General features: G+C 41.9%; 39 protein-coding genes (1 of these 39 cut by a window edge). 21 read left to right on the top strand and 18 right to left on the bottom strand.

All coding sequences use genetic code 11. The features are described from left to right. Nucleotides 1-16: 16 nt before the first annotated feature. Nucleotides 17-631, bottom strand: a complete 615-nt coding sequence (locus G500_RS0117320) for a Uma2 family endonuclease (RefSeq protein WP_027003471.1) — start codon at nucleotides 629-631, stop codon at nucleotides 17-19. 249 nt (nucleotides 632-880) lie between these two features. On the opposite strand from G500_RS0117320, the gene G500_RS0117305 reads away from it, so the two are divergent. The 5 genes from G500_RS0117305 (at nucleotide 881) to G500_RS0117270 (ending at nucleotide 8,789) form a co-directional block, all read left to right on the top strand. Next, on the top strand, nucleotides 881-3,988 hold the full coding sequence (locus G500_RS0117305) for an amidohydrolase family protein (protein ID WP_051203795.1): 3,108 nt from the start codon (nucleotides 881-883) through the stop codon (nucleotides 3,986-3,988). 207 nt (nucleotides 3,989-4,195) lie between these two features. Then, entirely contained in the window at nucleotides 4,196-5,665 is a 1,470-nt protein-coding gene (locus G500_RS0117295; protein WP_027003468.1) for a tetratricopeptide repeat protein, read from the top strand. A 118-nt stretch (nucleotides 5,666-5,783) separates the two neighbouring features. Then, nucleotides 5,784-7,337, top strand: a complete 1,554-nt coding sequence (locus tag G500_RS0117285; RefSeq protein WP_035757883.1) for a cryptochrome/photolyase family protein — start codon at nucleotides 5,784-5,786, stop codon at nucleotides 7,335-7,337. A 173-nt stretch (nucleotides 7,338-7,510) separates the two neighbouring features. Beyond that, entirely contained in the window at nucleotides 7,511-8,116 is a 606-nt protein-coding gene (locus G500_RS23970) for a C40 family peptidase (RefSeq protein ID WP_035757880.1), read from the top strand. Between the two features lie 163 nt (nucleotides 8,117-8,279). Beyond that, nucleotides 8,280-8,789 carry an NADH-quinone oxidoreductase subunit A gene (locus G500_RS0117270; protein WP_027003466.1) on the top strand — a complete coding sequence of 170 codons (510 nt, stop codon included), beginning with the start codon at nucleotides 8,280-8,282 and terminating at the stop codon, nucleotides 8,787-8,789. 165 nt (nucleotides 8,790-8,954) lie between these two features. Here G500_RS0117270 and G500_RS26510 read toward each other — a convergent pair whose 3' ends face one another. Continuing rightward, entirely contained in the window at nucleotides 8,955-9,080 is a 126-nt protein-coding gene (locus G500_RS26510; protein ID WP_281169343.1) for a hypothetical protein, read from the bottom strand. Between the two features lie 76 nt (nucleotides 9,081-9,156). On the opposite strand from G500_RS26510, the gene G500_RS25230 reads away from it, so the two are divergent. Both G500_RS25230 and G500_RS0117255 read left to right on the top strand, forming a co-directional pair. Continuing rightward, nucleotides 9,157-10,236 carry a hypothetical protein gene (locus tag G500_RS25230; protein WP_051203793.1) on the top strand — a complete coding sequence of 360 codons (1,080 nt, stop codon included), beginning with the start codon at nucleotides 9,157-9,159 and terminating at the stop codon, nucleotides 10,234-10,236. 164 nt (nucleotides 10,237-10,400) lie between these two features. Then, nucleotides 10,401-12,017 (top strand): OmpP1/FadL family transporter, encoded by a 1,617-nt coding sequence (locus G500_RS0117255; RefSeq protein ID WP_027003465.1) that lies wholly within the window; start codon nucleotides 10,401-10,403, stop codon nucleotides 12,015-12,017. Between the two features lie 243 nt (nucleotides 12,018-12,260). On the opposite strand, the gene G500_RS0117250 is transcribed toward G500_RS0117255, so the two are convergent. The 3 genes from G500_RS0117250 to G500_RS0117240 form a co-directional block, all read right to left on the bottom strand. Further along, nucleotides 12,261-13,106: a phosphatidate cytidylyltransferase gene (locus tag G500_RS0117250; protein ID WP_027003464.1), complete on the bottom strand. Its 846-nt coding sequence runs from the start codon at nucleotides 13,104-13,106 to the stop codon at nucleotides 12,261-12,263. Between the two features lie 74 nt (nucleotides 13,107-13,180). Beyond that, entirely contained in the window at nucleotides 13,181-13,696 is a 516-nt protein-coding gene (locus G500_RS26590) for a CPBP family intramembrane glutamic endopeptidase (RefSeq protein ID WP_425402051.1), read from the bottom strand. Between the two features lie 519 nt (nucleotides 13,697-14,215). Beyond that, a complete protein-coding gene (locus G500_RS0117240; RefSeq protein WP_027003463.1) occupies nucleotides 14,216-15,064 on the bottom strand; it encodes a 5'-methylthioadenosine/adenosylhomocysteine nucleosidase in 849 nt (282 codons plus the stop codon). A gap of 362 nt (nucleotides 15,065-15,426) precedes the next feature. On the opposite strand from G500_RS0117240, the gene G500_RS0117230 reads away from it, so the two are divergent. Next, nucleotides 15,427-15,786, top strand: coding sequence for a zinc ribbon domain-containing protein YjdM (locus tag G500_RS0117230; protein ID WP_027003462.1), 360 nt, complete (start codon nucleotides 15,427-15,429; stop codon nucleotides 15,784-15,786). 173 nt (nucleotides 15,787-15,959) lie between these two features. Beyond that, nucleotides 15,960-16,865: a hypothetical protein gene (locus G500_RS23955; RefSeq protein ID WP_051203789.1), complete on the top strand. Its 906-nt coding sequence runs from the start codon at nucleotides 15,960-15,962 to the stop codon at nucleotides 16,863-16,865. A 103-nt stretch (nucleotides 16,866-16,968) separates the two neighbouring features. Here the strand turns inward: G500_RS23955 and G500_RS0117215 are convergent, their stop codons facing one another. The 7 genes from G500_RS0117215 to G500_RS0117170 all read right to left on the bottom strand — a co-directional run bounded on the left by G500_RS0117215 (nucleotide 16,969) and on the right by G500_RS0117170 (nucleotide 28,188). Next, nucleotides 16,969-18,258 carry an aminopeptidase P N-terminal domain-containing protein gene (locus G500_RS0117215; RefSeq protein WP_027003461.1) on the bottom strand — a complete coding sequence of 430 codons (1,290 nt, stop codon included), beginning with the start codon at nucleotides 18,256-18,258 and terminating at the stop codon, nucleotides 16,969-16,971. Between the two features lie 62 nt (nucleotides 18,259-18,320). After that, nucleotides 18,321-18,830, bottom strand: coding sequence for a DUF4199 domain-containing protein (locus G500_RS0117210; RefSeq protein WP_027003460.1), 510 nt, complete (start codon nucleotides 18,828-18,830; stop codon nucleotides 18,321-18,323). A 238-nt stretch (nucleotides 18,831-19,068) separates the two neighbouring features. Continuing rightward, nucleotides 19,069-20,424 carry a hypothetical protein gene (locus G500_RS0117200; RefSeq protein ID WP_027003459.1) on the bottom strand — a complete coding sequence of 452 codons (1,356 nt, stop codon included), beginning with the start codon at nucleotides 20,422-20,424 and terminating at the stop codon, nucleotides 19,069-19,071. Nucleotides 20,425-20,570: 146 nt separating this feature from the next. Then, nucleotides 20,571-21,908 carry a BamG family beta-barrel-assembly machinery protein gene (bamG, locus tag G500_RS0117190; protein WP_154657209.1) on the bottom strand — a complete coding sequence of 446 codons (1,338 nt, stop codon included), beginning with the start codon at nucleotides 21,906-21,908 and terminating at the stop codon, nucleotides 20,571-20,573. A 49-nt stretch (nucleotides 21,909-21,957) separates the two neighbouring features. Further along, the gene (locus G500_RS25220; RefSeq protein ID WP_051203787.1) at nucleotides 21,958-22,857 is read right to left on the bottom strand and encodes a type III pantothenate kinase; all 900 of its coding nucleotides are present in this window, start codon (nucleotides 22,855-22,857) and stop codon (nucleotides 21,958-21,960) included. 957 nt (nucleotides 22,858-23,814) lie between these two features. After that, nucleotides 23,815-25,614 carry a translational GTPase TypA gene (gene typA, locus G500_RS0117175; RefSeq protein WP_027003456.1) on the bottom strand — a complete coding sequence of 600 codons (1,800 nt, stop codon included), beginning with the start codon at nucleotides 25,612-25,614 and terminating at the stop codon, nucleotides 23,815-23,817. 153 nt (nucleotides 25,615-25,767) lie between these two features. Next, nucleotides 25,768-28,188: a hypothetical protein gene (locus G500_RS0117170; RefSeq protein ID WP_027003455.1), complete on the bottom strand. Its 2,421-nt coding sequence runs from the start codon at nucleotides 28,186-28,188 to the stop codon at nucleotides 25,768-25,770. Nucleotides 28,189-28,414: 226 nt separating this feature from the next. Between G500_RS0117170 and G500_RS0117160 the strand changes: the two genes are divergently transcribed. The 4 genes from G500_RS0117160 to G500_RS0117145 all read left to right on the top strand — a co-directional run bounded on the left by G500_RS0117160 (nucleotide 28,415) and on the right by G500_RS0117145 (nucleotide 32,038). Then, nucleotides 28,415-28,795, top strand: coding sequence for a hypothetical protein (locus tag G500_RS0117160; RefSeq protein WP_154657208.1), 381 nt, complete (start codon nucleotides 28,415-28,417; stop codon nucleotides 28,793-28,795). Between the two features lie 295 nt (nucleotides 28,796-29,090). After that, a complete protein-coding gene (locus G500_RS0117155; RefSeq protein WP_051203831.1) occupies nucleotides 29,091-29,933 on the top strand; it encodes an MbnP family protein in 843 nt (280 codons plus the stop codon). Between the two features lie 95 nt (nucleotides 29,934-30,028). Further along, nucleotides 30,029-31,060 carry a cytochrome-c peroxidase gene (locus tag G500_RS0117150; protein WP_027003451.1) on the top strand — a complete coding sequence of 344 codons (1,032 nt, stop codon included), beginning with the start codon at nucleotides 30,029-30,031 and terminating at the stop codon, nucleotides 31,058-31,060. A 24-nt stretch (nucleotides 31,061-31,084) separates the two neighbouring features. Continuing rightward, a complete protein-coding gene (locus G500_RS0117145; RefSeq protein ID WP_051203785.1) occupies nucleotides 31,085-32,038 on the top strand; it encodes a hypothetical protein in 954 nt (317 codons plus the stop codon). Nucleotides 32,039-32,154: 116 nt separating this feature from the next. Here G500_RS0117145 and pyrF read toward each other — a convergent pair whose 3' ends face one another. The 4 genes from pyrF to G500_RS0117115 form a co-directional block, all read right to left on the bottom strand. Continuing rightward, on the bottom strand, nucleotides 32,155-32,958 hold the full coding sequence (gene pyrF, locus G500_RS0117140) for an orotidine-5'-phosphate decarboxylase (protein WP_027003449.1): 804 nt from the start codon (nucleotides 32,956-32,958) through the stop codon (nucleotides 32,155-32,157). A 32-nt stretch (nucleotides 32,959-32,990) separates the two neighbouring features. Beyond that, the gene (locus G500_RS0117135; RefSeq protein WP_027003448.1) at nucleotides 32,991-33,971 is read right to left on the bottom strand and encodes a DUF3137 domain-containing protein; all 981 of its coding nucleotides are present in this window, start codon (nucleotides 33,969-33,971) and stop codon (nucleotides 32,991-32,993) included. Nucleotides 33,972-33,995: 24 nt separating this feature from the next. Further along, the gene (gene purB / locus G500_RS0117130; RefSeq protein WP_027003447.1) at nucleotides 33,996-35,351 is read right to left on the bottom strand and encodes an adenylosuccinate lyase; all 1,356 of its coding nucleotides are present in this window, start codon (nucleotides 35,349-35,351) and stop codon (nucleotides 33,996-33,998) included. Between the two features lie 774 nt (nucleotides 35,352-36,125). Next, nucleotides 36,126-36,620: a MarR family winged helix-turn-helix transcriptional regulator gene (locus G500_RS0117115; RefSeq protein ID WP_027003446.1), complete on the bottom strand. Its 495-nt coding sequence runs from the start codon at nucleotides 36,618-36,620 to the stop codon at nucleotides 36,126-36,128. Between the two features lie 1,169 nt (nucleotides 36,621-37,789). Here G500_RS0117115 and G500_RS0117085 point away from each other — a divergent pair. From G500_RS0117085 to G500_RS0117060, 6 genes are all read left to right on the top strand, one after another. Further along, complete coding sequence (locus tag G500_RS0117085; RefSeq protein WP_154657207.1) at nucleotides 37,790-40,903, top strand: tetratricopeptide repeat protein; 3,114 nt, start codon at nucleotides 37,790-37,792, stop codon at nucleotides 40,901-40,903. 262 nt (nucleotides 40,904-41,165) lie between these two features. Further along, nucleotides 41,166-42,527, top strand: coding sequence for an amidohydrolase family protein (locus G500_RS0117080; RefSeq protein ID WP_086047951.1), 1,362 nt, complete (start codon nucleotides 41,166-41,168; stop codon nucleotides 42,525-42,527). Continuing rightward, complete coding sequence (locus G500_RS0117075; RefSeq protein WP_027003443.1) at nucleotides 42,502-43,422, top strand: hypothetical protein; 921 nt, start codon at nucleotides 42,502-42,504, stop codon at nucleotides 43,420-43,422. The genes G500_RS0117080 and G500_RS0117075 overlap by 26 nt, the downstream gene beginning before the upstream one ends. Nucleotides 43,423-43,464: 42 nt before the next feature. Further along, nucleotides 43,465-44,721 (top strand): cysteine desulfurase, encoded by a 1,257-nt coding sequence (locus tag G500_RS0117070; protein WP_245574504.1) that lies wholly within the window; start codon nucleotides 43,465-43,467, stop codon nucleotides 44,719-44,721. Between the two features lie 114 nt (nucleotides 44,722-44,835). After that, complete coding sequence (locus tag G500_RS0117065) at nucleotides 44,836-46,053, top strand: DNA polymerase III subunit gamma/tau (protein ID WP_342664615.1); 1,218 nt, start codon at nucleotides 44,836-44,838, stop codon at nucleotides 46,051-46,053. A gap of 53 nt (nucleotides 46,054-46,106) precedes the next feature. After that, nucleotides 46,107-46,688 (top strand): hypothetical protein, encoded by a 582-nt coding sequence (locus G500_RS0117060; RefSeq protein ID WP_027003440.1) that lies wholly within the window; start codon nucleotides 46,107-46,109, stop codon nucleotides 46,686-46,688. Between the two features lie 4 nt (nucleotides 46,689-46,692). Here G500_RS0117060 and G500_RS0117055 read toward each other — a convergent pair whose 3' ends face one another. Both G500_RS0117055 and G500_RS0117050 read right to left on the bottom strand, forming a co-directional pair. Beyond that, nucleotides 46,693-48,915, bottom strand: coding sequence for a tetratricopeptide repeat protein (locus G500_RS0117055; RefSeq protein ID WP_027003439.1), 2,223 nt, complete (start codon nucleotides 48,913-48,915; stop codon nucleotides 46,693-46,695). A 213-nt stretch (nucleotides 48,916-49,128) separates the two neighbouring features. Continuing rightward, on the bottom strand, nucleotides 49,129-49,752 hold the full coding sequence (locus G500_RS0117050) for a hypothetical protein (protein ID WP_035757874.1): 624 nt from the start codon (nucleotides 49,750-49,752) through the stop codon (nucleotides 49,129-49,131). A 535-nt stretch (nucleotides 49,753-50,287) separates the two neighbouring features. On the opposite strand from G500_RS0117050, the gene mfd reads away from it, so the two are divergent. Both mfd and G500_RS0117035 read left to right on the top strand, forming a co-directional pair. Further along, nucleotides 50,288-53,743: a transcription-repair coupling factor gene (mfd, locus tag G500_RS0117040; RefSeq protein ID WP_086047950.1), complete on the top strand. Its 3,456-nt coding sequence runs from the start codon at nucleotides 50,288-50,290 to the stop codon at nucleotides 53,741-53,743. 119 nt (nucleotides 53,744-53,862) lie between these two features. Further along, on the top strand, nucleotides 53,863-54,435 hold the 5' end (the start) of the coding sequence (locus G500_RS0117035) for a lamin tail domain-containing protein (protein ID WP_027003436.1). 7,011 nt of this gene lie beyond the right edge of the window; 573 of the gene's 7,584 nt are visible here — the first part of the coding sequence; it begins with the start codon at nucleotides 53,863-53,865; the stop codon falls past the right edge of the window.

Here is a 54,435-nt window from a genome sequence, read left to right as displayed (position 1 = left end):
AGTTTTTTTGTAAGTTTTAAAATTCTTCTTCTTCTTCAAAAATTTCAGACAAATCAATTTGTAGGTCGGGAAAAATATGAGCATTGAAAATTTCGTCTTCTACAAAACTACTTTTTAGCTCATATTTTTCATTTTCATTCAAAACATACTGCTGCAAAACATGTTCGGAAGGAAACACTACCCAATACTCTTTTACGCCACTTTCTTCATACAAGGCATATTTGGTTCGCATTTCTTTTTTTGAATTGCCGGGCGAAAGGATTTCGATAATCAAATCGGGCGCACCAACGCAACCTTTTGAGTCTATTTTGCTTTTATCGCAAATTATACAAATATCTGGTTGCACAACAGTATAAATATCTTGATTTGCCTTTTGTGATTTTTTCTTATCTAAAAGACGTACATCAAAAGGTGCATGATAGAGTTGGCAGGCACTTTTTCGCAAATAGTTCCCTATCAAAAGATAAAAACTTCCTGAAACGCGCTGGTGTTCGGAACTTGGCGCAGGCGACATTTTAAAAATTTTCCCTTTGATAAGTTCGATGCTTTGCTCGAAACGCCATGTAAGATAATCGGCATAAGTGTAAGTGCCATTTAGGTCTAATTCGTTGATGTCAGTGATATATTTCATAATTTTGTAGTTTTTTTGTGTTTAAACTTTTTCCAAAAAAAGAAAAATGGGTAAAGCCCTATTCCTGCAAAGTTACAACATTTGCGCGTAAAAATCAATGCTCTTAGATTTGGATTCCCACTCCCCTTTTTTCTTCGACCTTATATTCAAAAAAAAACATATCTTGCATTTCAATCCGCAACTCTGCGGTTCTTTCTTCTTTCAAACCTGAGCGGTTGTCCAGATTCTGTTCAAAAAAATTGAGAAATAATGAATATTCGCTATTATCGGTCTTTTTACTTGCTTTTGCTACTCCTCTCTTTTGTGTGGGGGGCAAATGCCTCGCTTTGGGCGCAGCAGACCTTCTACACCAATGGCAGCCAAGACGAGCGAGAGGGTGCGTATGCCTTCACCAACGCGACGCTTTTTGTAGATTATCAGACGCGCCTTGAAAAAGCGACGCTACTTATTAAAAAGGGAAAAGTGGTGGCAGCAGGCACAAATGTTGCCATTCCCGAAGGTTTTTTCGTGATAGATTTACAAGGAAAATACATCTACCCCGCTTTCATAGACTTGCATGCCGAGTATGGCATGCCTTCGGACGAGGTAAAAAAGCAACGCGGCGGCGCGTGGTGGAATGTTGTACTCAATCCTACTCACCAAAAAGCCTTTGGCAACAATGAAGCCATACACCCCGAAGTGAGGGCGGCAGAACTATTTTCGCCCGACGAAAAAGAAGCAAGCCAATGGCGTAAAAATGGCTTTGCCTTTGTCCTGACACAGCCACACGACGGCATCATGCGCGGAAGAACGGCTTTGGTCAGCACCGCTCACACCACGCCGCAGGAGGCGATTTTGCGCCCTTACACACAGGCTGGTATGGCTTTTAGCAAAGGCTCATCTTCTCAATCTTACCCAAGTTCGCTTATGGGTTCGATGGCTTTGATAAGGCAGTCTTACTTAGATGCAGAATGGTATCAAAAAAATGAAAATACCCTTTCTCAAACCAATCTTTCTTTGAAGGCTCTTTTTGAGCAAATGAATCAAACGGCGTTTTTCGAGGTGGGTGAAAAATACGACATCTTGCGTGCGCATAAAATTGCGACTGAATTTAACCAAAAATACATCTACATTGGGGCAGGCGACGAGTACCAAGCTATGGAGGCTCTCAAAAAAATTAGACCTACCTTAGTTTTGCCTCTAAATTTCCCCAAACCCTACGACATAGAAGACCCTTTGGCGGCGGATTTTATTTCGCTCAAACATCTCAAACATTGGGAACTTGCGCCGCACAATCCCGCTCTTCTGGAAAAAGAAGGCTTCGATTTTGCCTTCACTACCAAACATCTGAAAAGCAAAGACGAATTTTTGCCCAATCTTAGAAAAGCCGTAAAAGCAGGGCTTTCCGAAAAGGTGGCACTACGCGCCCTGACTTTCCTACCTGCCGCCTTATTAGAAGAATCGCTTTTAGGGCATTTGAAGGCAGGGGCTTATGCTAATTTTTTCATTGCTTCGGATAATATTTTTGCAGAAAATTCTAAAATCTACCAGACTTGGATTTTAGGGAAAAAACACGAAGTAGAAACCCTGCCCCTTTTCGCACTTGCAGGCAAATATGAACTTCTTTTACAAAAAGAAAACCAAAAAGAAGCCTATTTTTTCGAGGTGGTAGAAAAACAAATGAGTCCTCAAATGGTGCTTTGGCAGCAAAAAGGAGTATCCCAAGACACGCTCGAAGCTACTTTCAAATACAATGAAAAGCTGCCGAAAGCGGAAGTAAGCCTCGCGCTAAGTTCTAAAAAAGAGAAGACCGCAAAAAAAGGAGAAACCTTGTTTTTATTGCAGGGTTGGGTAGAAAATGCAGACCTTTGGTCGGGCGTGGCAAAAGATGCGCAAGGAGGACTTTGGGCGTGGCGTGCGCAAAAGGTAGCCCCCCCAAAAATGGAGGAGAAAAAGCAGGCTGATAGCACCCAAAATCAACTTGCAGAAGAATTGCAGCAGCCCATTTACGCCATGCGCTATCCCTTCGCGCCTTTTGGTTATGATGAAAAGCCACAGGCAGAGGATTTTATCATACAAAACACAACCGTCTGGACAGGCGAAACAAGCCAAGAGAGTGATGGCATTTTGTTCAATGCTGATGTAGTGGTGCGAAAGGGCAAAATCGCGCAAATTGGGCAGAATTTGCCTACACAGGGCTTAAAAGTCATTGATGGAAAAGGAAAGTACCTAACAGCAGGCATCATCGACGAACATTCGCATATCGGTATTCGCGGTGGTGTCAATGAAGGCGTGTATTCAAATAGCGCGGAGGTGAGCATAGAAGATGTCATCAACCCCGAAGATGTCAATATCTACCGCCATTTGGCAGGGGGCGTGGTCGCTTTGCAGCAATTACATGGCTCGGCAAACCCAATCGGCGGTAAATCGTCTATCATCAAGCTCAAATGGGGGGCAAGTGGTGAGGAAATGCGCATTGCAGCCGCTACGCCGCGCATCAAATTTGCCTTAGGCGAAAATCCGCGTCATGCCAATTCACCCGAATATTCGCGCTACCCCCAAACGCGCATGGGCGTAGAGCAGGTCTTTGATGATGCCTTTAATCGTGCTTTGATTTATCAAAAACAAAGGGCAGCAAATCCTGATAAGGTGCGTAAAGATTTGCAGATGGAAACGCTTTTAGAAATTATACAAGGAAAAAGACTGATTTCTTGTCATTCTTACGTGCAAACGGAAATTTTAGCCATGATGCGTGTGGCTGAAAAATATGGTTTCCGCATGAACGTTTTTACTCACATCTTGGAGGGCTATAAACTTGCCCCTGAAATGGCGGCACATGGCGTAGGTGGTTCTACTTTTTCCGATTGGTGGGCGTATAAGTACGAGGTAAAAGATGCCATTCCACACAACGCAGGACTTATGTATAAGGCGGGCGTGCTGACCAGTATCAATTCGGATGATGCTGAAATGGGGCGCAGGCTCAATCAGGAAGCTGCCAAGGTGGTCAAATACAGCGACATTCCCAAAATGGAGGCATGGAAAATGGTTACACTCAATCCTGCCAAGATGTTGCGCTTAGAAAAGCAGATGGGTAGTATTGCCGTAGGAAAAGATGCCGATTTGGTGCTTTGGAGTGCCGAGCCACTTTCGGTTTATGCAAAGGTGGAAAAAACCTTCATCGAGGGCGCACTTTATTTCGACCTCGAAGGCGACCAACTTCTTCGCAAAGCCATTGATGCCGAGCGAAATAGGCTCATCAAGAAAATGCGCTTAGAAAAGCAAGGCGGGGCAGATACGCAGCCTTTTCGCTTCAAACCGCACAAACAATACGACTGTGAGGAGTATCACGATTTTTGGCAGGAAGAAGAAGGCGAATAAGTTAGACAAGCCTTTCTGACCGCCTACAAAAGAAAATTTCCTTTTTATTTTCACCTACAAAAGCCCTCGATTTGTCGAGGGCTTTTTTGTCTTGGTCGGAACTTTGCCGAAAAAAAAAAGGCTTTGCGTATAAGGGAATAGAGTTTGAATAAGCGGTAGAAAATGCCAAACCACAATTCAACTCAAAACTATAAACCAAATCTGACCATGATAAAGAAAAGCATCAACATAAAAATATTATTTTTAGCCTGCGGATTTTTTTCGGGCTTCATCGTGCCTTTTTCCATGAAGGCAGCGGGGCTTTTGCAGGATAAATTACAAAAAAATCAGCAAACAGAGTTTTACAAAAGCACACGAGGCATTCGAACAGAAGCAGAAACACAGAAGCCAAAGAGTAAAGTAAGGGGCTATAACTATCATTTAAACGAAAATACAAATGATAACCAGCACCCTGACCAAGTAACAGACAAGGTGATAGACAAATACAATCAGGCAATTCAGTATGAGAACAAGCGCGATTTCAGAAAAGCCTTTGAAAATTTTAAAATAGCTGCACAGGGCAATCACCCTAAAGCATTGTTTTCCCTTGCTACCTACTATGAAATGGGCATTGGCACAGAAAAAAGCCTCGACAAAGCCATTGATTGCTTGCTTAAAGTAATTGAATTGGAGAACGATAACACAGAGGCAATGTATAGGCTGGGGCAATATTTCGAGCAGGGCGGCGAACAGATAGAAAGAAATATGGCAAAGGCAGTAGATTATTACGTAGCGGCTTACGAAGGTGGGCATCTATTGGCAGGCAAAAAAATCAAACAGATAAATGTTGAAAATTCAATAGAAAACCAAAATGATAAAAACTACATTTTGGTAAAAATAATACAAACGGATAATCCTAATTTCAAATTTCAGTATGCAAATTTGATAAAAAACCAAACTAATGTTTCAGACAAATATGTCTTTTATCTAAAAGAAGCCGCCAATCAGAATCACAGTGGGGCGATTTTGAGTTTGGGAAATTATTACTACCAAAATCACATGTTGGCAGAGTTGCGCTCTCTTTTTGAGCAGTATCAGGCACAAAAAAACGCCGCAGATGCGCAGTGGCTTAGGGAAATGACGATTTTGCAGCACTCCACTTTGGCACTTACCTATGAGCAAGCCGAAACCCGTTCCGTTGATAAAGCCCTTTGGCATTGGCAGAAGGCTGCCGAATTGGGTTCGGAAGAGGCGAAAAATAGGCTACAAGATTTGCAAGAAGAAAGAACCTTGCTTACGGCAGGTTCAGGATATAGGGTCGCTTGTGCTTTCACTTTAGATGACAAAGCAACAACTCTAAAAGACTATTTCGAAAAAGCCGAAGCCCTTTTTGATAAAAACCAAAAAGGCAGTTTGGAGCAAAATCAACAGGCTTATCTATATTACCAAAAGGTTTCGCCTACCCAAAATCCTTTGGTTTTGAAGCGAATGGGCGAACTTCATTTTTACAAACTTATTTCGCAAGCCTCTGATAATGAAGCAATTAGATTCTTAGAATCCTACCTCGAACACAAGGCAGACGACGGCGAAACGTACTACCTCTTGGGCAAAATTTATCAAAATCGCGCTTATTCGGAAAGGGCGAAAATGCACTTTGAGAAAGCCAAAAGTTTGGGATTTGAGCCACAACAAAGATAAAAGGGACGAAAAACATTTTCAACCTTTGTGCAGTTTTGAAGGGGCAGGGCAAAAAGCTCTGCCCCTTTTCTTTTTTGTGAAAAGTGATAAAAATTGATATATTTTTTAGAAAATTAAGATGTACTATAAAACGCTGCGCCTTGTTTTAGGCGACCAACTCAACGCAAAACATACTTGGTTTGAGCAAAAAGATGATTCCGTTTTATATGTGATGATGGAAATGCGACAGGAGACGGACTACGCCCTGCATCATGTTCAAAAAGTAGTAGCCTTTTTTGCAGCCATGCGCCAATTTGCAGCAGATTTAAAGCAGCAAGGGCATCAGGTTTTCTATTTTAAGATTTTAGACGCTGAAAACAGACAAAATTTAGAAAAAAATGTTTCTTTTCTAATAGAAAAATATAAAATTAAAAAATTTGAATACTTATTGCCCGATGAATATCGATTAGATGTGCAGTTGGAAAGTCTAAGCAAGCAGTTGGAAGCCCAGCAAATTGAGGTCAGCAGTTACGATACGGAACATTTTTTGACTTCGCGCCATTTTTTATCTGATTTTTTTGAAGGAAAAAAGACTTATTTAATGGAATTTTTTTACCGTACTTTGCGTAAAAAATATCAGGTCTTGATGCAAGATTCGGATAAACCGCTTTTTGAAAAATGGAATTTTGATGCAGAAAATCGCAAGGCTTACAATGGCAAAGTGGCGTTGCCTCCTGCCTTTCATTTTCAAAACAAAACTATAATCTATACAGAAATTCTAACAGAAATACAGCAAGCAGGCGTTCAGACTTTGGGAAAAATAGACCCTGCACATTTTGAATGGACGACAGATAGAACGGAATCGCTTTTGCTTTTAGACCATTTTTGTAAGTATAGCTTACCTTATTTTGGAACTTTTCAAGATGCAATGTACACCCAAAGCACGCTTCTTTTTCATGCCAAAATTTCTTTTGCCCTCAATATCAAGCTCTTGCACCCTTTGGAGGTCATAGAAAAGGCGGTAGCGGTTTGGCAGGATAAGCAGTTTGATTATGCCCAAATCGAGGGTTTTGTACGCCAGATTTTGGGTTGGCGCGAATACATGCGTGGGGTTTATTGGGCGCAAATGCCTGATTATCAGACCCTAAATTTTTTCAACCACCAAAACAAACTCCCTTCATGGTTTTGGACAGGCGAAACAAAGGCAAACTGCCTGCGGCATTGTATCGGACAGTCTTTGGAAAAAAGCTATGCGCACCATATCCAGCGTTTGATGGTTACGGGCAATTTCGCACTCTTGGCGGCAATAGAACCGAGCGAAGTAGATAGTTGGTATTTAGGCATTTATGCAGACGCGATTGAATGGGTAGAAATCACCAACACGCGCGGCATGAGCCAATTTGCAGATGGCGGCTTAGTGGCGACAAAGCCCTATGTTTCTTCAGCAAACTATATCAATAAAATGAGTAATTATTGTAAAAATTGTTTTTACAATGAAAAAACAAAATACGGAGCGCGTGCCTGTCCTTTTAATAGTCTGTATTGGGATTTTTATGAAAGAAATAGAGAAAAATTAGAAAAAAATCCAAGAGTGAGTTTGATGTATAAACAGTGGGAAAAGTATGACAAGGAGGAGCAAGCCAAGATTTTAGCGCAAGCAGAATTTTACAAAACGAACATAGAAGAAATTTAAAAAATTATACTTATTTTAAAAATAGTTGTTTTTTAGGAGAAGCAAACTTTTGAGGGCGAGGTAGTGCCAATTTTGGCTTTCCCCGTTTTTTTGCTAAATTGCGCTTGCAAGCTACCTTTAAGGGCGTTTTCTTTTCTATCTCTTTCATTTTTTATCCAATTACGAAATAGCTTATGGATTTTGAAGGCATTGAATTTGTAAAAAATGCGAAAGGCGAAACGGTAAAAGTGGTCATAGACCTAACACGCCACCGCAAACTTTTCGATGACGTTTTTCGCGCCTATATGCACGAGGCGCAACATCAAAAGGCAAATCCAGTGGGCAGCAGCGCAAAGCCCAACGTTGGCAATGCGAATCCGAACCCTGCTACCGCAGCGATAGGCAAAGTGGCGCAAAACGTATTAAGTGAGGCGCGTAAGTTTTTGGGTACTACCTACCGCACAGGCGGCACTACTCCCGCAGGCATGGACTGTTCGGGGCTTACGATGGTGGCTTTCAAAAATAGCGGCATTAGCCTGCCGCGCTCGTCGCGCGACCAAGCCCAAGTGGGGCAGCACATCGATATCAATGCCGTTAGAGAGGGCGATTTGGTCTTTTTTGCCACAGGGTCAGACCCTAATCGCATCAGTCATGTGGGCATTATTTCGAAGGCAGGCGATAGTTTAGATGATTTAATGTTTGTGCATGCTTCTACTTCGAGGGGCGTGGTAGAGGAACAACTTTTTCGCTTAGACTATTGGAAAAAGGCGTTTCGTCATGCGCGTAGAGTTATTGTGTAATAAATTTTGCTTTTTTTTAATCGTTTTTGCCACACGCTCTTCCTGCTTCGCTGCTCCAAAATTAACATTACGCCAACATTAGGGGGCAAATGAAAGGCGAAGTAGGGGCTTGTTTTTATGGTTTATAAAATGTGGCTTATCAAATACGGTTTAATGGTTTTATATGAACACTACCCTAACCCAACTGTTTTTTATTTTTGTCTTTCTAATAGGCGGACTAATTTTTGCTTGGATTGCGACAAATGTGGGTCGTTTATTTCGCCCTTATCGCCCTAATCAGGAAAAAAACGCAATTTATGAATGTGGCGAAGAACCCATTGGCAGGCGTTGGGGACGTTTCAATGTTCGTTATTATGTCTTGGCGTTGGCATTTTTGATATTTGAAGTAGAGATAATTTTCCTTTTCCCTTGGGCGACCCTTTTCGAAAAATCGCCTGCGGCAGAGCTTTCACAATCGACGGCGATTTTTATTCTGATAGAGATGCTTTTCTTTATAGCTGTTCTTTTTTTGGGGCTGCTCTACCTTTGGCGCAAGGGTTGGCTCGATTGGGAAAAAACGGCAACTTTACCAAAAAGAAAATCTAATTTTTTATCTGATATAGATACCGTTCCTGTATCTCTTTATGATAAAATTAACGCCAAATATGCGAATGACAAAAAGACGGCAGAATAACATTTCTTGTCGTCTTTCACTCTTTCTCCCCAACATTTCAATCTCACTACGGACAAGTCAATGCCTTGTCCTCTACTCCCCTTCACACAAGCCAACTTTACCTTTCTACAAAAAAAACAGAAAAAAATAACCGAACGCGTGCAACCTGCGTTTATCTTTTTACATCTAACTCACAAAAGCGGCAGAGAAAAGACCTGTAAAAGGCAGGAACAAAAAGTCGCCGCTGCTTGCCGATAAGTCAGAATAGGGTTTGGTCAAGTAAAAACCGATTTTGGCAAACTTAGGCATCAAAAGAGTTGGTTTTTGATAAAAAATCGGCTAATATTACCGTTCTGTTCCCATTTTTACACTTTAAAAGATACCAAAGATGAAAACTTCAAAAATAAAATCGCCTTTCTTTGCCGTCTTGATGAGTTGCTTGGCTTTGCTATTGCTCGCCCCTAACTCACTCTTTGCACAGGACAACACCCGTTACGACTACGACGATGTCTATTTTTCGAAGCGCGACCGTAAGAAAATGGAAGTGCAATTAGAGGCTGAAGCGCAAGCACGCGAGGCACGCCGAAAAGCGGAAGCCGAAGCTGCCTTACAAGCTCAAACACAGGAGCGATTGAGCAACACAAATGTAGAGCAGCAATCGGATTATATGCCTTCCTACAATTATTATCGCGATAATTGTAACGATTGCCGTCAAGCCTACCAATACAACAATCCTTGCGGACAGTACAACCCTTGTGGCAACGCAAATCCTTGTGGCAACCCTTGTTCGCCTTGTGGAAATTGGAACAACAACAACTACGGTATCTCTAATAGCTGGTCTATTTGGAATCGCCCTACTTGGACTTTTGGCGTAGGAACACGCGGCACTTGGATTTCACGCTCTTGGAATTGGTCGCCTTTTGACAATAGCTGGTATAGTGGCAACTATTACTATGACCCTTTCTGGGGAACTTGGACTTGGAGCGGTCATAATTCTTGGAACGGTTGGGGCTATACACCTTGGCACAATCCTATTGTAGTGGATAACCGAAACAATACGCGCAATGTAGTGAGCGGACAAACTCGCGGCAGACGTGGCGGCACTACCACAGTAAGCGGTGGCAGAGGCAATACGACAAATCCAATTTATACCGACTCGAATCGCGGCAATCAGAGTAGTAATACTTACAACAACGGCAGAGCAGGCAGAGTTTCGAGCGACAACAACAGCAACAGCAGCTCGAATGGCGGACGCAGCAATGGCACAAGTTCGGGCGTGCGAAGAAATAACTCTTCCTCTTCGGGTTCGTCAGTATCAGGTTCGTCGTCTTCAGGTTCGTCGTCTTCAGGTTCGCGCTCTTCTGTAAAAAGCGACTCTTCTTCAAGTGGTCGTAGTTCGTCAGGTGGCGGACGCTCGTCAGGTGGCTCTTCTGGTGGCAGCCGTAGCGGTGGCAGAAGAGGCGGTTAGGCTCTCTATTTTTCAAAAGCCCTTTCGTCGCTACACTTTTTAACGTTTCCCAAAACCTTTCTTATTGCCTTTTTTTCTAAAAATCCCTCGCCTTACGAGGGGTTTTTAGCAGGGGCAGCCCATTTCTTTCCAAAAGTAATCCCCAAAAATAAAATCATACAACTATGCGCAGCAAAAACTTTTTCCGTTTCCTTTCAGGTTCTTTTTCAGGACTTTGTGTAGGGCTTCTTTTGAGTAGCAGCAACCTTTTGGCGCAGGATAGTGCCATCGACCCTAACGCTTTTGGCTACTATCGCGATGCACTTCGCTTTTCACAGCAGGGCTTAATGGGGTCGGCACGAATGCAGTCGGTAGGTGGTGCAAGCACCGCTTTGGGTGGCGACATCACTTCGGCTTATACAAACCCCGCAGGTTTGGGTTTGCTCACCAAGTCAGAGGTAAGTTTTGCGCCCTCTTTGGCTTTTTTGGGTAGCCGCACCGAATTTCAGGGTGAAGAAACCAATACCTTTCGCCCTAACCTAAACTTTGCACATCTGGAGCTTGCGATTCACGTGCCAAGCAGTCGCAGCGATAGCTTTTACAAAGGTGGTGCTTTTGCCCTCAACTTTACACGCCTCAATACCTTCCATAACCGCTTTTCTTATGAAGGGGCAAACAACCAAAATTCGCTCATCGACTATCTCTTAGAATCTTCTTCGCGCTTCACTTGGGGCGATTTAGACAATGAAATCACCAGCAACATTACCTCCATCGAGGGCTTGGCGTATGCAACTTATCTTATCAATCCCGATTTTATAGAAGACAATGGCAGCGAAACAAGTTATTATTCCTTTGTGCCTGTTTCGCCTATCCGTCAGCTCGAAACTGTGGATACACGTGGCGCACAAAATAACTGGAATCTTTCTTATGGTGGCAGTTTTGGTGATGTCTTTTTTATAGGTGGCGGCGTTGCGATGCAGACTTTCTCTTATACACAGTCGCGCACTTACATCGAACAGGTTACAGGTGGAGCGATAGACAACCCTTCTGCCCCACGTATGCTCAATGAACTCACTTTAGAGGAAAACATGGGACTTAATGGAGTAGGAGTCAATGCGTCTTTGGGTCTGATAATTCGCCCACTTCCTTTGCTTCGCATTGGTGCAAGTTTCCATTCGCCCACGATTATGTCTATCAAAGAAACCTTTGATGCCCGTCTTGATGTCAATTACAACAACGTAGAATTTGAAGAAAATGGCGAGGTTCGCGTCTTGGGCAATGAATCAGCAGAAACGGCGATAGTGGAATCGCGTTATAGCCTTACCACACCTTGGCGTGCAAACGTAGGAGCGGCTATTTTCTTCGGAAAACGCGGTTTTATTTCAGCCGATGCCGAGTATGTGGCTTTGAATAATGCCAATTTTACCAATAGAAAAGACAACCTTAGTTTTGGCGCAGACAATCGCACCATCGAGAATTTGTACCATCCTGTGGTAAATTACCGTATCGGCGCAGAGGCACGTTTTGAAAACTATTACCTAAGAGGTGGCGCAGCTTATTTTGCCGACCCCTTCAATCCTGACACAAGAGAAGGCGCAGACCAAAGCCTCAAACGCGATAGGCTTATCTTTACAGGCGGAGTTGGGTATCGCGACGAAGAAATCTACTTTGATTTAGGAGGCTCTTTTGGAAGGTCGCAGTTTTTATACAATCCTTACACGCTTGCCAATAACGCACAGCCTACCGCCACTGTCAATAGTGGAATGTTCAATTTAGTAGCTTCTATCGGATTGCATTTCTAATCCGATTTGAAAAATAAGTCTATTGTCTTATTCGCTAACTTCAAATCCCCTTAAAGGTTCTTGTAGAATCTTTAAGGGGATTTTGCTTAGATTATTCTAAAAGGTACAGTCTTGTCCAAAGTCAGATTGAAATAAAATTGGGTGTTCAGACCCAAAATAGAGTTTAAGCCAAATTTTATTTTGTTTGAATTTGAAAGTGCAAGATTTGTATTAGAGCCTAATCTTACTGCCTGTATGAATGTTTTAGAAAAGGTGGCTGGGGAAAAGTTTGAGGAAAACCACAATAAAGGGTGAGGCGATAAGCAAGCCATCGAACCTATCCAAAAAGCCGCCATGCCCTGGCAGCACACTACCCGAATCTTTGATGCTGATGCTTCGCTTAAAGAGCGATTCTACCAAGTCGCCATACGTGCCTGCCACTACGATAATGGCAGAGATGGCGAGCCACTGCCACATGTGCAGGATAGGGAAAAGAGTCGCCCAAATTGCACCAATACAAAGGGCGAAGATGCCGCCGCCGATGCTTCCTTCCCAAGTTTTTTTAGGGGAAATGCGTTGGAAAAGTTTGCGCTTGCCAAAGTTTTTGCCTGAAAAATAAGCTCCCGTATCGCTTGCCCAAAGGATAAAAAGCGAACCCAAGACCACTTCAAAATGATAGTTTCCTTCCCAAAAGATAAGCCCATTGAGCAGGGCAAAAGGCACGCCTACGTACATGACCCCCAAAAAGGTGAAGGCGATATTGGCAAAAGGCTTGATGTCGGCTTTGCGGTAGAGTTTGATAAAGTAAGCCCCCGCCAGACTTATAAACATAAGTAAGTAGTATTTACTATCAAAACCAAACTTTTCTATTAAAAAAGAAAGAATAAATAAAAATGCACCATTGAAAGTGCCGAAGGTACGCAGCGGAGAATTGCCATCTATGCCCAGAAGCCGATAAAACTCCCAAAGGGAAAAAATACTGATAAGGAAAAAAAGTAAAAAGTAGCTCCACTCGTTCCACATCAAAGAGGCAATGACCGTAATTGCGCCTAAGATGCCAGTCATGATGCGTTGTTGAAGCTCGGAAAATTTGCTGACGTTAAGTTTCATAAGGTTGGGAAAGGGTAGAACAAGGCTATTTTCAAATACTTGTTGGCAAATGCTTGTTGGGAAGGTGGTCTGTGTTAGTGTTTTTGTAGGTCAAAAAATATCTTGTTTTTCTGACGAAATAGGCGCAAAAGCAATAAAACCGTCGCGGCTGCCACTAAAAAAATGGGAAAAAGTGCCATCATATTAGGTGTTTCCATGCCAAGTGTCGCATCTAAGGCTCTGTCTGCGCCCAAGCCATACATAATCACCAGCGTTGTGCCATTATTGACCAAATGTCCTAAGATAGGGTAGGTCAGATTTTTACCATAAAAATAGAGATAGCCAAAGATGATACCCAAAACAAAGCGCGGCAGGAAGCCATAAAATTGTAGATGTACGGCACTAAAAATAGCAGCCGTAAGCCAAATTGCCACATGTGGATTTTTAAAGATGCGCTCAAAAAGGGGCTGCGTGATGCCGCGAAAGACGATTTCTTCGCCCACAGCAGGCACTATCGCAATCGTGATAAAGGCAAAGAAAAAGTAGAGCGGACTTTCTATCGTGGTAATAAAAATGGTTAGCACTTTGAGCTTTTCTTCCTTTGTTTTCATCCACATTTCCATTTCGCTCAAAAAATCGGGCAAAACAAAGGCTTCATTGAGCAGCCCCAAAAAGGAGGAAATGGGAAAACAGAACCAAGTGATGAGAAAAGGGAACGCCAATAGCCAAATACGCGGGATTTTTTGTAGTTGCATGAAAGGGCTAAGGAGCAAAGCGGTATCTTGGGTAGTGGCTCTATTTTGGTGCAAACGGCGTTCTTTGTACTCGATAAAAAGAAAATAGAAAATGAGCGGAAAGACGACAAAAGCCGTAGTCGCCGTACCTGCTTGCAGGGCTAAGATGGTAACTCTTTCGTTGGGGTAGGCAGTCGGATTTAGAGTCAGATTTGAAATACCCTCGAAAGAGAGGTCGGAAACGAGGGTTGCCAAGCCTACGCCAACGATATTGCCTACAACAATGCCAAAAAGTTCCCAAAAGATAAAAAGAAAAAACCAAGTTAGGGCTTGCGAGCGCATACAGAAAGATTTAGGAGTGAGAATATGGGAGGCTGTAAAAGTTAAATCAAATGGTTATTCCATCAATTTGAGCATCTCTATCACAAGGCTTGCCGAATTGAAGGCAGCCACTTTGATAAACTTTTTGTAAAATCTCTCTGCATCTTCGTCGGCAGTGTCGCTAATGCTTCTAATGACTAAGTAAGGGATTTTTTCCTGAAAGCAAATTTGAGCCACTGCACCACCTTCCATTTCTACGGCGGCGGCGTTGAAGTCTTTGATGAGCTTGGCTTTTCCTTGTGAGGAAGCCATAAAGACATCGCCTGTAACGATAGTGCCTTTATTGATGCTGGGCTTTCTTTTGGCATCATAGGTACGCACTAAGCGCAGTTGTGCTTGGGCAGCGGCTTGTTCGGCAAGGGAAACAAGGGCAGAATCGCAGGGGAAAAAGAGGGGATTGCTCTTTTCTTCTCTGTTAAAGGTTTGCCAAACACTGATGCCCTCGCTGGAAAGTTGTCCGAAATCGTGTTGGGCGGTTTGGGTGCTGATGACGATGTCGCCGGGTAGTAAGTTTTCGCCAATACCACCTGCAATGCCTGTAAAAATAACGGCAGAGGGCTTGAAATTTTGCAACAAAAGGGCAGTTGTTAGGGCGGCATTGACCTTTCCAATGCCTGATTTTACCAAGACCACAGGCTGGTCTTCTATCGAGCCTTGATAAAAGGTAACGCCCAAAAGTTGTGTACTTTTGGCATTTTTAAGATAGCTACGAAACTGCTCAATTTCCGCGTCCATAGCCCCAATAATTGCCACAGGTTGGGCAGTAGGGTTCTTTTCTTGTGCCAAAAGGCTATTTTTTTCTACCCAAAAAAAGAGCAGCAAAAGGCTCAAAAAAGGCAAACAAAAGGGAGATAAATGTTTCATATCTTATGTTTTCACCAGAAAAGCGCGTAACGTTGTGGCGTTCTTTTGGGGTTGATTTTGATGGTGTTCGGATAAAATTTGCCCATTTTTTCAAAGGCAAGTCAAGCCTGCCTTAGCGCACAGAGGAGCAGGTGGCTTCAAAGATAGGTTTTTTTTGGCAATATGAAAAAAAGCACCAAATACAAGCTGCTTTTTTTTTAAGCCCTTCTGTTTTCGGGGGCTTTTCTAAAAATGTATCGAAAAATACAGCCAAATCTGCCAAAACCTGCCAAAATCCATCAAAGTAGGATAGCCTATTGCCCTTCTTATTTTTCGTACCTTTGTCCTATCAAGCAGAACATCTTAACTTTAAAAACAAAAAAATGGAACAAAATCCTCCTTGCCCTGCCTGCGCCTCGCCTTATAGTTACGAAATGGGCGGACGTTGGGTCTGCTCAGAATGTGCCTTCGAGTGGCAATCAGAGAGCCAAGATTTTCAAAATGCGCAAAATCAGGAACTTGTAGTAGGCTTAGAAGTCAGAGATGCCAATGGAACGCGCCTCGCCGATGGCGATTCGGTGATAGTGGTCAAAGATTTGCCCGTCAGGGGTGCGCCTAAGTCAATTAAGGCGGGTACAAAGGTCAAAAATATCCGTCTAACCGAAGGCGACCACAATATAGACTGCAAAATAGAAGGTTTTGGCTCTATGGCTCTCAAATCGGAATTTGTAAAAAAAGCATAGCAATTTTTGGGTTAAATAAAAAGCCTTTGCCTTGTGCAGGGGCTTTTTTCCACCAACAAAATCTTTATTTTTGCGTATGATACTCATTACAAACAAACCCTACGCGATAAATTTTACGCTTTGTTTGGTGCTGATTTTCAAATACTTACAAACTAAAAAACTTTATTCAACCCATGATTATTGCCAATCCTATCTATGATGTTGTGTTTAAAAAGCTCATGGAAAATGAAAAAGTAGCCAAGTTTTTTATCGGAACGCTTTTAGAAGAAACGATAGAAAGCATCGAATTAAAGCCACAAGAATATACCTACAAAGGCGAATTGGAAACGAGCGAGGGCATCGAGGCGGCAGAGGCGCGTTTGCGTCAGCGATTTTCCATTTGGGTCTATCGTCTTGATTTTATAGCAACGATTCGTACCCAAAGCGGCGAATTGAAAAAGGTTTTGATAGAAATTCAGAAGGCGAAAAATCTAATAGATTTGATGCGTTTTCGGAACTATTTAGCCGAGCAGTACAAAAAAGAAGATAAAATAGATAATGAAAAAATTGAACTTCCTATCACAACGATTTACATTTTAGGGTTCAAATTGCCTGAAATAGAAAGTCCTTGTATCAAAGTAGAGCGCAATTATCGTGATTTAGTTCATAAAACTACGTTGCACCAAAAGAGCGATTTTATAGAAAAGCTCACCCATGATAGCTTCGTGATTCAGGTAGAACGCATTACCGACCGTTACCAAACGCGCTTGGATAAGTTGCTTAGTATTTTTGAGCAGCGCAATTTTACAGACGAGAAAGAAATTACAAAAAACTATGTTTATAGTCCAGACATAGAAGAAATGAAAACGATAACTGAAATTCTGCACTATGTAGGCACAGACCCCAAAGAGCGCAAACAAATAGAAATAGAACAAGAGGCTTGGCGCAGTGTTAGTGCCATGTTCGAGGAAAAAGAACGGCGTTATCAGAAAGAGTTGGAGGCACAGCGCAAAGCCTTAGCGGAGAAAGACCAAGCCCTAAATGAAAAAGATAAGTTGATAGCCGAGCTAATGAAAAAATTAAACCAAGATAAAAAATAAAAAACCAAACCCACGATTCTAATCAAACCCATAATTTCAATCAGGGGCAAAAAAAACAAACCCACGATTTTAATCGTGGGCAGTTTCCTATGTGGTTTCAAAATTAGGCGTTCATCAAATCCTCTATTTCTTCTACTTCAATTGGAATATCGCCCATGAGGTCTTGGTAGCCATTTTCTAAAACGACGATGTCATTTTCTAAGCGAACCCCGATACCTTCTTCGCGAATATAAATGCCCGGCTCTACGGTAAAGACCATGCCTGCCTCTACTTTTTTATGAAAAAAGCCGTAATCATGGACATTGATACCCAAAAAATGCGACGTGCCATGCATAAAATAGCGTCTGTAAAGTGGATTTTTGGGGTCTTCTTGTTCTACTTCGTGTTTTTTGAGCAGACCCAAACCGATAAGCTCGGAAGTCATCAGTTTGCCTACCTCTTTTTGGTAATCTGCGATAAGCGTACCCACGCGAAGCATCTTTTTTGCCTCATTTTTCACACGCAAGACGGCATTATAGACCGCCTTTTGTCTATCCGAAAAACGTCCGCTGACGGGTATGCAGCGCGTCATGTCGGAGGCGTAGCCTGCATATTCTGCCCCTACATCTAAAAGCAACAAATCGCCTGCCCGACAAGGCTTGTTATTGCTTACATAGTGTAGCACACAAGCATTTGCACCCGAAGCAATGATAGGTTCGTAGGCAAAACCGCGCGAGCCATTTCTGATAAATTCGTGCAAAAGTTCTGCCTCAATTTCGTATTCCATCACTCCCTCCTTGACAAAGCCAAGCAGACGGCGAAATCCTTTTTCTGTAATCTTGCAGGCTGCCGCTATGGTATCAATTTCTTCTTTTTCCTTGCAGGCACGCACTTCCATCATCAAGGGCGCAAGGCGTTTGTAGGTATGCAGTGGAAAGGTTTTCTTACAAAAACTGATAAAACGGGCATCACGCGTTTCTACTTCATTGCTTTGGCGCAGGTGTTCGTTGGTATTGAGGTAGATATTTTCCGCCTGAAAGACCAAAGTGGGGAGCAGCCCTTCGAAGTCTTTTGTCCAAAGTACAGTGCTGATGCCTGATTGTGCAGTTGCCGCTTCTTGGCTATATTTTTCGCCTTCCCATATTGCAATGTGTTCATCTGTTTGGCGTACAAAGAGAATTTCGCGATACTTTTCTTCAATCGCATCTGGAAATAAGACTAAAATGGTTTCTTCTTGTGCAATACCTGTCAGATAATAAATGTCGGAATGTTGCACAAAGGGCATTGTGCCGTCTGCGCTGGTGGGCATGATGTCGTTGGAATGAAAAATCGCAATGGAATTGGGGGCTAATTTTTGGGCTATTTTGGCTCTATTTTTAATAAAGAGCGTATTGGGCAGTGGAGTATGTCGCATGTTTTGTTTTTTATAGAGATAGTGAGTAGGGAGATAGCAAAAGGAAAGATGCAAAGGTGCAGTTAGTTTTTCTTTACAAAAAGCGCGACCGCCATTTGTATCACCATGCCGATAAGCCACAATTTAGAGGCTTTGTCTAAGGCTAAGGTTAGGGCAGTAGTTTGGGTGAGGTCTTTTTGCGCTGCCGCTACAAATTCGTCAGAATAGTATTCGGGTGCAGCCTTTTGCGCTTCATTTAGGTAGGCTACGACCATTTCTTTGTAATCGGTCAGGATTTGAGGAAAAAATTGCAACCAAATCCATAGCAAAACGCCATAAGAAAGACAGGTAACAAGGTTTGCCGTCAAGCCAAAACTAATCGCTTCTACGCCTTTGAGCTTGCCTGCCTTGTGTTTTTGGCGAAAGCCATACATGCCCACAAAAAGCAGAATCGCATAGATAGGCAGGTATAAAAATTCATATTCCCGAAAAGGCGACTGACCCAAAATTTGCAAAAAAAAGGCATAACCGAAAATGCCTGCCGCCATCTGCAAACCCGTTTGGGCGGCTTTCAAAAACAATAATTTTTCCATAGAAGGGGAGAAAGAAAAGAATAGTTTTGCCTTTTTCGGGCGAAAGCAGGCAGAGCGTTACCGTCTGCGAGTATTTTAGGCAAAATTGCGACTTTTTTGTCGTTTTTCAAAATATGCGCCGTTTTTGGCTTGCGATTGTAGCAGGGTTTTTATTTTGATACAAAAAAGAAAAGCCTATGCACAAGGGGGCATAGGCTTTTGGAAAGAAAAGACAGAAAAAAAGGTCGGCTTGTTCAAATTAGTCGCGTGTGCGAATGATAGTAGTGCCACCTACCCAACAGCCTACGCTGATGCTATCGCCCACTTTTAGTTTGGCAATAAAGACCTCTTCTTTCGAGGGGAACTGCGCCTTGTATTTTTCATACTTGCTCATATTGCCTCCTTTTTGGTACATATCGCAAGCGGCTAAAAAGATAGCGCGTTTTTCTACGGCATTTTTGCCATCTTCCATACAAGTTTTGTAAGTAGACATATACATATCGCCTACCAAAGAATAGGCTTCGCCTGCCAAACTGCCGTCTGCGTTAGCGGCTTTAAGGGCGTAGTCGCGTGCTTTGCCGTAATTTGATTTTTGGAAAAGTAGTTTGCTTACCATCATAAGCGTTTTGCCTTTCTTTTCGCCTGTGTCGGCTTGTGAAACGGCTTTTTCATACCAACCTAAGGCTTCGTTGAGGTTATCTTGGCTCAAATAAAGCGTACCGATAGTTTCAGCCAAACCGTAGGTAGGTTCTTTAGCATATAGTTTCACTAAAAGTTCAAGCATCAAAGGGTCGGTCGTACATTTATTGTCGCCCAAAAGTTTGATGACGATTTTGGTCAGGTCAAGGTCTTCGGGTGCTTCTTCCATCTGTGGCACATATAGGTTTTTGATTTCCTCGCAGGTCATGGGGAAATAGACCGTAGCCAAATCGCGCAACTTATTGATACCAAACTCCTGCCATTTTTTCTTTTCGGCTTCGTCTGTGGCTTTTGCCTGACGCGCCTTTGCAAGCTCTACAAGGGTATTGTAGGTGCTTTTGAGGGTTTCATTCGTGATTTTTTCGGCTTGGAAAGCACGCCCTGCGGCATCAAAATAGTAAATTAGGTGCGCCTGCGAATAAAACTCCGATTCTTTGTTGATTTTATGATTTTGGGTATAAAAGGCATACATTGTATCGAGTTTGGCGGCATCTTCTACCCACATAAAATAAGCCTTGTCTGCAAATTTTGCATAGAGTTCATCTTCGGGATAGAGTTTGTTTTGGAGGCGCATCAAATAAAGTTCTTCTATGCGCTTCATATATTGGGCGCGTGCCTGATTGTCGCCTGCTTCTTTGGCTTTATCTGCCAAGCCGTCGTATGCTTTTTCTGCCTTTATGTAAAGGTCGCGATTGAGTTTGGGTAGTTTTTCCAAAAGCCACTCGGCATGTTTGACCGCTTCCTCGAAATTGCCTGCATTTACCTCGTCGGTAAGAAGGGCGTATTTTTCACGTGCCAAGCCGGGCTGGTCGCAATCGTCCCATTTGGCATCTTGTCCGAAGGTTGAGAGTTGTGGTAGGCTTAGGCTCATTGCCACAAGCAAGACGAATTTCCACAAGGTCTTAATTTTCAACATAGTTCTTTGGGGTTGATAGGTTGGAGATAAAATGAGAAGGCGCAATGAAGCCACCTTTTATATAATTTTTTGGGTCTTTGTGAATCTTTTTTAAAGGGTAGCAGGCACTTTCACCTGGCTTATTTTCTAAAATCCAAAAGCGTGCCTTATTCGATTTTAGGGCGTACAAACCAGCGGTCGGTGATATTAAGCCCTACGCCAAATCGTAGATAACGCTCTTCTATCAGCGAGCCTTTTCCTCTTTCACCTGCCACAAAGGAGAGATTAAGGGCAGAAAAGCCTTTGTTGGCGGCTAAGGAAACGCCAAAGCTAAGGTAGCGGTTGTCAATTTGTGTGCCTTCTATCAAATAGGGCGTTTTTTCGGTGCTAAAACCCAAGCGGTAGGTACTACGCGAAAAGCGGTTTGTGCTGCGCACGTTGGGCGTAATTTCGCCCCCGATACAGATTTTTGTGGCTAAGGCGAAGTTTTCTACCTTGCTCCAATCCTGCCTTTCATAATCTACGCCAAAGGCAAAAGCCATCGGACGTGCCAAAGAAGCCGCATCAGACGCACCTCTTTGTATCGAAATGCCGCCTCTTATTTTTTCAGGAACGAGCAAATCACCTCTCAATTCCTGCCGCAAAGTATCGGTATCGATGGCTGCCCCCGAATTGATTTTGCGCTGGAAAGCCTGAAAGGTAGTGGTATTGAGCTGATTTTCAGGTTCATAGCTTGCGCCAATATTGAGGACGATTTTCTGTTTGGGAAGGAGCGAAAATTTGTAGTGCAAACCCAATTTGAGGTGTAAGTCGGAATAATTGACGCGCTCTAAAAGTTCGACGATATAAAGATTTCCGGGGTCATCTAAAATAGATTGCATTTCGTAGCGCGTTGCACCGAAGTTGTAGTTGGCTTGTATGCCCAAAGACAAATTTTCTATGATTTTAAACCCCTGTGCCAAAAAAAGCTGACTCACGCCGCCGCGCCCCTGATAGATGTATTCGGCAAAAGTCGGTGTTTGGGGAATCAGGGCTTTGGTTGCGGTCTTGTAATTGATGTGGCTATAAGGTTGAAAGCCTAAGGCTATCGACCAACGCTGCTGTATAACGGGAAAGGCTAAGGTCAGATACTGCACATTGGCAGCAAAGTCGGTCTTGCGCACCTGATTGCCGTCTTTTAGCTCTTTGTATTCGCCTCCAATTCCGATGTCGAAGGTAGTGAGGCGGTTGTAATGCAAAGTAGCAGGGTTTTGCAAATTGATTTGCGTTTGGCTAATCCAACTGACTCCCATGCCGCCCATTCCTTGTTGGCTAATGTGGTAGTGGCTCACCAAATCGCCCAATCCAAAGCGGGAGTAGGGCGATTGTGTAAGTTGCCCAAAAAGTGGCAACTTCCCGACCAAGACAAAGCAGAGCGCACAGAGGGCTACCCATTGTGCTTTTTTTCGCTGACTTTTTAAAAAATAGAAGCGCGTTTCTGACGTGTTTTTCAAAGATGTGTGCATAAAGAGGTAAGTTAGGCAAATGCCACCCAAGCCATTCAAACAAAGAGAGTCAAAGTGCGTTGGGGTTTTCTATCGGCAGCCCAATTTGATGACAAGTATAATGATATAATCCGTAAAAGAGCAAATCGTAACAAAAAGAAAACGCAAGTTTGCCCTGCGCAAGGGCAGGAAAAGAACTTGCAAAGATGCTATTTTTCGCCATATTTTCAAAAAAAGAGGTATCGCCCCCACAAAACAAGACCCTTTCTATCCCTTCCTTTTGGTAATAAGATTGAATTTGAAACCCAATTTCGCCCAAAAGCCCCTTCAAAACGCCCGTTACAAGGCTGCTATGCGTATCCACGCCTATATGTTGGAGATGCCATTTTTCCCAAAAGTCTGCTTCCTTTTGTGCTGCTTCTATCAAAGGCAGAGCCGACACCAAGGGCAATTTGGCGGTAAAATGCGCAAGGGCGTTCCAGCGCATTTGCAAACCCAAGCTAATACTGCCGCCGCGATACACGCCTACTTTTTGTGACTTTTCAGTTGCTATCCTATCGAGCAAATCGTAGGTAATGCACGTGCCTGCATCTACAACCAGCACTTTTTCATTCGGGTAGAGATAATCTGCACCCAAAACCCCTGCCAAGCGGTCTAAACCCAAGGTGTGAGGCGTTTGGTAGCTTGTTTGGATAGGCAGCGGAGCGTCCGCCTGAAAGGGCAGCCATTTAAAACCCAAACTCGAAAGGGCAGTTTCGAAGTCCGCTTCAAGCCTGCGTACAGTGGAAAATACGCCCACTTCTATTTTCTCTTTTGCACAAAAACTTTGAAGGGCAGATAGAAAGTCGGTCAAGTTTTGGTGCTGAAAAAGGGGTTGAAAGCCCACAAGTGCCTTTCCCGCCTCCGTTTTTCTTTCGAAAAGAGCCGCCTTTGCGCGTGTGTTGCCAATATCTAAGGTTAGGATTTTCAAAACGTTTCGGCTTTTGTTTTTTTGTAGGGATAAGCCACTGCCTTTTCCCTATCTTTGCTTTTGGTCTAATACGCAGGGTAGCCTACTTTTTGCTGCAAAGCGGCGTTGTTGCAACGATAAAAGTCTTAAATGCACCCCACCCCAAACCCCCAGTGATGTTAAATTCTAAAAATTAGATTCAAATGTAGGGACAAGGCATTGCCTTGTCCGCAGTGAGATTGAAATAAAAAAGGACTTTCAGACCCAAAAATAGGGGTCAGTCCAAATTTTATTTCGTGTCAAATTTGATAAAACAAGGCTTTTTACAGAACTTAACATTACTGCCCAAACCCCTCCCCCAAAGGGAGGGGCTGTTATTCGGTATCATTTTTTTGCATTTATGCAAAAAAAAATGATTTGGTTTTCGAACCCTCCCCTATGGGGGGAGGGCAGGGTGCAGTGAGGTTAAATTCTAAAAATCGGAGTCAAATGTAGGGACAAGGCATTGCCTTGTCCGCAGTGCGATTGAAATAAAAAAGGATTTTCAAACCCAAAAATAGGGTTCTGTCCAAATTTTATTTCGTGTCAAATTTGACAAAACAAGACTTTTTACAGAACTTAACATTACTGCCCCAAAGGGAGGGGCTGTTATTCGGTATCATTTTTTTGCATTTATGCAAAAAAAAATGATTTGGTTTTCGAACCCTCCCCTATGGGGGGAGGGCAGGGTGGGGGTTCAGGAAGCTTGTGTGAAGCACAAAACCCCGTTTTTTGACCTTCTGACCGCTGTAAAAACGCCCTGCAAAGCGGCTTCGAATAAATTTTTTACACAAAAGAAAAACCACAAGCACAACCTTTTTCAAGAACGCCTGTTGGGAAAATTCTTGTTTCGCTTGTGCTTGTGGCTTCTAAAAGATAGGCTCGAAGATAAGCTCGAAGATAGGTTCGAAGGTTCGCTCGCAGTGCCGCATAACTGCTTTATTTCGCTCTGCGCTTTCTTTCGTTTTCGTCTAAATAAATCTTACGCAAGCGCAAAGATTTAGGCGTAACCTCTACATATTCATCTTCTTGGATATATTCCAACGACTCTTCAAGCGAAAACTTGATAGGAGGCGCAATGCGTGCCTTGTCGTCTGAACCCGAAGCACGCATGTTGGTTAGCTTTTTAGATTTGGTAACATTAACTACCAAATCGTCCATGCGCGTGTGTTCGCCGATAACCTGACCCATATACACGTCGTCGTTGGCTTCGATAAAAAATCTGCCTCTATCCTGCAATTTATCCAAGCTATACGCAAAGGCATTGCCGCCTTCCATCGCGATAAGAGAGCCGCTGATTCTGCCTCTAATCTCACCTTTGAAGGGTTGATATTCTAAAAAGCGGTGTGCCATGATAGCCTCGCCTGCTGTGGCAGTCAAGACCTGATTGCGCAAACCGATGATGCCACGCGAAGGAATGTGGAACTTCAATATCATGCGGTCGCCTTTGGGAGTCATTTCGAGCATCTCGCCTTTGCGTTGCGTAACAAGCTCGATGACTTTGCCCGATACATTTTCTGGCGCATCAATCGTAAGCTCTTCCACAGGTTCGCACTTCTGACCGTCAATCTCTTTGAAAAGCACCTGCGGCTGTCCTACCTGCAATTCATACCCCTCGCGGCGCATAGTTTCTATCAAAACTGCCAAGTGAAGTACGCCTCTGCCATAGACCAAGAACTTATCCGCCGAATCGGTTTCGATAACGCGCAAGGCTAAGTTTTTTTCCATCTCCTTTTCCAAACGCTCTTTGATGTGGCGTGAGGTAACAAATTTGCCTTCTTTTCCGAAAAAGGGCGAATCGTTGATGGTGAAAAGCATCGACATCGTAGGCTCATCAATGGCAATAGGCTTCAAGCCTTCGGGGTTTTCTCTGTCGGCAATCGTATCACCAATTTCGAAATTCTCGATGCCCACAACGGCGCAAATTTCACCTGCTTCTACACGCTCTACTTTGCGTTTGCCTAAGCCGTCAAAAATATAAAGTTCCTTAATTTTGGTCTTTTCGGTACGTGAGCCGTCGCGTTTTACCAAACTAACAGGCTGCCCTTCTACCAAAACGCCACGCGAAAGACGACCGATAGCAATTCTACCGATATAAGCCGAATAATCCAAAGAGGTAATTTGTAGCTGTGGCGTACCTTCTGAAACCGTAGGCGCAGGCACTTCTTCCAAAATCGTATCTAAAAGATAGCTAATATCGTTGCTCGGATTGCGCCAATCCGCGCCCATCCAGTTTTGTTTGGCAGAGCCAAAGACGGTCTTAAATTCCAACTGCTCCTCGGTTGCGCCCAAATTGAACATCAGTTCGAAAACGCTTTCCTGCACTTCTTCGGGTTGGCAGTTCAATTTATCTACTTTATTGATAACCACAATCGGTTTCAAGCCCAAGTCTAAGGCTTTTTGTAGTACGAAGCGCGTTTGGGGCATCGGTCCCTCGAAGGCATCGACTAAAAGCAGCACACCATCTGCCATGTTCAAGACGCGCTCTACCTCGCCACCGAAGTCGGCGTGTCCAGGGGTGTCGATGATATTGATTTTGGTGTCTTTGTAGGTTACGGCTACGTTTTTGGCTAAAATCGTGATGCCACGCTCGCGTTCCAGTTCGTTGTTGTCCATAATCAACTCACCGGGTTGTTCATGCGACTTAAAAAGGTTCGCATGTAAAAGCATTTTGTCGACCAATGTCGTCTTGCCATGGTCTACGTGAGCGATAATCGCTATATTTCGCAAATTTTGCATAAAAGAGTGCCTTACGGTTCATTTTTTTAAGGCTGCAAAATTACGCTTTTTTTTCCAAATCGCTTGTTTTAGAGATTAAGAAACCAAAAACTTTTTGTTGGGCTGCCAATTTTATACAGATTTCGCCTCTTTTTCCAATTTGTTACATTTTTTCTAACGCTTCAAAAAGCCGTATTCATACACTTTAAGGGCAATTTTCATAGCCAAGATGTCCAAATGATGGCGCAAGTGGTTTAAAAGTGTATGATAAGTTTCATCTTCGCTGCTGCTATTCATCTTGCCTTTCTGATTACGCCCCTGAAAATAAGCGCGAATATCGTAAAAAGAAGCATTGACATTTTGGTGTGGCTGCGCCTGATAATATTTCCAAAGTTCTCTTCCTGCGGCTAAGGTTTGGGTCGCTTCTTTTGAAAATACTAAGGGTTTTTGTTTGTTTTTTTCTATTTTATGAAATAAATCGGTGCTAATATTGGTATCGACCTTACCTGCTAAGTATCGCGCCATAAAATCGCTTTCGAATTTGGCAGGTGCTTCTACTTCTTTTTCTGTAAAGGGAATCCAATGATTTGTACCATATTTAGATTGAATGTTATTTTTAAATAACGTATAAACCAAACAGTCGTGCTGAAAAATTTTATCTTCCTCCCATTCGGGGTTTGGGTGCAAAAATTGGTCGCGGTCGTTTAGCCAAGTGGCTGCTATACATTTGCGAACCGCAAAATAAACACAAGCAACCAAGACATTTTTCTGATTGATAAAAAACTGCCCTGCTGCCTTGTTGTAAATCATCTGGTGGTGATTGATTTGGATAGCGTTTTGGTGTTGAAAATCATTTCCCATAAAGGGAAACTTGCCAATGAGTTGATTTTTTGACACGTCGGCGCGATAAGGTTTCACCCAGTCATTGATGTAATCGCCATTTGCATAAGATTCAATATTTTTATGACCTATTTGTTTGCCTTTTTTATCATATACTTCTGCTACAATGTGTTCAAATTTTTCTTTTTTGGCAGTGTCCCAAATGAAAAAACCAATAGGAAATTTGCCCTTTACATTGTCGAAAGTATCGGCAGGCATGACAAAGAGTTTTTCTAATCGTGCTAAAAAATGCGTGCGAAAATTGATAAAATGTTGTCCCTTTAAAATTTTTAAAGTAGAAAAATGTGCGATTATACAATCGGGAATTTCTTGGTAGATGCGAGTAAGAAATTGCGCAAACAGTTCTCTATTGCCCTGCCCTAAAAGGTTTGCATATTTTTCATTCGTTTTAGATTGTTGTACCGACTTTTTGGCTAACCTTGTGAAGTCTTTGTTTGGGGCTTCCGCATAAGGGGGATTGATATAAATAATAAGTTTTTTTCTTTTGTTTGGATTGTTTAAAACTTCCTGCAAATTTTGAGGTAGTTTGCTAAAATCATCATTTAAAAAGTCAAATTGAAAAACTTGTTGTTCTAATAAGTTTGCACCATTTTTGATACGGTCGTGCATCACATCTACGTCTTGTTTGTCCAAAGTAGAAGCCCAAATGTGGTATTTATTAGTCAAACCTGTTAATAAATTACCCGTTCCTGCTGCACAGTCCCAGATGTAATATTCGTCCTGCCAATCTTCGCCTAATAGGTCTGATAGGTATTTTTGTGAAAGCTCTACCCACATTTGGGGCGTAAAAAAACTACCCTTTCGCTCCCTAATATCCTGCGGCACAAGCAAATCTCTACGTGCGACAATGTAGTCCCAATAGGCTTCGCTTGGCGGTCTTTCGTATTTGTTCCAAAATTGGGCGTGTGCTTTTTGTTGGTCGTTGAAGGCAGTTTTTCGCGAACTAAACATGCCGAGTTCGTCAATTTTTCTGTCTAATTCATAAATATTTTGTCTAAGTAAAACGAATAATTTATCTTTTAAAGTTTCGTTTTCTTTTGAAAGCAAGTCGGCTAAATAAAAATCGCCATCGATGATGCCCACTTTTTGCGTCAAATCCCAGTTCACCGCAATCGTAGGTTTTACGGTTTTGAGCCATTTATTGTAAATAGAAATAAAGTTGTTTTTGTCTATTCTTATTTTGGCAAGTTCTGACCTATCGGAAACAAAATTTTGGGCAATAAACTTTTCAAGTTCTTGATTATCAGCTTCATAGTAAAACAAAAAGGTCGCCTTTTCGAGTGTATCTTTTACTTTTTTGTAAATTAGTTTAAACTCCTTTGTGTCGTAATTTGAAGGCGTAACGTTCCAATTAAAATCATTTAGATAGAAAATATCCTGAACTTCATTGTATGGAATGAACGCAATTTTTTCCGCATCAAAAGCCCCTAAAAAGGCAGGTGGCAGGAAAATATCGAAAGTTCGCGCCTTTCCAATGGTGAGAATAAGTTGGGTAAGGGAAAGAAGTGGGTCGGCAGTGCCTTTTTTTGCCTCTGCCCAAAGCAGGCTCTGTGCCTCAAAAATGCTGGGCAAATCCTGCCGCAATAGCACACAAAAGTCTATATTGCCCACAATGCGCGTGCAATCGTAAGGAGCAAAGTACGTTTCTGCAACCTTATTTTTAAGCTCTTCTTCTCTAATTTGTGAATATTTCATTAGATTTTGTGCGTGTTTTTTGTAGCAAAAAGCAAAAAGCGAGGAATTTTTCAGCCTTTCTTTCCCCTACAAAAATAAGAAAAAAACTACACTTTCAAATAAATTTTCGCCCTTTTCAAACAGATTCTAAACGCCTTCTGTGTTAGAAAGTGCGCCTTGATTTTATTTTTTTATCTAAGCTACGATTTTTTTTGGATTTCCCTTTTTTTTATCTTATCTTTGCGCTATGAGACGCGGTCTATCCTTTTTATTGCTGCTTTTAGTTCTGCTTTTACCGACGGTAAAAATGGCAACTGTCGTTTCGTTTCAAATGCGACAAGCCTCAATAGCCGCTCTTTTGTGTGAATTTCGCAATCAGGAGCAAAACGGCTGTCAGGGGCATTGTTATTTGCGTCGCCAACTTGAAAAACAAAGTGAGCAAAATCAGAAGTTAGTAGAAAATTTAAAAATTAGTTTTGTAGAATATTACGACTTTGAAAAAATAGAAGTTCCTGCTGTATTGCCCATTTTTTATTCCAATCAAGTGGCAGAAAAAGCAAAAACCTCTTATCATTTTAGTTTAATTACAAACGAAGTAGGGCAAATTTTTAGACCTCCCATTGCCTAAAAGGAAACGCAGTTGTTTCCCTCTTTCTCACCCTTATTGAACTTTCTTTTGTCAGCTCTACTGTTGTCAGACGGCTACTTCTGCCTTGTTTAGCCTAAAAACAGTGCGGCTTGGTGGCTTTTCGCTGCCCTCCTTTGCTTTTGTTATGGTGCAGTATCGGCTTGCTGATGCGGCTACTGCCTTCTTTCTTGCTCGTTTTATGCCTACTTTAAAGTTGGAAAAAACGAATACGTCCTTTCTTTGTCTTTATTTTCAATTATTATGTTTATCTAATCTCATTCAAACCATTTGTTTTATGTTACACAAACTTTCTTTCTCATTCCGCACATTTTCTCTACTGCTCACCTTGCTTTTGGTGGCTTGTACTGCCTGCGACAAAAACGAGGACGCGCCTGCACCTATCAATCCCAACGAAAAAGGCACAATGCGTTTCGAATTTGACAATGTAGTCGGCGAAGAAAACCTACAATTAGGTACAACGCGCTACCAAAATGCGCATGGTGAAGATTTCACCGTTACGCTATTGAATTATTATCTTTCTAATTTTGTCCTCATTGACGAAAAAGGAAATGAGTACGTCGTACCCCAAGAAGAATCATACTTTTTGGTGAAAGAGTCAGATAAAAATTCACAGTTTATTTCAATTCCTAATGTGCCTGCGGGCAATTACAAGTCTATTCGCTTCATGGTAGGCGTGGATAGCCTGCGCAATACGATGGATTTGAGCCGTCGAACAGGCGTTTTAGACCCTGCTAATAACACAGGCGAAGACAAAATGTATTGGAGTTGGAATTCGGGTTACATCTTTTTCAAGATGGAAGGCATGTCTTCAAAGGCTGCACCAGACCCGAATGGCGAAAACAAATTCCGCTACCATATCGGCGGTTTCGGTGGTTATGAATCGCCTACTATCAACAACATCAAAACCGTAACCTTGAATTTGGGTGCAAAAGCGGCGGAAGTTCGTCAGAATCAAACACCACTTTTGCATATTACAGTGGATTTATTAAAAGTTTTTGAGGGTACGCATCAGGTACGCATTGCAGAAAATGGAACGGTTATGTTCAGTCCTTTTTCTACTAAAATTGCCGATAATTATACCAACATGTTCATGTTTCACCACATGCACAACGACTAATTGTTGGGATTAAATCAGTATCCAGACCCTATTAGCCATCTATAAATCGCTAATAGCGGTCTGGTTTTCTAACACAATTTTTTCTAATTTCACAAATGAAAAAATACAAAGTTATTTGTCTATTTTATCTGCTTTTTTTTCTTTTCGCTTGCGAAAGTGAAAAAAGCATAAAGCCCAAAATAGAGATGCAAATTCCTGCGCATTTCCCCAAAATGGACTACGATTTGAGCCAAAATCCTATCACGACCGAAGGCTTTGAATTGGGTAAGGCTCTTTTTTTTGAAGGAGATTTATCAAGAGATGGCACAATTTCTTGTGGAAGTTGTCATATTCCAAGTTCCGCTTTCACCCACCATGGACACGATTTGAGTCATGGCATCGACGACAGATTGGGCAGGCGCAACACGCCCGCGATTATGAACTTGGCTTGGCACAATAGTTTTTCTTGGGAAGGCGGTGTACGTCATCTGGACTTATTTGCGATTGTTCCCATCGAAACCGAAGTAGAAATGGACGAGGAACTTCAACATGTATTACAAAAAATTCGTCAGAACCCGAAATATCCTCCTTTATTTGAAGCGGCTTTTGGCACAAAAGAAATAACAACAGAATTATTTTTAAAAGCACTTTCGCAATTTATGTTGGTAGCTGTTTCGGCAGATACCCGCTATGATGCTTACTTTTTGGGCAATCAGCAGGCTTTAAACGACACAGAAAAGGCAGGTTTGGCACTTTTTGAACAGAAATGTGCGCCCTGTCATCAAGGTACGCTTTTTTCGGATTTTGCCTTTCGCAACAACGGACTTGCGCCTAAGCCGCGCCCCGATAAGGGAAGAAGTGAAATTACTTTGAATCCCGAAGACGATTTTAAGTTCAAAACGCCCAGCCTACGCAATGTAGTCCTAACTGCGCCCTACATGCACGACGGCAGGTTTTATACCCTTAGAGAGGTATTGCGACATTATAGAGAAGAAGTGCAGCCGCTCCCCAATTTAGACCCTTTGTTGCAAAAAGAGGACGGCACTTTGGGGCTTGCCCTTACTGCGGAAGAATCGGAGCTAATTATTGCTTTTTTGCAGACGCTCACAGACGAAAACTTTGTACGAAATCCACTCTTTGCTGAATAAAACAAACATATTTCATAAAATTACATGAAAAATAATACTTTAAAAAAACGAATGTATCCTTTGTTTTTCTTGTTCTTATTGTCTTGTGTCGGATTTTTGCCTTTTCAAAATCTTGCTGCCTGCGATTTGTGTGGCTGTGGAGTTGGGGGGTATTATGTAGGCATGCTGCCACAATGGAATCAGCATTTTGTGGGTTTGCGCTACCGTCAGGCGAGTTTTGATTCGCATTTGGGCTATGGCAGACTCTTCGAAACGAAGGAAAATTTCCAAACGGTAGAGGCTTTTTTTAGGTTGTATCCGCATAAAAAAGTTCAAGTTTTGGGTTTTATTCCCTATCAATTTAATACTCAAATTACTTCTTCCCAAACCCTTTATCTACAAGGTTTGGGCGATATTGTACTAACGGCAAATTATGAAATCTTCAAAAAAGAACACCTTTTAAAAGGCGACTCTACCCGAATTTTAAAACAAGAATTGCGACTTGGAGGCGGCATCAAACTCAAAACAGGAGCGTACCGTTATGATGAAAATGATTTAGAGGCAGTTGCAAATCCTAATTTTCAGTTAGGCACTGGAAGTTATGATTTTCTTGGCAATCTGATTTATACACTACGTTGGAAAAATACAGGCTTACAAGCAGATATAAACTATAAAATCAATACAAAAAATTCTCAAAACTATTTGTTTGGAAACCGCATTAGTGGAAATTTGATGCTATTTCAAGTTAAAAATTTTAAATCATTTGGCATCATGGCTTATGCAGGCACTTATTTCGAGCATAGCGCACACGATAGGCTTGATGGGCTTGTCAATCCCGATACAGGGGGCAATCTTTTGGCAGGAAATTTGGGTATCAATCTCTATATCAGGCAGTTATCGCTGGGTGCTTTGTACCAAAATCCTTTGTCGCAGCACTTAGCCAAAGGGCAGGTAAAAGCCCATGCACGTTGGCAGATACAATGTACTTTCCAATTTTAGATAAATTTAAAACTCTTTTATAAATTTTCGTTTCCTATTCCTATTGCCTCGATAAAGGCAGTAGGAATAGGGAATTTATATTTTTCAACTTAGAAAGCGAAATTTTTAACACAATATCAAATAAATTTAGCCATTTCCATTTGCAACTTTTGTGCTTCTTGGGCGGCGGCGGCGGCAAAATTTTCGCTCGAATCGGCATAAATGATTTGTCGGGAAGAATTGATAAGCAAGCCTATTTCGGCGGTGAGGGCGGCTTCTACCACGCTCGCAAGTTCGCCTCCCTGCGCCCCTACGCCCGGCACTAAAAAGAAAGAATCGGGAGCTAATGCTCGCAAAGCCTGTAAGTGTGCTTTTTGGGTTGCGCCGACAACGAACATAAGTTGGCTCGGATTTCCCCAACTTTGTGCTTTTTTTATCACATTTTCATACAAAAAATCGCCATTTTCTAATTTTTGTAACTCAAAATCGGCTGCCCCTGCATTAGAAGTAAGCCCTAACAAAATTGTCCATTTTTCGGAATAAGCCAAAAAAGGTGCGATTGAATCATAGCCCATGTAAGGCGCAACGGTAAGGGCATCTACTTTCATTTGCTCAAAAAAAGCACGTGCATATAAATTAGAAGTATTGCCAATATCGCCTCTTTTGGCATCTGCAATCTTGAAAACTTCGGCAGGCAGCATCTCGAAAGTGGCATGCAGGATTTCCCAGCCTATTTTACCCAAAGCCTCATAAAAAGCTGTATTGATTTTGTAGCTTACCGCAAAAGGTAGCGTTGCTTCTATAATTTTTTTATTAAAGTCTAAAATAGAATCGGGCGTAGGCGCGTAGTGCTTCGGAAGTTTGTATAAATCGGTATCTAATCCTACACAAAGAAAAGATTTTTTAGCATGAATTTGCTGGATAAGTTCGGCTTTTTGCATGGGAAAAAGAGAAAATAGTTAGATAAGTGATTTTATTCTTCCCCTTCGTCATTCAGACCACCTTGTAAGGCTTGCAAGACTTCTAAGATAAAGACCATATCATAGTAAAGTCGCCAAGCGGCGCGGTAGCGCAAAAAAGAGCGAAAGGGATTGACGGAGAAAAAGTTTCTGTCCATTTTGAGCGCGACATAGAGCTTGTTCTCACGCAGGGAAAGATGCACGTCTTTGCCTGTTTTTTCTTTTAACTGTAATAATTTTTCTTTAAAAGTAGGATTCAGAAAAGGACGCGCCAAGATGGGTTTGTGTGCATAGACGACAAACTCTTTTGAAAACTCGCGGTCGTAGAGGCGCACCTTTTTTAGGTTGCGTCTGAAATTGTATAGCTGTATGGTTTCGCCTAAAAGTCCGAAATACTTTTGATAGCGATTAGAAAGAATAATCATAGGCGTAGGCACTTCTTCGGGCAAAGTGGCTACCAGAAAGATGCCATGAAAAATCGTCTTCCAAGCCGATTTTGCCGTTTTGGTACGTGCCTCAAACTGCTCATAGGCGACCTTTATTTCCGAAAATTCTACCTCGAAATCGCCAAAGTTGCCGCTGATGTAGTCATCTCCTTTGTAGTAGTCGGGGCGTTGTAGGAAAATACGTGCCTGCCGAAAATGCTCGTACTCGACGAATTTTTCGGCTTCATAGTTAAGCCCTTCGTCCATAAATTGCACGATTTGAGAAACTACCGTTTCTTTGTATTGCGCCCCCAAATCTTCCCTACGTGAGAGCCAATACGTACCATAAGCACCTGCGGCAATCCAAGCAATTACCAAAAAAATACCAATTCCCCACGATAAATAGTTATTAAAAGAATAGGCTACGCCCAAAGTAAGGGTGCAAAGTAGCATCACAAGCAACAAGACCCCTGCCTGCATCTTGATGCGTTTGCGCCTTTCTTCCTCCAAAAGGGCGATGTCGTCTTCTAAGGAGGCAAAAAAATCTTTAAATTCTTCTAAGGTCTTCATCGAAAAAGGGAGATTAAATCTAAGTTACAAACCAACATAGTTTGAAGGCGAAATTTGTTTGAGTTCTTCTTTTATCGCCGTTTCCACTTGCAGGCTTTCTATAAAATCCTCAATCATAGCCTTTTCTATGCGCTTTCCTGTGCGCGTTAGCTCTTTGAGGGCTTCATAAGGTTTGGGGTAGCCTTCTCGCCTCAAAATGGTTTGGATAGCCTCTGCCACTACTGCCCAGTTATTTTCTAAGTCTTGCTCAATTTTAGCCTCATGTAGTTCTAATTTTGATAAGCCTTTTAAAATAGATTTCCAAGCAATAAGCCCATGCGCCAAAGGTACGCCGATATTTCGCAAGACGGTAGAGTCGGTTAGGTCGCGTTGCAGACGTGAGATAGGCAGTTTAGCCGCCAAATGTTCTAAGATGGCGTTGGCAATTCCCAAATTTCCCTCTGCATTTTCAAAATCGATGGGATTGACTTTGTGCGGCATGGCAGAAGAGCCAATTTCGCCTGCTTTGATTTTTTGTTTAAAATAATTCATAGAAATATAAGCCCAAATATCTCTACAAAAATCTATTAAAATCGTATTCAAACGCTTGTAGGCATCAAAACGTGCCGCCAGATGGTCGTAATTTTCTATTTGGGTTGTCCAAAGGGCGCGTTTTAGCCCCAAATTATTTTCTACAAATTGCTGTGCAAAACGCTGCCAATCCAGTGCAGGATAGGCTACCACATGGGCATTGAAATTACCCGTTGCCCCTCCAAATTTAGCCGCAAAGGGGACTTGCTTCAAACTTTGTAACTGCTGCCGTAGGCGGTAGGCAAAAACTTGTAGCTCCTTTCCCACGCGCGTAGGCGAAGCAGGCTGCCCATGCGTATAGGCAAGCATGGGGACATTTGCCCAAAGATTCGCAAAATGTTCTATTTGTTGAATGAGCTGTTCTAAAAAAGGCAGCAATACATTTTGTTCGGCTTCTTTCAAAAGCAGGGGCGTAGCTGTGTTGTTGATGTCTTGTGAGGTAAGTCCGAAATGGATAAATTCCTCGTATGCTTCTAAGCCCAATTTTTTAAAACGCGCCTTTAAAAAATATTCAACCGCCTTTACGTCGTGATTCGTTGTTTTCTCAATTTCTTTGATTTCCAATGCTTCCGCTTGCGAAAAGTCCTGATAAATTTGCGAAAGCAAACGCTTTTGTTCGGTAGAAAGCAAAGGCAATTGAGGCAGCGAAAACTCACAAAGGGCGATAAAATATTCCACCTCTACCAAAACGCGATAGCGAATGAGGGCATATTCTGAAAAATAGGCATTTAGTTCGCCGCTTTGTTGTGCATACCGTCCGTCGATGGGTGAAAGCGCGTATAGGGCAGATACAGAATCGGATAAAGACATAAAAACCGCTTTTGCTTGTGTTGAAGAATAAGAAACCAAAAGGCAAATATAAGCGAAAATCTTGGAGATAAGGTGAAAAGGGCTAAAAGAATAGCCGAAAAAGGGCTGTTTTTACAAAGGCGCGAATGTAGGGACAAGGCAATGTCTTGTCCTATGCCCCAAATCCTAAGGGTCTTGAAGACCCTTAGGGTTTAAGTCCAAATTTTATTTCGTTTCTAATTTGACAAAACAAGTTTTTTTACAGAACTTAACATTACTGGGAAAAGGCGGGGCGCATTTGGCGAACTTTTCCTTTTGGCGCATAAAAGTACAAAAAAAGGGTTAGTTTTTTTTCTAATCAGATGTGCCTGTAAAATATTTTGGTAGAAAAGCCTTTTGAAATTAGAAAAAAGCCACAGGGCGAATTTTTTATTTTTGGCTCAAAATTACATAGCGGGAGAAAATAAAAAAAAGAAGGGAGCGCGTATTTTTAGCAAGCAAAAAGAACTATTGAGGTTAAAAAGTGTAGAAACAACGATTTTGAGATTGAAGAAAAGAAAAAGAAGCTAAATCAGACAAAAATTTAGGAACTGTTTGCATAAATTGGCTATCTTAGCAAAATCTTTTTAGCAAAATCTTCACCGTAGAAGCTCTTTGATTAGGCGAAAGGAGGCTCGAAAATAAAACCTTCGCTCTGCCTTTTATTTCAAAGTGCAAAACGAAGGTAATTATTTCTGCTTTCTTTTGAGAAAAGCGCGAGTAAGTGGCTTAGAAAATAGCCCTACCTAAGTTGGCTTAGATAGTGATTCTGCCGCTATCTGCCCAATAGATGCGCTCGAAGCACTGGGTAAGCAAGTTGAGGAGTTTTTGCTTGTCAGAATCGGTCATCTCTTCGAAAAGGATACGGTTAGAGTCGCGACGCAAAGGCTCGATTTTAGCCAAAAGTGCTTTTGCTTTGTCGGTGAGTTCCAAACGCTTACGACGCTTGTCGTCTTCGTCGCGTGTCTGTGTAATCAAATCCTTTTCTACCAAAGAGTGGATAAGGTTCGTTACATTAGGGCGTGAAACGTTCAATGCGTCTGCAATGTCAGAAGCCAAAACGCCATGATGCAAGTTGCGCTCGCGGCTCAAAGGGATATTGGGGTCATTTTTGATGTAAAGCAAAATGAGCCACTGTTGGGTAGTAAGACCAGCTCTGCGTGTGATGTTGCTGCTTCTTTTCAAAATTTGTGAAGCGAGTTCAATCACGCCTAATACGATTGATTCTTCTTTTGTTGAGTTCTGAGACATAACCAATGTGAATTAAGAAGTTTGAAAAAGTTTATTTCAAATAAAGGGGTGCTGTGTAGAACTTTCTACAATGCAAACATACTGCTTTATCAAATAATATACAAGTATAAGCGCAATTTTTTTTCTATATTTCTGCTAAAAAGCGGTGTGTAAGAGGAAAAAAAGCTACTTTTTTCGCTATTTTATCGTTTTTTTCAAAAAAACTTACATGCAAGCGATAAATAGACTAAAATATTTCGCCCCAAAAGCCTACTTGGGGAGGGGGAGATGAAAAATTAGGATTTGATATGAATAAAAAAAACTAAAAACCTAAATAGTAAAGCCACGCGGAGCGGCACTTTTTAAGTAAGCAAAACGCCAATATTTGCCTTTTCAAAGCCCCCAACTGCATAATAAAGCGATTTTAGACCTGTTTTTTTGTTTTTTTGCCGTTGGGAAAGGCGGTTTTTTTTTAGTTAAAAAATTAGAAAAGGCAGCTCTACTTTTTCGCCGCTGTGCCTAAAACTTTTACACAGGGGCTTTGTTTTTAGGATTTTTTGCTTTTCTGGCAGGCAAAAGGTAGGGCAAAGAACTGTGTTTTTTTGTGTATTTTCTTTAAATTTGCTCAAAAAATCTGCATTTTTCGCCTCGCCAACTGTTTTTCCTAAGAAAAAAAAGCCTGTTTTTTAAACCGTTTTCTTTTTTGCGGTCATGTTAGTTTTTGGGTGAAATTGCATTTTTTTTTACAGCCAAAAAAGGCGTAATTTTCTGTTTCTGTCTATGAAAACCTTTGTTTTCAGTTGTGTAGCTCCCTAAAAAGTCCTACAAAAAAGTTCCCCTTTGCCACAAGAGCCTAAGAAAAGCCTTTGTAGGGGTGCGAGAAAAATGAGAAAAAAAGAATTTTTGTGTATCTTTGCCCAAAACTTAAAAGCGACTGATAAGTCCCTTCTCACTTTTATTGTGTAGTCAAACCTCCTTCTCACTCCTGATTACTTTTCACTTTTCAAAAAGATTTGGCAAATGCGAATCTTTTGCCCTTAGCTCTTGTGCCACTTTTTAGGCAGGCATTGGCTTTGTTTTTTGAAAAAAGAAGTGAAAAAGTGCCAAACTATTTGTGTTTTAGCAAGTTTTTAGATAACTTCGAGTTGTTTTTTCACTAATCCCATTCCTTTACCTAAAAGCGCATTATTTTGTCAAGACTTGATATTTATCGCTCGCTTCTGATGGGTATTACAAATGCCGCTTTCGTAGGGCTACTCGCCTGCCCTTTATTTTCGCAACATACGCCCTTTGGCGTGCGTAGAATCGAACCCTTCGAAACAGAAAAAGAGGCACTTGGACACAATAAAAGTGAGGCAATGCCCTTGCTTTCAGAAGCGCAGGCGGCGGCACAGATACGGAAAAAAATGCAAAACAGGGAAGAAGAGGAACTTAAAAATTCTTTGTCGCTTTTTTTTCTTCACTACCCCAATTCCGTACAGGCAGAGGCTCTCAAAAAGGAAGCGGCAGATTTTTTCTTTCGTACCCAGAATTATCGTCAGGTCGTTTTCTTATTAGAAGACCTAAACAAGACCAGACGTGTGATGCGCCCCGAAGACGAAAAATTGAGGTTTCAGTTTGTCTATTCCCTCACAAAAATTGAACGCTATCGCGAGGCAATTCAGGTGGCGCGAGAAATGCAACAGCATTGTCAGACCCATTGTCCCGACTTTGCCTACTATTTGGGCGTTTCTTATTACAAATTGCAGCAGTATGATTTGGTAGCAGAGGTGATGAAGCAGGCGAAGGAAAAGCCTAATTATGTGCAGAGTGCCAATGATTTGATACTCGATAGCCATCTGAAAGCCAAGAACGAGGAACAGTTGGTAGAAACGCTTATTTCTTTTATAGAACAGAAAGAGGTTTTCGATAAAAAGCACTACTATATCGCCGCTAATTCGCTATACAACAAAAATAAATGGACGCAGGCAGCGGATTTTTACCAACGCTATTACGAGCGATTGCACCAAACAGACCCCCAGCGACGCGAAGTTGCCTTTATGATAGGAAATTGTTTGTTGCAAGATGCCCAAAAAGAGCAGGCGCAAGGCTATTTGCAGCAGGTCGTTCAGGAGCAGGTGCAGGATTCGCTTACCCAAGTGGCATACTACCACTTAGCACTTATCTATCAGCAGGAAGGGCAAAAAGAAGCGGCTTTGGATATGTATAAGGGTGCTTATCATATCCGTCTTGAAAATCAGGAAACCTCGCGCATTTGTCAGGAAAAGGCATTGTATCATATCATAAGCCTCTATCAACTTTTGGGCAACTACGCCCAAGTGAAGCAGGGCGCAGATGAATATTTCCAACTCTTTCCCACAGGTTTTTATTGGACAAATATCAAGAAAGCCTGGTATGAAGCCTTTTTCAAAGAAGACGAAGTATTGGCTTTGAAAAGTTTGCAGCGCGAGGTAGTAGCGCAGCCCGAATTACAGCAACTATTACAACAATATCTGACACTTTTGGGCGATAAAGCCTTCAATCAGGGTTTTTATAAAAAGGCTTTGGGTTATTACGAACTTTTAGAAAGAGAGCCGCTAAAAGAGCCAAGCCGTTCAGAGTTGTATTTTAAAATGGGGGTTTCCTATTTTTTACAAAATTTGCAGGATAGGGGCGCAGAGATAGAAAAAAGTCTTTATTATTTCAATAAAATAACCCTGCCCTATTATCGCGATTATAGCCGCTATTATTTAGGGCTTGCCGCCTTTAATGCTAAAAATTATCAGGCAGCAATCGGGCATCTATCTGCCTGTGTTGGCTCTACTGAATTTGACGACAAACTTTACATCAAGGCAGAGGCGGAACTGTTGCTTGCCGATTCTTACACCGCAACCGTCAGGCAGAGCGAAGACTTCGCCTTCGAGCAGGCAGAGTTGCACTACAATCAGGTCATCGACCAGACGGCTAACACCTCGACAAATGAGGGGCAGTATTTGCAGGCGCAGGCTTATTACCATTGGGGCAGATTGCTTTATTTTGTGCAAAAAGACGAACAAGCGTTGCGGAATTATTTGTATGTGGCACAAAATTTTAACAAGACCCCCTTCGGCTTCGACGCGCTTCTCGATTACGTGCGTTGTTGTAAAGATTTGGGCGTAGGGCAGCCACAAGACAAAATTCAGTTGATAGAGGCTATTCAATTTGCGACTAATTTTATCAATACCAATAGCCGTCATCCGCGCATTTTAGAGTTGGTGTTTTTGCGATTGGAGGCTTATTTTGTGATAAATGAATCAAAATACGATAATTTGGCGTGTGAAGATGTCCGCTACATTTTGGAACGCGCACAACCCAGCGACAAACTCTATAAAGATGCCTTTAATTACGGTCAGCAGCTTGAAAATGGCGATATAAATTGCACTGCCCTCGATGCCTTGCCTACTTTGAAGGAAGAAGCCCGAACAGAAGAAAAAGCCCTATCTATGGCAGAAGAAGCCAGCTATCTTTCTGATTATGAAAGGATTTTGGCTTTATATTCGGTATCTACAAGCGATTTTGTGTTGAAGGCGCGTAATTTTTTAGATTACCACCAAAAACAAGACGAGGCAAGCCTGCATCTCCACTTACTTGTTGCGCAGGTCTTGTTCCATAATGGCAACTTCCAAACCGCAAACGCGCATTGGGCAAAGGCAGAGGCGGCGAGCGAGCAGGTGTCGGATAAACTAAGCAGCCTCAAAAATTACGTGGCAGGGCAGGCAGCTTTCCACAAGGGCTTCTTCAAAGATGCCTTCGACCACCACCAAGCATACATGGCAAGCCTCAATATCGGGGGGGCTGTGGTAGAGCAAGATGCTTACCTACAAAGTTTGTATTTTATGATACTGCTTTGCAATAAAATGAAAGACCGTACCGCTATGTTGCAATACATAGAAGAACTTGAAAGTAGAGTAGGCTCGAATAGCCCTGCCGTTGCGCTTTACAAATCTTGGTATAAGATGCGTTTTGAAGACATTTACGGCAGCGATTTTGTCCAAGAAACGGAGGCGATTTTAAATAATGCGCCCGATTCGCCCCATTTAGCCGACCTCTATGATGTAGCCTTTGAAATGTTAGACTACAAAGGCTTTGATGAGCAGGTTGCCAGAAATGCTACCTCAAAGAAGACTTCCCTGAATCGCAACCTTCGCATAACCGCTCTGCTTTGGCTCTATAAAGTACGATTCAAACAAGGCAATCAGGAAGATAGTGCTGAAAAGTATCTCAAACTTTTAAAAGAAGAGGAACTTTCCGAGCGCGAAAAAGAATGGATAGGTGAGGTGAAGTAAAAAGGTTTTCCGAAAAAAAACACTCACGTTGGAGGCGAAAATCTTGACCTTTTGTATCCTTTATGCGAAAAACAAATAAGAATGGTGTTACAAATCGAAAATAAACGCTATTTTTGTTTTTGTCCGTCGGAAAGGGTGCGTTTTTGATTTGTGTGTGCTTGATTTGAAGGTGATGCCGAATCTAACTACCTATCCGCTGGCTTGTCTTTGGTTTCTTTTGGTTTGGATACAAAAATACGATACAAAAAAATGACACAAAAAGATGATACAAAAAAATAGCTATTCCGCTTTTTATCAGTCGCTAAGACTGCCCTTTGGTTTCTGCCTTTTGTTTGCCTTCCTAACGCCCTTGCCTTGGGGCAGCGCACAAGTGCCGCTACCTGCTTCGCCACAGCAAAAAGCTATCGTCATTCAAAATGTAACCCTGCACGACGGCAAAGGCAATGTATTGGAAAAGGCGACGTTGCGCTTTGAAGAAGGGCGCATCACCCAAATAGAAACAGGAGAGGCAGCCACCTTGCTCGAAGGAGCGGAGCGAATTGATGGCAGCGGCAAACACCTTTATCCTGCCCTGATTTTACCCAACACGCCACTTGGACTTTCCGAACTCGATGCCATTCGCCAGTCGGTAGATATGGCAGAAGTGGGCGCACTCAATCCCAACGTCAAGGCGCAGGTCGCCTTCAATGTAGAGTCTGATGTCGTGGCTACTATGCGTCCTAATGGCGTTTTGTATGCACAAATTACGCCGCGTGGCGAACTTTTGGGCGGCAATTCGGCACTGATGGCGTTAGAGGGGTGGCATTGGGAAGAGGCTACACGCAAGGCTGAAGTGGGGCAGCATCTTTATTTTCCGTCTTCTATTTTACCTTCGGGTTGGTGGGGCGAGCAGGGCGATTTCAAACCCAACGCCGAAAATCGGGCGAAACAAATAGCCGAACTTTCCCAACTTTTTGAGGAAGCCGCCGCCTATGCCCAAAAAAAGGAAAAAAATCTGATAACAGAAAAAAATCTCAAATTGGAGAGTTTGACAGGTCTTTTTACAGGTGAAAAGACGCTTTTTCTGCATGCAGATTGGGCAAAGGATATAGTTGAAAGTGTGCTTTGGGCAGAAAAATATCAGGTCAAACGCATTGTCGTTGTAGGTGGTTCTGACGCGCATAAAATCATCGACTTTTTAAAACAACACCGCATCTCACTCATTCTGACGCGCATCTTTCGCCTGCCTACTCGCATAGACGACGACTACGACTTGCCCTTTCGCCTGCCTGCAATTTTGGCTGCTGCTCAAATTCCCTTTTGTCTTTCCTATGAAGGCGATATGGAGGTAATGGGTGGTAGAAATTTGCCTTTTGCCGCAGGTATGGCGGTCGCTTATGGTTTGGATAAGGAAGCCGCACTTCGGGCTATCACCTTTGAGGCGGCTCAAATTTTGGGCGTTGCCGACGACATAGGCTCAATCGAAGTAGGGAAAAAAGCCTCTCTGCTCTTGGTTACAGGCGATTTATTAGATATGCAACACTCGAAAATAGAAGCCGCCTTTCTTGAAGGCAGACGCTTGGATTTGAGAGATAGACAGCTCCTTTTGCAACAGAAATATGAAAAACGTTTGGAAAAAGAGTAGTTTTTTTGAAAAAAGAAAGGCTAACTTTTCAATCTTAGGATTGGGTGCTATCAAATTGTTCTGCCTTTTTCTGTGGGTCGGTCTTTTCTGCGCTCTGCCCTTTGTGCCTACCACCGCCCAAGACCTGCCGCGCGAAGCCCGCTGGATTCCAACGGCTTTGTGGTGGGAAATGCAGGCTGATTATACCGATACGAAAGACAACCGCTTTTGGGTCAGTATCTCTTTGCGCCGCCAAACAGAGGAAAAAAGCGACTTTTTCTATCGCAAGAGTTGGGCGGCACACTATCAAAAAAATATCAGTCCCCATTGGCAGGCAGGGGCAGGCTTGCGTTACGACGGGCAGAGCAATGTAAATAGAACGGCTTGGAAGGCTTATCTTCGTCATGTAAGTTTTGTTAGGAAAATTAGAATTTTCAAGCAAATCACGCCCGAATATATCCGACACGACAACGCCTTCTATGAAAACTTTTGGAACTTGCGTTTGCTTTTGGGGGCAGAAAAAACCTTTTTTAGGAAGACCGCAGTAGCAGGCGAGCAGGCAAAGGAAACGAGCCTTTCATCGAGCGGCACGCCACTTTTGAGCTTACATTCCTCTTTTGAGCTATTTCGCGAATTGGGCAATGAGGCAGATTTAAAGCGTTTTTTCTATGAAAGCAGGTGGCGTACCGACCTTTTGTACTATCCTTCGGGTCTGTTTTCAAATCGCTTGGCTTTGGGGCTTTTCTTCAATTTGCAAAACCTACACTATGTTGCTTTGGCGCAGTATGATATTGGTGGCAATGTCATAAAACCAGATAGGCGGCTCAATTTGCACACGCCCGTTTATGGCTTTCAGATGTATGTTTTTTTCAATAAAAACACGAAACAACCCCCTGCCTTTTCGCCTTTTGAATAGGAGAAGACACCGAAAAAATATCAAAAAAATACCAAACAGAATATGATGAAACTTGCCAATCCTACCCCCATTTTCACTGCACTCGATATAGAAAAAATAAGAGCCGAATTTCCGATTTTGCACCAAAAAATAAATGGAAAGCCGCTTATCTATTTTGATAATGCCGCCACTGCCCAAAAGCCAAAAGTGGTGATTGAGGCACTAAAAGCCTATTACGAAAATGACAATGCCAACGTTCATAGGGGAGCGCACACTTTGGCGGCACGCGCAACGGAGGCTTTCGAAAAGACGCGCAAGATAGCAGCCCGTTTCCTCAATGCTGCCTTCGAGGAGGAAATTATCTTTGTCAGAGGCGTTACAGAGGGGATAAATTTGATTGCACAGGCTTGGGGAAGTGCAAATTTAAGGAAAAATGATGAAATTTTGATTTCTACCTTAGAGCATCATTCTAATATTGTCCCTTGGCAACTGGTTGCAGAAAAAACAGGTGCCATTTTGAAAGTCATTCCCATCAACGAAAAAGGCGAAATTATAGAGGCAGAATTTGAAAAACTACTCTCTAAAAAGACCAAAATCCTTTCTATCGTACACGTATCGAATGCGCTCGGAACGGTCAATCCTATTGGGAAAATGATACAAAAGGCAAAACAGTTTGGTACAAAAGTAATAGTAGATGGTGCGCAGGCAACTCCACATTTTGCGATTGATGTGCAAAAATTGGATTGCGACTTTTATGTTTTTTCAGGACACAAAGTTTATGCCCCCACAGGAATTGGGGTTTTGTATGGTAAAAAAGAAATTTTAGACCAGATGCAGCCTTATCATGGGGGCGGCGAAATGATTAAAGAAGTTACTTTCGAAAAAACGACTTACAACCATTTGCCTCACAAATTCGAGGCAGGAACGCCTAATATTGCCGACACAATCGGCTTGGGAAGAGCCTTAGAGTTTTTACAACAGTTTGATAAACAGGCAGTTATAGAGTATGAAAGCCGCCTGCTAACAAAAGCAACGGCACTTCTTTCCGCCATCGAGGGCGTGCGCCTGATAGGAACAGCCGCCGAAAAAGCCTCTGTCCTTTCCTTTGTCGTAGAGGGCGTAAGCGGTTTTGACTTGGGTATGATGTTAGATGCCAACGGCGTGGCAGTGCGCGTAGGACACCACTGCACGCAGCCACTTATGAAGCGATTGGGCATACCCGCAGGAACGGTACGCGCCTCCTTTGCACTTTACAATACAGAAAAAGAAATTGAAGATTTTGCCGCCATTTTGCAAAAAATATTGCCAATTTTGCGATAAAAAAACGCTTTTTGTTTGTTTTTGGGGTAGTTCTTTCGCTTTTCAGCCTTTTTATAGCCTTTTTCGCCGCTTTAAAAAAAGGAAACGCTGCTTGTGTCATCTTTTTTGTTATCTTTGTTGCTATCTCTGTTGGCACAAGCGCGAAATATTGCTTTTATATACGCCTTAGTAGGAAAAAATATGGAAAATTTTGTAGTTTCGGCTCGCAAATACCGTCCCTCCACTTTTGATGCTGTCGTGGGGCAGGCGCACATTACTGATACGCTCAAAAACGCCATTCGCTCGAAGCAGTTGGCGCAGGCGTTCCTTTTTTGTGGTCCCAGAGGGGTAGGCAAAACTACCTGTGCGCGTATTTTAGCCAAAACCATCAACTGCGAAAATCTTACTACCGATATAGAACCCTGCAATGAATGTGGCTCTTGCAAAACTTTTAATACAGGTAATTCGCTCAATATCAATGAGTTAGATGCGGCTTCTAATAATTCGGTAGAGGACATTCGCAACCTTATCGAGCAGGTGCGATACCCACCGCAAGGAGGCGCGAAAAAGAAGGTCTATATCATCGATGAGGTTCACATGCTTTCGAACCAAGCCTTCAATGCCTTTTTGAAGACTTTGGAAGAGCCGCCTTCTTATGCGATTTTTATTCTGGCAACCACCGAAAAGCATAAAATTATTCCCACAATCCTTTCGCGTTGTCAGATTTTCGACTTCAATCGGATTCAGCCCAAAGATGTCGCCCATCATTTGGAAAAAATTGCCCAAAAGGAAGGCATCGAAGCCGAGCAGGAGGCTCTACAACTTATCGGCATGAAGGCAGATGGGGCTTTGCGTGATGCCCTTTCTATGTTTGATTTGATGGTTACATTTTCCCAAAATAGAAAATTGGAGTATAAAAGTGTAGCCGAAAACTTAAATATTTTAGACTATGATTATTATTTCAAAGTAGTAGATTCTTTTTTAGCCGAAGATAGAAGTGCTGCCTTGCTTCTTTTTGATGAGATTTTGAGAAAAGGCTTCGACGGACACCATTTTATCTTGGGTTTGTGCAAACATTTGCGCGATTTGTTGGTCTGTCAAGATGCCACTACCCTGACTTTATTGGAAGTGTCGGATACGATACGCAAAAAATATCAGCAGCAAGCGCAAGCGGCTACGCCCTCTTTCCTACTTTCGGCGTTAAGCCTTGCCAGCTCTTGTGAGCAGGGCTATAAAAATAGCAAAGACCAACGCCTGCAAATAGAAATTGCACTTTTAAAGTTGGCAAGTTTGAAACAGGTATTTTCTGTGCAATCGCTTTTAGATGATGTAAAAAAAAAAGTCAGCAGTTAGTACAAAATCCTAATAGTTCTACTCCCACACAGGCAGCCCCTGCCACGAATCCTTTGACAGGGGTTGCGACACAGCAGCTAAAAACTACGCCCAAGATTGCGCTTAATTTGCAGGCGGCAGTCCAAAAGGCGCAGCAGGAGCACGAGGAGCAAGCCCAAAAACAGCAGGCACAAAATCTTGCCGCCCAAGCAGAAACAAAAGCACCTACTACCGAACCTTTGCCCGACCAAGCCTTTGACCAGAAGGCAGCGCAGGCAGTTTGGGCAAGTTATTTGGGTCAGAACGACCAACAAAGTTGGATTTTTGGGTCATTTTTTAGAAATTTTAAGGTGAGCATTGAAAATCAAACCGACCTAATCCTCCTTACCGATACGGACAATCCTACCTTGCGCGAAGAATTTGACCAACAAATCAAGGAGCGGTTTGCAATTTTTGCTCGCGATAGGTTGCAAAATCAGCAAATACAAGTCTTTTTGAAAGCGGAAAATTCGCAGACCAAGCCCCAAGTTGGCGAAACCGATACTTCTGATAATCCGAAAAAAGTTTTTACAAACGAAGAAAAATTTAACTATTTAGAACAACACTATCCACAACTAAGCGAACTTCGCAAACGCTTTAATTTGGATATAGAATAATTTTTTAAATTTTACTAAGGTCTAAACCTAAAACCATTACATCATCCACTTGTGCTTCGGGGCTGCCTATTGTGTCTTTCCAAGTCTGAAAAAAATGCGCGATTTCCTCTTCCTGCTTTTCTATGGGTAGGGCTGAAAGTTGCAAAAGTAGCCTTTTGAAGTTTGAAAAGCCTAATTTTTTGCCCTCCTCGCCTCCAAATTGGTCTTGAAAACCGTCTGAAAAAAGATAAATCTGAAAAGTTGTTTTTCCATCTTGCTGAATGGCGTGTGGAAAGGGCAGTTTTTGCAGGCTAAAAACGCGCTCACTTTCGCGTTGTTCGCCTCCAATTTCCATTTTGTCGCCCTTCAAAACGCTTAAATCGCCGTTGAAAACAGAAACAAGTTTGGTCTTTGCCCCTGCAAAGGAAAGGGTACGCTCCTTCTTATCAATCTTGACAACAGAAATGTCCATGCCGTCATAGGTTTTGCTTTGTTTTTGTTTCAAAACTCGTCTAATTTCTTGATGAAGAGTATTTAAAATTTCATCTGGATTTTCTATCTGATTGCGAATCACGATTTGGGTCAATAATTCATTGCCAATCATGCTCATAAGCGCACCCGAAACGCCATGTCCTGTGCAGTCGGCAGTGGCTAAAATTGCCTTTTCACTTTTATTTTTTTCGCCCAAAGGCTGAAAGAAATAAAAATCGCCGCTTACAATATCGCGCGGCTGGTAAAACACAAAACTATTTTGCGTAAAATCTGACAAAGGTGCAAAAGAGGGGCGCAAAAAAGCCTCTATTTCGGCTTTTTCGGGCAAAATTGCCTCCTGAATCCGCTGTGCGTAGTTGATGCTATCGGTGATGGCTTTGTTTTTTTCTTCTATATCCGATTTCTGATTTTGTACGGTTTGCAAAGTAGTATTTAATTCTTCATTAACCTGTTTTAAATCTTCCTGACTTTGTGCTAAGGCTTCATTTTTTTCTTTTAATTTTTTGCTAATTTTTCGTTGTTTTTGTCCGTTCTGATAAAGCAAATAAGCCGTTAGGATGATGGCTAATCCTACAAAAAATAGCCCCCAAAGAATGGCATCACGCCGTTCTATTTGGGCTTGGGCTAAGGCAATTTGAACCTCTTGCAGTTCTGTTTCTTTTTGCAAACGCTTGTTTTCTTCGTCTTTCTGTTGTAATTTGTATTGATATTTTATGTTTTCTATTTTTTTCAAATTTTCATCATTTCTCAAACTGTCTTTGTAGCGAATATACTGTTCTAAATAGTCGTAAGCCAAATTTTTATTTCCCTTAGCGGCATAACTGCGAGCGAGCAGACGGGTAGAGTTGGCTAAAAAGTCAAGCATGTGCGCTTTTTGTGCAATTTCATATATTTTTTTTCCATAAAATTGCATTTTATCGTATTCTTTTTCTTCTTCTGCAATATCGCCCAAAATGAGGTAGCAGATGGCAATGACGTGCAAATTTTCTTTGTCTATGACCGAGCGAAGTGCCGTTTCGATGTGGTATTTTGCCGAGTCGTATTGTGTTTGTTTTTTAAAAATAACGCCAATATTGGTGCGCGAAAGGGCTGCCCCGATGCTATCTTTTTGTTGTAATTTTAAAGCAATAGATTGATTGTAAAAATAAACAGCCGAGTCGTATTTTTCTAATAAATCGTAGGCTGCCCCCAGATTATTCGACACAATGGCAGTGGCGCGAGGCTCTTTCTGTTTGAGGCGAATTTGGTAGGCTTTAAGCCAATAATTTTTTGCCGTTTCGTACTCATCTTGTCCTTTGTGTAAGATACCCAAAAGGTTGTAGGCACGTGCCAAAATGCTTTCATTTTGCAGCGAATCGCCAATTTTGAGCGCATTGAAGGCTTCTTTTAAAGCAGCAGGCGCATTGCCCAGACGGTCGTAGGCAGAGCCGCGCACGATAGCAATTTCAGCAAAATAAAGCGGATTTTTTACTTTTTGTGCGTGCTTTTCCGCTACCTGTACGTAGTAAAGTGCAGAATCAGTTTGTAAAGATATATACCTTTGTGCTAAAAAAATAGAATTTTTAAATAAAACTGTGTCTAAATAATTTTTTTGTAACGTTTCTGCCAAACTATCCATTTCTTCACGCATAGAACGCGATTGCGCCTTTGAAGCAAAAAGGGGCAGAAAAAAAGCAAGAAAAAGTGCCAAAGAGGTAGGAAAAGCCTTAGAAAAAAACACCAAACGAAAAGCAGAAGGCGTGTAGGAAGGCGGCATATTTGATTGTTTTTTGAAAAATACGCAATTTCCCCAAAAGTAATGAAAAAGGCACAAAAAAGCAGGCTTCGCCTAAAATTTAGTTGAAATTTTGTAGTACAAGGGCTTATTTCTGTCTTTTCTACCCTCTTTATGCGATAAAAAAAATAGGCTGCCTGAAACAAGCAACCCATTTTGAAGATTTAAAAATCCATTGAACATATAACATTAAAGTTAGAAAATTCCTAATTTAATACCGATAGTAGCACTAATACCGCGCATTGCATTGTTTTCCAAAGTTCGATAGCTTATATCGCCCACAAAACGGTAGCCTACGCCTGCATGCAAACGCACAAAGCGGTGCAGGTTAAGTTCGCCTTCTACACGTGGCTCTACAAAAAAGAAAGTAGCCTCGCCAAAATTATCGTTATCGTCTAAATCTTCAAAACCGTCGCGCCAGTCGGCTTGAATTTCACCGCCACCGATAGCCAAAGGAAAAGTAAGGTGAAAGGCATTAGTCGGATTGAGAGTATATTCTATAAAGCCCCCAAATTGCTGCACGTCATAATAGAGTCTGTCGTCGGTTTCGGTGCTTGGGCGGATTTGATTGACTGAAAACTGATATAAGCCCCCAACGGCGAATTTTTTTTGTAAAGTTACTGCGCCGCGCACCCCAAAAAAAGCAGCCGTTTCGCCTGCCACAGGACTAATTTGAGTATATGGATTGAGATAAAAACCAATTTTTGCATCAGAATTAAGCAAAGTTTTATCTTCTTGTGCGATTGCATTTGAAGAAAAACCTACAAAGGCTAACAAGAAAGCGATAAAAACGTAAAGAGATAGCTTTGATGTGTTCATTTTTGATTTGTTTAATCAATGGTGAGAAAATAGGAAAGAAAGCTGAAAACAAATGCCACAAAAGTTTTTAGAAGTGTGCTTTTGTTTAAGCCTATAAAGTCTTTGAATGTCTTTTTGTTTAGAAAAAATCTAAATAAAGGTTCTTTATGGGGTAAGAAAAATGCTATTTTAGCAGCATTTTTCTAATGGGAAAATTTCAGATTAGACAAAAGAGCAGACGGGTTTTCTTTTTTTTGATAGTAATACTCCGCAAAATTAATGGTTTTGCTTTTGACATGCAAGAGTTTTGCTATTTTTTCTTTTTTTCAAAGAGGTAAGATTTTGATAGAAAAAAATGAAGGTTGCCCTAAATTTGGCTTTGATGCTTCGAAAATCAGCAGACCTCAAAGAAATAGAATTGTGGCAATAGATTAGGGGCGCATGGTAGCTTTTGCGATTGCAACAATGCCTTTTTCGCAGTTTTTTGTAACTTTGCGCTTTCTTTTCGAGTTAAGAGCTTGTTTGTGTAGCTTAAAAGGACTTTTGTCAGGCACTTATGAAAAATTCGCTTATTTCAGCACCCCAGACTTATCTGCAAACGGACGAAATTTTGGCTATGTATCGCGCCGACGCGCTTTTTCAGCTATTGGAAAATAAAGCCAAAAGTCCGCAACTTGAACAGGTGCATGTGCAGAATGTGGCAGGGAGTCAGACGGCTCTCTTGGTGGCGGCTTTGCAGCAGGCGCGTCCAGAGCTAACACAACTTATCTTGGCAGAAGACAATGAAAAAGCGGCATATTTTTATAGTGATTTGATTTCTATTTTAGAACAGAAAGCAAATGCTACCAATCCGACGGTTCTATTTTTTCCAACTTCCTACAAAAAGCCCTACCAATTTGAAAAGATAGACAACGCCAACGTCTTGCAGCGTGCCGAAACGTTGGCACAGTTGCAAAATTTATATGAACAAGAAACGGATATTAAAAATTTTAAAGGCAAAATTATTATTACCTACCCTGCGGCTCTTACCGAGCGCGTGGTGAATAAAAAAACGTTGCTTTCCAACACTTTTACCATTCGCAAGGGCGAGGAATTGGGGCGCGATTTTTTGGTGGAGGTGCTGCAAAGTTATGGCTTCGAGCGAACCGATTTTGTGTATGAAGCAGGGCAGTATGCGGTGCGTGGCGGCATTGTAGATGTTTTTTCGTATGCGCATGAGATGCCTTTTCGAGTAGAATTTTTTGGTGATGAGGTAGAAAGTTTGCGTCTTTTCGAGCCAAATAGTCAGCTTTCGAAACAGACGGTAGAAAAAGCGGTCTTGATACCGAATTTGGAGGCAAAATTTTCGCAGGAGAGTCGCGAGCCTTTTTTCAACTTTCTGCCTGCCCAGACGCTATTTTGGGTTGAAAATCAGAAACTTACCTTAGAAGTAATTGAAAAATATTTTGAGAAAGTGGGGCAGGAATTTGAAGAAATTGTAAAGGCAGCAGGTTATACGCAAATTATTTCGAAGCCCGAACATATTTTTCTTACCCAAGAGGAATTTATAGACGGTTATAGCAAATTTTCGCAATTTCATTACCATCATACACTACCTAAAAAATTATATCCTAAACATATTGAGCCTTTTGTGGTCGATTTTCAGACGAAGGTGCAGCCTTCTTTTAATAAAGACTTCAAACTTTTAGCCGAAGATTTAAAACGAAAACAAGACCAAAATTATACCAATATTTTAGTAGCAGATTTGCCCAAGCAGGTAGAGCGCATGCAAAGTATCTTTGAGGAGATAGAGCCGCAGTTGGAAATTCGCGCACTTTTGCTTTCCCTGCACGAAGGTTTTTATGACCAAAACCTAAAACTAACCCTTTATACCGACCATCAGGTCTTTGAAAGATTCCACAAGGGCAAAGGTACAGAGCGTTTTTCGAAGACAAAAGCCCTGACACTCAAAGAGTTGAACGCATTACAAATCGGTGATTATGTAACGCATATAGATTACGGAATTGGGCGTTTTGCAGGGCTTGAAAAAATAGAAGTGGGTGGAAAAGAGCAGGAGGCAGTGCGTTTGATTTATAGAGATAACGATATTTTATTTGTAAGTCTTCATTCACTTCATAAAATAGCGCGTTATACAGGCAAAGAAGGTTCGCAGGTAGCATTGAGCAAGTTGGGAACAGGTGAGTGGGAAAATAAAAAGCGAAAGGTAAAGAAAAGATTAAAAGATATTGGTACAGATTTAATCAATTTGTATGCAAAAAGGCTTACCATGCGTGGCTTTGCCTGTCAGCCCGACGATTATATGCAAATTGAATTAGAAACTTCATTTTTATACGAAGATACGCCCGACCAAGCCACAGCCACCTCTCAAATCAAGGCAGATATGGAAAAACCTGTGCCGATGGATAGGCTCATTTGTGGAGATGTGGGTTTTGGCAAGACCGAACTTGCGATAAGAGCCGCTTTCAAAGCCGTTGCGAATGGAAAACAAGTGGCGGTTTTAGTGCCGACTACGATTTTAGCCGCCCAACATTACCGCACTTTTTCGGAGCGTTTGAAAAGTTTGCCTGTGCGTGTGGATTACATCAACCGTTTCAGAACGGCAAAAGAGGTCAAACAAATTATAGAAGATTTGGCAAATGGAAAAATAGATATACTAATTGGCACGCATAAAATTGTAAGTAAAACGATACAATTCAAAGATTTAGGACTCTTTATCATAGACGAAGAACAAAAATTTGGCGTAAAAACAAAGGAAAAGTTAAAAGAAATGCGCCATAACATAGACTGCCTGACCCTAACGGCTACGCCCATTCCGCGCACCTTGCAGTTTTCACTCTTAGGGGCGCGAGATTTGTCTATCATGCACACGCCGCCGCCTAACCGTCAGCCTGTAACGACGGAGGTGCATACTTTTTCGGAAGAAACGATTAGAGATGCGGTAAGTTATGAATTGCGACGTGGCGGACAGGTCTTCTTTGTGCATAATCGCGTGAGCGATATTTATGAAGTGGCGGGTATGATTGCGCGTCTTGTACCAGATGCCAAAGTGGGTATCGGGCATGGGCAGATGGCAGACGAAAACTTGGAAAAGGTGATGATGAACTTTATTAGTGGGCAGCTCGATGTGTTAGTTGCTACCAATATCATCGAGTCGGGTTTGGATATTCCTAATGCAAATACCATTATCATTAACAATTCACATCTTTTTGGTTTATCAGATTTGCACCAAATGAGGGGGCGTGTGGGCAGAAGTAACCGCAAAGCCTTCTGTTTGTTGCTTGTCCCTTCGGTTTCTACCCTTACTGTTGATTCGCGCAAGCGTTTGAGTGCCTTAGAGGAGTTTAATGAATTAGGCGATGGCTTTAAAATTGCGATGCGCGATTTAGATATTCGGGGAGCAGGCGATTTATTGGGAGCAGAGCAAAGCGGCTTTATCAACGATTTGGGCTTAGATACTTACCATAAAATCTTAGAAGAAGCCATTGCTGAATTGAAAGAAGAGGAGTTTAAAGACTTATTTGCACACGAAATAAAAGATAAAACAATTAAAGTAGATTGTAATATAGAAACCGATTTTAATATTCTGATTCCAGAAGATTATATCCCTAATATTTCGGAGCGTTTGAGCCTTTACATTCGAGCCGATGAATTAAAAAATGAACAAGATTTGCTTGTTTTTAGAAATGAACTCAAAGACCGTTTTGGCGATTTGCCCCCTACTGTCGAGGAATTGCTCAAAACGGTAGAGCTAAGGTGGGTAGCCGAAAAAATAGGTTTCGAGAAATTGACGCTTAAAAATGAAAAAATGCGAGCGTATTTTGTCAGTGGCAAGCCTCAATATTTTGAAACTGAAGTATTTTCTAAATTTCTTGCCTATGTGCAGAAGCGTCCTGAACGTTGTCAGGTGAAAGAAACAGAGAGCCGCCTGATTTTTATTATGGAAAATGTACGCAGCATAGAGGGCGCAATGCGTGTTTTGCAATCTATTTTAGAAGAGGATATAAATTCTTAACGGTATGGCGAATGTGAATTTTTTGTTTCAAAGCCCAATAAAACAAGAACTTTTTGGATTTTTTGAGAATAAAAAATTATATTTGCTTGATACTCCCCACGACCCTAACTTCGACATTTATGCAAACAGATACGCACGTTCTTTTCCATTGGGTTCAATTTATAAGTAAAAATATCGTAAAAAATGCCTTACTTTTACTGCTGCTATTTTCAAGTTTGTCAAATTTAAAATCTCAAATTTTAAACGATAATTTTACAGATGGCAACTACACCGCCCTCCCTACTTGGAGCGGCGGCAATACCGTAACGACGGGCGACGGTTTTACCGTCAATGCTGGCTTTCAACTGCAAACCAACCTGCCCAATGGTGGCGCAGGCACGCGCATTGCCTACCTAAGCACCCCGACAGCCTTCAATCTCAACGCAGATAATTGGGAATGGCTGCTCGAAACTGAACTACTTTTTACACAAATTCCAAACGCAACCAACAACTCGCGCTTGTATTTAGTTTCTGATAATGCAAACTTAAATGGAGCTTTAAATGGCTATTTTTTAGAACTAAGAGAGGTACTCACTTTTTATAGACAAGATGGAACTACGCTCACGCCTTTTCCTTTGAGTTCGGCTACTAATTTTGGAACAGCTCCTTTTTTGGTTGAAATTAGGGTCATTCGCACATTGGCTGGGGTCTGG

It is taken from the genome of Hugenholtzia roseola DSM 9546 (assembly GCF_000422585.1).
GTDB lineage: Bacteria > Bacteroidota > Bacteroidia > Cytophagales > Bernardetiaceae > Hugenholtzia > Hugenholtzia roseola.
The sequence above is the reverse complement of the archived record's forward strand: the minus strand, read 5'-3'. Positions and strand labels throughout refer to the sequence as shown.

Bases quoted from the DNA above. Each gene is read 5' to 3' on its own strand.
- G500_RS0117320 (WP_027003471.1), bottom strand. From the start codon at position 631: ATGAAATATATCACTGACATCAACGAATTAGACCTAAATGGCACTTAC.
- G500_RS0117305 (WP_051203795.1), top strand. From the start codon at position 881: ATGAATATTCGCTATTATCGGTCTTTTTACTTGCTTTTGCTACTCCTC.
- G500_RS0117295 (WP_027003468.1), top strand. From the start codon at position 4,196: ATGATAAAGAAAAGCATCAACATAAAAATATTATTTTTAGCCTGCGGA.
- G500_RS0117285 (WP_035757883.1), top strand. From the start codon at position 5,784: ATGTACTATAAAACGCTGCGCCTTGTTTTAGGCGACCAACTCAACGCA.
- G500_RS23970 (WP_035757880.1), top strand. From the start codon at position 7,511: ATGGATTTTGAAGGCATTGAATTTGTAAAAAATGCGAAAGGCGAAACG.
- G500_RS0117270 (WP_027003466.1), top strand. From the start codon at position 8,280: ATGAACACTACCCTAACCCAACTGTTTTTTATTTTTGTCTTTCTAATA.
- G500_RS25230 (WP_051203793.1), top strand. From the start codon at position 9,157: ATGAAAACTTCAAAAATAAAATCGCCTTTCTTTGCCGTCTTGATGAGT.
- G500_RS0117255 (WP_027003465.1), top strand. From the start codon at position 10,401: ATGCGCAGCAAAAACTTTTTCCGTTTCCTTTCAGGTTCTTTTTCAGGA.
- G500_RS0117250 (WP_027003464.1), bottom strand. From the start codon at position 13,106: ATGAAACTTAACGTCAGCAAATTTTCCGAGCTTCAACAACGCATCATG.
- G500_RS26590 (WP_425402051.1), bottom strand. From the start codon at position 13,696: ATGAAAACAAAGGAAGAAAAGCTCAAAGTGCTAACCATTTTTATTACC.
- G500_RS0117240 (WP_027003463.1), bottom strand. From the start codon at position 15,064: ATGAAACATTTATCTCCCTTTTGTTTGCCTTTTTTGAGCCTTTTGCTG.
- G500_RS0117230 (WP_027003462.1), top strand. From the start codon at position 15,427: ATGGAACAAAATCCTCCTTGCCCTGCCTGCGCCTCGCCTTATAGTTAC.
- G500_RS23955 (WP_051203789.1), top strand. From the start codon at position 15,960: ATGATTATTGCCAATCCTATCTATGATGTTGTGTTTAAAAAGCTCATG.
- G500_RS0117215 (WP_027003461.1), bottom strand. From the start codon at position 18,258: ATGCGACATACTCCACTGCCCAATACGCTCTTTATTAAAAATAGAGCC.
- G500_RS0117210 (WP_027003460.1), bottom strand. From the start codon at position 18,830: ATGGAAAAATTATTGTTTTTGAAAGCCGCCCAAACGGGTTTGCAGATG.
- G500_RS0117200 (WP_027003459.1), bottom strand. From the start codon at position 20,424: ATGTTGAAAATTAAGACCTTGTGGAAATTCGTCTTGCTTGTGGCAATG.
- bamG (WP_154657209.1), bottom strand. From the start codon at position 21,908: ATGCACACATCTTTGAAAAACACGTCAGAAACGCGCTTCTATTTTTTA.
- typA (WP_027003456.1), bottom strand. From the start codon at position 25,614: ATGCAAAATTTGCGAAATATAGCGATTATCGCTCACGTAGACCATGGC.
- G500_RS0117170 (WP_027003455.1), bottom strand. From the start codon at position 28,188: ATGAAATATTCACAAATTAGAGAAGAAGAGCTTAAAAATAAGGTTGCA.
- G500_RS0117160 (WP_154657208.1), top strand. From the start codon at position 28,415: ATGAGACGCGGTCTATCCTTTTTATTGCTGCTTTTAGTTCTGCTTTTA.
- G500_RS0117155 (WP_051203831.1), top strand. From the start codon at position 29,091: ATGTTACACAAACTTTCTTTCTCATTCCGCACATTTTCTCTACTGCTC.
- G500_RS0117150 (WP_027003451.1), top strand. From the start codon at position 30,029: ATGAAAAAATACAAAGTTATTTGTCTATTTTATCTGCTTTTTTTTCTT.
- G500_RS0117145 (WP_051203785.1), top strand. From the start codon at position 31,085: ATGAAAAATAATACTTTAAAAAAACGAATGTATCCTTTGTTTTTCTTG.
- pyrF (WP_027003449.1), bottom strand. From the start codon at position 32,958: ATGCAAAAAGCCGAACTTATCCAGCAAATTCATGCTAAAAAATCTTTT.
- G500_RS0117135 (WP_027003448.1), bottom strand. From the start codon at position 33,971: ATGAAGACCTTAGAAGAATTTAAAGATTTTTTTGCCTCCTTAGAAGAC.
- purB (WP_027003447.1), bottom strand. From the start codon at position 35,351: ATGTCTTTATCCGATTCTGTATCTGCCCTATACGCGCTTTCACCCATC.
- G500_RS0117115 (WP_027003446.1), bottom strand. From the start codon at position 36,620: ATGTCTCAGAACTCAACAAAAGAAGAATCAATCGTATTAGGCGTGATT.
- G500_RS0117080 (WP_086047951.1), top strand. From the start codon at position 41,166: ATGATACAAAAAAATAGCTATTCCGCTTTTTATCAGTCGCTAAGACTG.
- G500_RS0117075 (WP_027003443.1), top strand. From the start codon at position 42,502: ATGAAAAACGTTTGGAAAAAGAGTAGTTTTTTTGAAAAAAGAAAGGCT.
- G500_RS0117070 (WP_245574504.1), top strand. From the start codon at position 43,465: ATGATGAAACTTGCCAATCCTACCCCCATTTTCACTGCACTCGATATA.
- G500_RS0117055 (WP_027003439.1), bottom strand. From the start codon at position 48,915: ATGCCGCCTTCCTACACGCCTTCTGCTTTTCGTTTGGTGTTTTTTTCT.
- G500_RS0117050 (WP_035757874.1), bottom strand. From the start codon at position 49,752: ATGAACACATCAAAGCTATCTCTTTACGTTTTTATCGCTTTCTTGTTA.
- mfd (WP_086047950.1), top strand. From the start codon at position 50,288: ATGAAAAATTCGCTTATTTCAGCACCCCAGACTTATCTGCAAACGGAC.